The organism is Mycobacterium sp. ITM-2016-00317 (assembly GCF_002968295.1).
Taxonomy (GTDB): domain Bacteria; phylum Actinomycetota; class Actinomycetes; order Mycobacteriales; family Mycobacteriaceae; genus Mycobacterium.
In genome coordinates, this window is record NZ_CP134399.1 from 575,431 (window position 1) to 629,663 (window position 54,233).

Annotated in this window: 58 protein-coding genes and 5 pseudogenes (2 of these 63 only partly in view); 38 read left to right on the top strand and 25 right to left on the bottom strand. The window is 69.9% G+C overall.

From position 1 onward, the window contains the following. Positions 1–16: the 5' portion of a TIGR03085 family metal-binding protein gene (locus C6A87_RS02700; RefSeq protein ID WP_311115855.1), read on the bottom strand. Its footprint begins 608 nt before the window's first position; only the first 16 of its 624 coding nucleotides appear in the window; the start codon lies at positions 14–16; the stop codon falls past the left edge of the window. Positions 17–91: 75 nt separating this feature from the next. Beyond that, positions 92–649, bottom strand: coding sequence for a hypothetical protein (locus tag C6A87_RS02705; RefSeq protein ID WP_311115856.1), 558 nt, complete (start codon positions 647–649; stop codon positions 92–94). Between the two features lie 111 nt (positions 650–760). Here C6A87_RS02705 and C6A87_RS02710 point away from each other — a divergent pair, with 111 nt between their 5' ends. From C6A87_RS02710 to C6A87_RS02730, 6 genes and pseudogenes are all read left to right on the top strand, one after another. Then, positions 761–1,195: a pyridoxamine 5'-phosphate oxidase family protein gene (locus C6A87_RS02710; RefSeq protein ID WP_311115857.1), complete on the top strand. Its 435-nt coding sequence runs from the start codon at positions 761–763 to the stop codon at positions 1,193–1,195. A 182-nt stretch (positions 1,196–1,377) separates the two neighbouring features. Beyond that, positions 1,378–3,234, top strand: a complete 1,857-nt coding sequence (gene dnaK, locus C6A87_RS02715) for a molecular chaperone DnaK (RefSeq protein ID WP_311115858.1) — start codon at positions 1,378–1,380, stop codon at positions 3,232–3,234. Then, a complete protein-coding gene (locus C6A87_RS29145; protein WP_396836977.1) occupies positions 3,231–3,383 on the top strand; it encodes a hypothetical protein in 153 nt (50 codons plus the stop codon). The genes dnaK and C6A87_RS29145 overlap by 4 nt, the downstream gene beginning before the upstream one ends. A 31-nt stretch (positions 3,384–3,414) precedes the next feature. Next, positions 3,415–3,876: pseudogene (gene grpE, locus C6A87_RS02720) on the top strand (nucleotide exchange factor GrpE); the annotation flags it as partial. Positions 3,877–3,921: 45 nt separating this feature from the next. After that, on the top strand, positions 3,922–5,103 hold the full coding sequence (gene dnaJ, locus C6A87_RS02725; protein ID WP_311115859.1) for a molecular chaperone DnaJ: 1,182 nt from the start codon (positions 3,922–3,924) through the stop codon (positions 5,101–5,103). Beyond that, positions 5,085–5,474 carry a heat shock protein transcriptional repressor HspR gene (locus tag C6A87_RS02730; protein ID WP_311115860.1) on the top strand — a complete coding sequence of 130 codons (390 nt, stop codon included), beginning with the start codon at positions 5,085–5,087 and terminating at the stop codon, positions 5,472–5,474. Before dnaJ ends, C6A87_RS02730 begins: the two co-directional genes overlap by 19 nt. A 15-nt stretch (positions 5,475–5,489) precedes the next feature. Here the strand turns inward: C6A87_RS02730 and C6A87_RS02735 are convergent, their stop codons facing one another. The 3 genes from C6A87_RS02735 to C6A87_RS02745 are packed head-to-tail and all read right to left on the bottom strand — an operon-like array spanning position 5,490 to position 8,593. After that, complete coding sequence (locus tag C6A87_RS02735) at positions 5,490–6,392, bottom strand: aldose 1-epimerase (RefSeq protein WP_311115861.1); 903 nt, start codon at positions 6,390–6,392, stop codon at positions 5,490–5,492. 24 nt (positions 6,393–6,416) lie between these two features. Continuing rightward, on the bottom strand, positions 6,417–7,583 hold the full coding sequence (locus tag C6A87_RS02740; RefSeq protein ID WP_311115862.1) for an FAD-binding oxidoreductase: 1,167 nt from the start codon (positions 7,581–7,583) through the stop codon (positions 6,417–6,419). A gap of 11 nt (positions 7,584–7,594) precedes the next feature. Beyond that, positions 7,595–8,593, bottom strand: a complete 999-nt coding sequence (locus tag C6A87_RS02745) for an ABC transporter permease (protein WP_311115863.1) — start codon at positions 8,591–8,593, stop codon at positions 7,595–7,597. A 150-nt stretch (positions 8,594–8,743) separates the two neighbouring features. Between C6A87_RS02745 and C6A87_RS02750 the strand changes: the two genes are divergently transcribed. After that, complete coding sequence (locus C6A87_RS02750) at positions 8,744–9,325, top strand: TetR family transcriptional regulator (protein WP_396837149.1); 582 nt, start codon at positions 8,744–8,746, stop codon at positions 9,323–9,325. Here the strand turns inward: C6A87_RS02750 and C6A87_RS02755 are convergent. Further along, entirely contained in the window at positions 9,314–9,991 is a 678-nt protein-coding gene (locus tag C6A87_RS02755) for a GAP family protein (protein ID WP_311115865.1), read from the bottom strand. The two genes, C6A87_RS02750 and C6A87_RS02755, sit on opposite strands and share 12 nt — an antisense overlap. A gap of 92 nt (positions 9,992–10,083) precedes the next feature. Between C6A87_RS02755 and C6A87_RS02760 the strand changes: the two genes are divergently transcribed. Next, positions 10,084–10,437, top strand: a complete 354-nt coding sequence (locus tag C6A87_RS02760; RefSeq protein ID WP_311115866.1) for a VOC family protein — start codon at positions 10,084–10,086, stop codon at positions 10,435–10,437. A 7-nt stretch (positions 10,438–10,444) separates the two neighbouring features. On the opposite strand, the gene C6A87_RS02765 is transcribed toward C6A87_RS02760, so the two are convergent. The 3 genes from C6A87_RS02765 to C6A87_RS02775 are packed head-to-tail and all read right to left on the bottom strand — an operon-like array spanning position 10,445 to position 11,837. Then, positions 10,445–10,732: a hypothetical protein gene (locus C6A87_RS02765; protein ID WP_311115867.1), complete on the bottom strand. Its 288-nt coding sequence runs from the start codon at positions 10,730–10,732 to the stop codon at positions 10,445–10,447. Further along, on the bottom strand, positions 10,729–11,061 hold the full coding sequence (locus tag C6A87_RS02770) for a type VII secretion target (RefSeq protein WP_311115868.1): 333 nt from the start codon (positions 11,059–11,061) through the stop codon (positions 10,729–10,731). Before C6A87_RS02770 ends, C6A87_RS02765 begins: the two co-directional genes overlap by 4 nt. 8 nt (positions 11,062–11,069) lie before the next feature. Next, positions 11,070–11,837: an EspA/EspE family type VII secretion system effector gene (locus C6A87_RS02775; RefSeq protein WP_311115869.1), complete on the bottom strand. Its 768-nt coding sequence runs from the start codon at positions 11,835–11,837 to the stop codon at positions 11,070–11,072. Positions 11,838–11,951: 114 nt separating this feature from the next. Here C6A87_RS02775 and C6A87_RS29150 point away from each other — a divergent pair. Then, positions 11,952–12,035: pseudogene (locus C6A87_RS29150) on the top strand (hypothetical protein); the annotation flags it as partial. Between the two features lie 21 nt (positions 12,036–12,056). Next, positions 12,057–12,740: a DUF2510 domain-containing protein gene (locus C6A87_RS02780; protein ID WP_396837151.1), complete on the top strand. Its 684-nt coding sequence runs from the start codon at positions 12,057–12,059 to the stop codon at positions 12,738–12,740. 48 nt (positions 12,741–12,788) lie between these two features. Here the strand turns inward: C6A87_RS02780 and C6A87_RS02785 are convergent, their stop codons facing one another. Further along, complete coding sequence (locus C6A87_RS02785) at positions 12,789–13,406, bottom strand: hypothetical protein (protein WP_311115871.1); 618 nt, start codon at positions 13,404–13,406, stop codon at positions 12,789–12,791. Between the two features lie 180 nt (positions 13,407–13,586). On the opposite strand from C6A87_RS02785, the gene clpB reads away from it, so the two are divergent. The 5 genes from clpB to C6A87_RS02810 all read left to right on the top strand — a co-directional run bounded on the left by clpB (position 13,587) and on the right by C6A87_RS02810 (position 19,455). Then, the gene (gene clpB / locus C6A87_RS02790; protein WP_311115872.1) at positions 13,587–16,133 is read left to right on the top strand and encodes an ATP-dependent chaperone ClpB; all 2,547 of its coding nucleotides are present in this window, start codon (positions 13,587–13,589) and stop codon (positions 16,131–16,133) included. A 208-nt stretch (positions 16,134–16,341) separates the two neighbouring features. Further along, positions 16,342–17,127, top strand: coding sequence for a trehalose monomycolate transport factor TtfA (gene ttfA, locus C6A87_RS02795; RefSeq protein WP_311115873.1), 786 nt, complete (start codon positions 16,342–16,344; stop codon positions 17,125–17,127). Between the two features lie 14 nt (positions 17,128–17,141). Then, complete coding sequence (locus C6A87_RS02800; protein ID WP_311115874.1) at positions 17,142–17,918, top strand: SDR family oxidoreductase; 777 nt, start codon at positions 17,142–17,144, stop codon at positions 17,916–17,918. Between the two features lie 36 nt (positions 17,919–17,954). Beyond that, a complete protein-coding gene (locus C6A87_RS02805; protein WP_311115875.1) occupies positions 17,955–18,818 on the top strand; it encodes a hypothetical protein in 864 nt (287 codons plus the stop codon). Next, entirely contained in the window at positions 18,811–19,455 is a 645-nt protein-coding gene (locus tag C6A87_RS02810; protein WP_311115876.1) for an RNA methyltransferase, read from the top strand. Before C6A87_RS02805 ends, C6A87_RS02810 begins: the two co-directional genes overlap by 8 nt. On the opposite strand, the gene C6A87_RS02815 is transcribed toward C6A87_RS02810, so the two are convergent. Then, a complete protein-coding gene (locus C6A87_RS02815; RefSeq protein WP_311115877.1) occupies positions 19,348–20,955 on the bottom strand; it encodes an MFS transporter in 1,608 nt (535 codons plus the stop codon). The genes C6A87_RS02810 and C6A87_RS02815 overlap by 108 nt on opposite strands. Beyond that, the gene (locus C6A87_RS02820; protein ID WP_311115878.1) at positions 20,952–21,488 is read right to left on the bottom strand and encodes a TetR/AcrR family transcriptional regulator; all 537 of its coding nucleotides are present in this window, start codon (positions 21,486–21,488) and stop codon (positions 20,952–20,954) included. The genes C6A87_RS02815 and C6A87_RS02820 overlap by 4 nt, the downstream gene beginning before the upstream one ends. Before the next feature lie 73 nt (positions 21,489–21,561). On the opposite strand from C6A87_RS02820, the pseudogene C6A87_RS02825 reads away from it, so the two are divergent. Both C6A87_RS02825 and nhaA read left to right on the top strand, forming a co-directional pair. Continuing rightward, positions 21,562–22,694, top strand: a pseudogene (locus C6A87_RS02825) (glycoside hydrolase family 76 protein). Further along, entirely contained in the window at positions 22,687–24,543 is a 1,857-nt protein-coding gene (gene nhaA, locus C6A87_RS02830) for a Na+/H+ antiporter NhaA (protein ID WP_311115879.1), read from the top strand. Before C6A87_RS02825 ends, nhaA begins: the two are co-directional and overlap by 8 nt. Here the strand turns inward: nhaA and C6A87_RS02835 are convergent. Next, entirely contained in the window at positions 24,540–25,190 is a 651-nt protein-coding gene (locus C6A87_RS02835) for a VTT domain-containing protein (protein ID WP_311118164.1), read from the bottom strand. The two genes, nhaA and C6A87_RS02835, sit on opposite strands and share 4 nt — an antisense overlap. Positions 25,191–25,278: 88 nt before the next feature. Here C6A87_RS02835 and C6A87_RS02840 point away from each other — a divergent pair, with 88 nt between their 5' ends. Together C6A87_RS02840 and fbaA are read left to right on the top strand one after the other, a co-directional pair. After that, the gene (locus tag C6A87_RS02840; protein ID WP_311115880.1) at positions 25,279–26,292 is read left to right on the top strand and encodes an alcohol dehydrogenase catalytic domain-containing protein; all 1,014 of its coding nucleotides are present in this window, start codon (positions 25,279–25,281) and stop codon (positions 26,290–26,292) included. A 52-nt stretch (positions 26,293–26,344) separates the two neighbouring features. Next, entirely contained in the window at positions 26,345–27,382 is a 1,038-nt protein-coding gene (fbaA, locus tag C6A87_RS02845; protein WP_311115881.1) for a class II fructose-bisphosphate aldolase, read from the top strand. A gap of 31 nt (positions 27,383–27,413) precedes the next feature. Here the strand turns inward: fbaA and C6A87_RS02850 are convergent, their stop codons facing one another. Beyond that, on the bottom strand, positions 27,414–28,202 hold the full coding sequence (locus C6A87_RS02850) for a DUF4878 domain-containing protein (RefSeq protein ID WP_311115882.1): 789 nt from the start codon (positions 28,200–28,202) through the stop codon (positions 27,414–27,416). Positions 28,203–28,265: 63 nt separating this feature from the next. Between C6A87_RS02850 and C6A87_RS02855 the strand changes: the two genes are divergently transcribed. Next, positions 28,266–28,682, top strand: a complete 417-nt coding sequence (locus tag C6A87_RS02855; RefSeq protein ID WP_311115883.1) for a DUF3151 domain-containing protein — start codon at positions 28,266–28,268, stop codon at positions 28,680–28,682. Here C6A87_RS02855 and C6A87_RS02860 read toward each other — a convergent pair. From C6A87_RS02860 to C6A87_RS02870, 3 genes and pseudogenes are all read right to left on the bottom strand, one after another. Next, positions 28,679–29,578 carry a cation diffusion facilitator family transporter gene (locus tag C6A87_RS02860; protein WP_311115884.1) on the bottom strand — a complete coding sequence of 300 codons (900 nt, stop codon included), beginning with the start codon at positions 29,576–29,578 and terminating at the stop codon, positions 28,679–28,681. The two genes, C6A87_RS02855 and C6A87_RS02860, sit on opposite strands and share 4 nt — an antisense overlap. Before the next feature lie 40 nt (positions 29,579–29,618). Further along, positions 29,619–30,370: pseudogene (locus C6A87_RS02865) on the bottom strand (site-2 protease family protein). 27 nt (positions 30,371–30,397) lie between these two features. Continuing rightward, positions 30,398–31,012, bottom strand: a complete 615-nt coding sequence (locus tag C6A87_RS02870) for a peptidase M50 (RefSeq protein ID WP_311115885.1) — start codon at positions 31,010–31,012, stop codon at positions 30,398–30,400. A 92-nt stretch (positions 31,013–31,104) separates the two neighbouring features. Here C6A87_RS02870 and C6A87_RS02875 point away from each other — a divergent pair, with 92 nt between their 5' ends. Genes C6A87_RS02875 through C6A87_RS02890 form a run of 4 tightly spaced genes read left to right on the top strand, consistent with a single transcriptional unit; the run spans position 31,105 to position 34,842 of the window. Further along, complete coding sequence (locus C6A87_RS02875) at positions 31,105–32,400, top strand: adenylosuccinate synthase (RefSeq protein ID WP_311115886.1); 1,296 nt, start codon at positions 31,105–31,107, stop codon at positions 32,398–32,400. Further along, positions 32,397–33,041, top strand: coding sequence for a PaaI family thioesterase (locus C6A87_RS02880; protein WP_311115887.1), 645 nt, complete (start codon positions 32,397–32,399; stop codon positions 33,039–33,041). The genes C6A87_RS02875 and C6A87_RS02880 overlap by 4 nt, the downstream gene beginning before the upstream one ends. Positions 33,042–33,068: 27 nt before the next feature. Continuing rightward, the gene (locus C6A87_RS02885; protein WP_311115888.1) at positions 33,069–34,172 is read left to right on the top strand and encodes a GGDEF domain-containing protein; all 1,104 of its coding nucleotides are present in this window, start codon (positions 33,069–33,071) and stop codon (positions 34,170–34,172) included. Positions 34,173–34,197: 25 nt separating this feature from the next. Beyond that, a complete protein-coding gene (locus tag C6A87_RS02890; protein ID WP_311115889.1) occupies positions 34,198–34,842 on the top strand; it encodes a hypothetical protein in 645 nt (214 codons plus the stop codon). On the opposite strand, the gene C6A87_RS02895 is transcribed toward C6A87_RS02890, so the two are convergent. The 3 genes and pseudogenes from C6A87_RS02895 to C6A87_RS02905 form a co-directional block, all read right to left on the bottom strand. After that, positions 34,799–35,002, bottom strand: a complete 204-nt coding sequence (locus C6A87_RS02895; protein WP_311115890.1) for a ferredoxin — start codon at positions 35,000–35,002, stop codon at positions 34,799–34,801. The two genes, C6A87_RS02890 and C6A87_RS02895, sit on opposite strands and share 44 nt — an antisense overlap. Next, positions 34,993–36,206, bottom strand: a pseudogene (locus tag C6A87_RS02900) (cytochrome P450). The gene C6A87_RS02895 and the pseudogene C6A87_RS02900 overlap by 10 nt, the downstream one beginning before the upstream one ends. 9 nt (positions 36,207–36,215) lie before the next feature. After that, positions 36,216–38,258, bottom strand: a complete 2,043-nt coding sequence (locus tag C6A87_RS02905) for an MMPL family transporter (RefSeq protein WP_311115891.1) — start codon at positions 38,256–38,258, stop codon at positions 36,216–36,218. A 61-nt stretch (positions 38,259–38,319) separates the two neighbouring features. Here C6A87_RS02905 and C6A87_RS02910 point away from each other — a divergent pair, with 61 nt between their 5' ends. After that, the gene (locus C6A87_RS02910) at positions 38,320–38,802 is read left to right on the top strand and encodes a MarR family winged helix-turn-helix transcriptional regulator (RefSeq protein ID WP_311115892.1); all 483 of its coding nucleotides are present in this window, start codon (positions 38,320–38,322) and stop codon (positions 38,800–38,802) included. Here C6A87_RS02910 and C6A87_RS02915 read toward each other — a convergent pair. After that, entirely contained in the window at positions 38,789–40,375 is a 1,587-nt protein-coding gene (locus C6A87_RS02915; protein ID WP_311115893.1) for a Na+/H+ antiporter, read from the bottom strand. The two genes, C6A87_RS02910 and C6A87_RS02915, sit on opposite strands and share 14 nt — an antisense overlap. Positions 40,376–40,415: 40 nt before the next feature. On the opposite strand from C6A87_RS02915, the gene purT reads away from it, so the two are divergent. From purT to C6A87_RS02940, 5 genes are read left to right on the top strand one after another with little or no spacing between them, the layout of a single operon-like run. Then, positions 40,416–41,555 carry a formate-dependent phosphoribosylglycinamide formyltransferase gene (purT, locus tag C6A87_RS02920; protein WP_311115894.1) on the top strand — a complete coding sequence of 380 codons (1,140 nt, stop codon included), beginning with the start codon at positions 40,416–40,418 and terminating at the stop codon, positions 41,553–41,555. Next, the gene (locus C6A87_RS02925; protein WP_311115895.1) at positions 41,552–42,016 is read left to right on the top strand and encodes a lumazine-binding protein; all 465 of its coding nucleotides are present in this window, start codon (positions 41,552–41,554) and stop codon (positions 42,014–42,016) included. The genes purT and C6A87_RS02925 overlap by 4 nt, the downstream gene beginning before the upstream one ends. 19 nt (positions 42,017–42,035) lie before the next feature. Continuing rightward, a complete protein-coding gene (locus tag C6A87_RS02930; protein WP_311115896.1) occupies positions 42,036–42,458 on the top strand; it encodes a rhodanese-like domain-containing protein in 423 nt (140 codons plus the stop codon). Then, complete coding sequence (locus tag C6A87_RS02935; protein ID WP_311115897.1) at positions 42,455–43,702, top strand: O-succinylhomoserine sulfhydrylase; 1,248 nt, start codon at positions 42,455–42,457, stop codon at positions 43,700–43,702. The genes C6A87_RS02930 and C6A87_RS02935 overlap by 4 nt, the downstream gene beginning before the upstream one ends. Before the next feature lies 1 nt (position 43,703). Then, positions 43,704–44,108 carry a hypothetical protein gene (locus tag C6A87_RS02940; protein ID WP_311115898.1) on the top strand — a complete coding sequence of 135 codons (405 nt, stop codon included), beginning with the start codon at positions 43,704–43,706 and terminating at the stop codon, positions 44,106–44,108. On the opposite strand, the gene C6A87_RS02945 is transcribed toward C6A87_RS02940, so the two are convergent. The 3 genes from C6A87_RS02945 to C6A87_RS02955 all read right to left on the bottom strand — a co-directional run bounded on the left by C6A87_RS02945 (position 44,105) and on the right by C6A87_RS02955 (position 46,512). Then, on the bottom strand, positions 44,105–44,974 hold the full coding sequence (locus C6A87_RS02945; protein ID WP_311115899.1) for an SDR family oxidoreductase: 870 nt from the start codon (positions 44,972–44,974) through the stop codon (positions 44,105–44,107). The two genes, C6A87_RS02940 and C6A87_RS02945, sit on opposite strands and share 4 nt — an antisense overlap. Before the next feature lie 70 nt (positions 44,975–45,044). After that, positions 45,045–45,737, bottom strand: coding sequence for a maleylpyruvate isomerase family mycothiol-dependent enzyme (locus tag C6A87_RS02950; RefSeq protein WP_311115900.1), 693 nt, complete (start codon positions 45,735–45,737; stop codon positions 45,045–45,047). Next, positions 45,724–46,512 (bottom strand): DUF899 domain-containing protein, encoded by a 789-nt coding sequence (locus tag C6A87_RS02955; RefSeq protein WP_311115901.1) that lies wholly within the window; start codon positions 46,510–46,512, stop codon positions 45,724–45,726. The genes C6A87_RS02950 and C6A87_RS02955 overlap by 14 nt, the downstream gene beginning before the upstream one ends. 84 nt (positions 46,513–46,596) lie before the next feature. Here C6A87_RS02955 and C6A87_RS02960 point away from each other — a divergent pair, with 84 nt between their 5' ends. From C6A87_RS02960 to C6A87_RS02985, 6 genes are all read left to right on the top strand, one after another. Then, on the top strand, positions 46,597–46,926 hold the full coding sequence (locus tag C6A87_RS02960) for a metalloregulator ArsR/SmtB family transcription factor (RefSeq protein WP_311115902.1): 330 nt from the start codon (positions 46,597–46,599) through the stop codon (positions 46,924–46,926). Then, entirely contained in the window at positions 46,923–47,363 is a 441-nt protein-coding gene (locus C6A87_RS02965; protein WP_311115903.1) for an SRPBCC domain-containing protein, read from the top strand. The genes C6A87_RS02960 and C6A87_RS02965 overlap by 4 nt, the downstream gene beginning before the upstream one ends. An 81-nt stretch (positions 47,364–47,444) precedes the next feature. Continuing rightward, positions 47,445–47,939: a GNAT family N-acetyltransferase gene (locus C6A87_RS02970; RefSeq protein WP_311115904.1), complete on the top strand. Its 495-nt coding sequence runs from the start codon at positions 47,445–47,447 to the stop codon at positions 47,937–47,939. Next, positions 47,936–49,024, top strand: coding sequence for an LLM class flavin-dependent oxidoreductase (locus C6A87_RS02975; protein ID WP_311115905.1), 1,089 nt, complete (start codon positions 47,936–47,938; stop codon positions 49,022–49,024). Before C6A87_RS02970 ends, C6A87_RS02975 begins: the two co-directional genes overlap by 4 nt. After that, entirely contained in the window at positions 49,021–50,142 is a 1,122-nt protein-coding gene (locus C6A87_RS02980) for an LLM class flavin-dependent oxidoreductase (protein WP_311115906.1), read from the top strand. The genes C6A87_RS02975 and C6A87_RS02980 overlap by 4 nt, the downstream gene beginning before the upstream one ends. After that, entirely contained in the window at positions 50,139–51,467 is a 1,329-nt protein-coding gene (locus C6A87_RS02985; RefSeq protein WP_311115907.1) for an NtaA/DmoA family FMN-dependent monooxygenase, read from the top strand. Before C6A87_RS02980 ends, C6A87_RS02985 begins: the two co-directional genes overlap by 4 nt. A 10-nt stretch (positions 51,468–51,477) precedes the next feature. On the opposite strand, the gene C6A87_RS02990 is transcribed toward C6A87_RS02985, so the two are convergent. Then, positions 51,478–52,233 (bottom strand): MBL fold metallo-hydrolase, encoded by a 756-nt coding sequence (locus tag C6A87_RS02990; RefSeq protein WP_311115908.1) that lies wholly within the window; start codon positions 52,231–52,233, stop codon positions 51,478–51,480. Between the two features lie 34 nt (positions 52,234–52,267). Between C6A87_RS02990 and fgd the strand changes: the two genes are divergently transcribed. Both fgd and C6A87_RS03000 read left to right on the top strand, forming a co-directional pair. Beyond that, positions 52,268–53,278, top strand: a complete 1,011-nt coding sequence (gene fgd, locus C6A87_RS02995; RefSeq protein WP_311115909.1) for a glucose-6-phosphate dehydrogenase (coenzyme-F420) — start codon at positions 52,268–52,270, stop codon at positions 53,276–53,278. A 16-nt stretch (positions 53,279–53,294) separates the two neighbouring features. Continuing rightward, positions 53,295–54,233, top strand: the 5' portion of a protein-coding gene (locus tag C6A87_RS03000; RefSeq protein ID WP_311115910.1) for an endonuclease/exonuclease/phosphatase family protein. It continues 33 nt past the right edge of the window; 939 of the gene's 972 nt are visible here — the first part of the coding sequence; the start codon lies at positions 53,295–53,297; its stop codon lies off the right edge, out of view.

Genomic DNA, 54,233 nt, shown 5'->3' on the forward strand with positions numbered 1-54,233 from the left:
GTCGCGCGACGGTCATGACTGCTTCTTCTCGTGTGTCCGCACCCGCCTGATGTTCCCGCAACGCGTTCGACGTCAAACGTCGTCAAACGTCTCAGAAGCTCTCGACGCCCTCCACGCTGATCACCATGCCGTGGCCGGTGCCGTCGTTGGTGAAACGGGTGCCGTTCTGGTCGGCGTCGATGGTCCAGCCCACCGCCGAGTAGCTGCGGTAGTCGAGGGTGGTCGCTGGGATGTCCCCGAGATTGCCGACCACCCAGCTCAGGTCGCCGTCGGCGCTGAGGCGCACGCCGTTGGCGGGCAGCCCGTCGATCTCCGGCGCATTGGTGAACGCCGATTCGCAGCCCACCTCGCGGGTGTTGAGCTGGCAGCGCGTCTTGCCCGTCTTGGTCTGGATGAACACGTAGCCGTTCTGCGGCTGCAGCACCGCGCCGCCCGACGGCCCGGGTGTCCTCGATGGTGCCGGCGGGGTGGACGGGGGCGTCGACGGCGGCGCGGTCGGCCTGGTCTGCCGGGGCGTCGGGAAGTCCGGCTCGGTGTGGGAGTCGGAGTCGGGGCCGCGGGTGGCGGTGCCGTCGATCGAGGACTGGCAGCCCACCAGCGCGACGGCGCACATCAGCGCCGTGCCGGCCAGGGCCACCTGAAGTCTCATCGCGTCCAGCGTACGCAGGATGAGACCGGAGTGACGGAAGTGACTCGCGGTGTCGGGCGGGGATCCGCGGCGCTATGGAATCCCCGGTGCCGGCGGCCTAACATCACGCGCATGTCGCAAGCGAGCCAGCCGTTCTCGATCCTGTCCACGTCGGAATGCTGGGATCTGCTCGCCGGCGAGAAGATCGGGCGGTTGGTCACCACCGTCGACGACGAAGCGCACATCTTTCCGGTGAATTTCGTGGTCCACGAGCGCACCGTGCTGTTCCGCACCGCCGAGGGCACCAAGCTGTCCTCGGCGGTGACGAGCAAAGAGGTGCTCTTCGAGGCCGACGATTACAAGCAACCCGAGGGCTGGAGCGTGATCGTCAAGGGCACCGCACGCTCCCTGCGCGACGAGGACGAGATCGCCGAGGCCGAGGGTGCGGGCCTGGTGTCCTGGCCGACGCCCGAGCCGACCCGCTTCGTGCGGATCCGGCCCCTCAGCGTGACGGGCCGCAGGTTCGTCTTCGGGTCCGCGCCGGACGCGTCGCCGTCCGCGACCTGAGGCGAACACCCCACCCTTCGCTGTCTCGGAGAACCGCGGGAACATTTTTCCGCGCGACCCTGTTGACCCTTCTGACAGTTGAGTCGAGTACACTCAAGTTTCAGTTGACACAGCCGTGTCGACAGGAGCAGGCTTGAGCCGGATCGACTCAAAACAAGATCTCTAATCAGGAGGCAGTAACCATGGCTCGTGCGGTCGGTATCGACCTCGGGACCACCAACTCCGTGGTCGCAGTACTCGAAGGTGGCGACCCCGTGGTCGTCGCGAACTCAGAGGGTTCCCGGACCACCCCGTCGGTCGTCGCGTTCGCGCGCAACGGCGAGGTGCTGGTCGGCCAACCCGCCAAGAACCAGGCGGTCACCAACGTCGACCGGACCATCCGGTCGGTGAAGCGCCACATGGGTTCGGACTGGACCGTCGAGATCGACGGCAAGGACTACACCCCGCAGGAGATCAGCGCGCGTGTGCTGATGAAGCTCAAGCGCGACGCCGAGAGCTACCTGGGGGAGGACATCACCGACGCGGTCATCACCGTGCCGGCGTACTTCAACGACGCCCAGCGTCAGGCCACCAAGGAAGCCGGCCAGATCGCCGGCCTCAACGTGCTGCGCATCGTCAACGAGCCGACCGCGGCCGCGCTGGCCTACGGGCTCGACAAGGGCGAGAAAGAGCAGACCATCCTGGTCTTCGACCTCGGCGGCGGCACCTTCGACGTGTCCCTGCTGGAGATCGGCGAAGGCGTGGTCGAGGTGCGTGCCACCTCGGGTGACAACCACCTCGGTGGCGACGACTGGGACGACCGGATCGTCGAATGGCTCGTCGACAAGTTCAAGGGCACCAGCGGCATCGACCTGACCAAGGACAAGATGGCGATGCAGCGGCTGCGCGAGGCGGCCGAGAAGGCGAAGATCGAGCTGTCCAGCTCGCAGAGCACCTCGATCAACCTGCCCTACATCACGGTCGACGCGGACAAGAATCCGCTGTTCCTCGACGAGCAGCTCACCCGTGCGGAGTTCCAGCGCATCACCCAGGATCTGCTGGACCGCACCCGCAAGCCGTTCCAGCAGGTGATCAAGGACGCCGGCATCGCCGTCGGCGACATCGACCACGTCGTGCTGGTCGGCGGTTCCACCCGCATGCCCGCGGTCTCCGAGCTGGTCAAGGAGATGACCGGTGGCCAGGAGCCCAACAAGGGCGTCAACCCGGACGAGGTCGTCGCCGTCGGCGCCGCCCTGCAGGCCGGTGTGCTCAAGGGTGAGGTCAAAGACGTTCTGCTGCTTGACGTCACCCCGCTCTCGCTCGGTATCGAGACCAAGGGCGGCGTGATGACCAAGCTCATCGAACGCAACACCACGATCCCGACCAAGCGCTCGGAGACCTTCACCACGGCCGACGACAACCAGCCGTCCGTGCAGATCCAGGTGTTCCAGGGCGAACGCGAGATCGCCGCGCACAACAAGCTGCTCGGCTCCTTCGAGCTGACCGGCATCCCGCCGGCCCCGCGCGGTGTCCCGCAGATCGAGGTCACCTTCGACATCGACGCCAACGGCATCGTGCACGTCACCGCCAAGGACAAGGGCACCGGCAAGGAGAACACGATCAAGATCCAGGAGGGCTCCGGCCTCTCCAAGGAGGAGATCGACCGGATGATCAAGGACGCCGAGGCGCACGCCGACGAGGACCGCAAGCGTCGCGAAGAGGCCGACGTCCGCAACCAGGCCGAGTCGCTGGTCTACCAGACGGAGAAGTTCGTCAAGGAACAGCGCGAGGCCGAGGGTGGCTCCAAGGTTCCCGAGGAGACGCTGACCAAGGTCGACACCGCGATCGCCGACGCCAAGACCGCACTCGCCGGCACCGACATCGGCGCCATCAAGTCGGCGATGGAGAAGCTCGGCGAGGAGAGCCAGGCCCTGGGCCAGGCGATCTACGAGGCCACGCAGGCCGGCCAGGCCGCCGGCGGTGCCGACGCGCCGTCCGGTTCGTCCAACGACGACGTGGTCGACGCCGAGGTGGTTGAGGACGACCAGGAGCGCAAGTGAGCGAGCCAGTCGACCGAGACCGTGTGAAAGACGAGGAACCCATCACGGTCACCGACAAGCGGCGCATCGACCCGGAAACCGGGCAGGTGCGCGACGCCGCGGCAGCCGGGCCGGCCCCGGTGGGCCGCGCCGGCCGCCCCGGCCGGTGAACCCGTCGAGGAGTCGGACAAGGAGTCCGGCAAGGAAGCCGAGCTGCTCGCCGACCTGCAACGTGTGCAGGCCGAGTTCGCCAACTACCGCAAGCGGTCGCTGCGCGACCAGCAGCTGATCGCGGACCGGGCCAAGGCCACGGTGATCAGTCAGCTGCTGCCCGTCCTCGACGATCTCGACCGGGCGCGCAGCCACGGAGACCTGGAGTCCGGGCCACTGAAGGCCGTCGCGGACAAGATCGTCTCGACGCTTGAGGGGTTGGGGCTCACCGGTTTCGGCGAGGAGGGCGACGTGTTCGACCCCGAGCTGCACGAGGCCGTGCAGCACGAGGGCGACGGCACGCACCCGGTCGTCGGCATGGTGATGCGACGCGGCTACAAGGTCGGCGAACAGGTGGTCCGCCACGCGATGGTGGGCGTCGTCGACACCGATCCCGGCGCGTCCGATCCCGACAAATCCAACGCGGAGCCCGAACAGCCCGCAGAATCATGAGAATCGACAGACGACAGTGACAACAAGGTAAGGAGGTGACGCGAAATGGCCCAACGCGAGTGGGTTGAGAAGGACTTCTACAAAGTGCTCGGCGTCGCTTCCGATGCCGACGAGAAGGAGATCAAGCGGGCCGCCCGCAAGATCCTCGCGGAGAACCACCCCGACCGAAATCCGGGCAACGCCGAGGCCGAGGAGCGCTACAAAGCCGCCTCCGAAGCCAAGGAAGTGCTCACCGATCCCGCCAAGCGCAAGGAGTACGACGAGACCCGCCGGCTGTTCGCAGGCGGCGGGTTCGGTCGCGGCCGCTACAGCGGCGGCGGCGGGGGCTTCGGCGGCTTCGGCGGCGAAGGCCAGGAGTTCAACCTCAACGATTTGTTCGACGCCGCCGGCCAGGCTGGCGGCGCGAACATCGGTGACCTGTTCGGTGGCCTGTTCGGCCGAGGGGCCCAACAGCCCCGCCCGTCCCGGCCGCGCCGGGGCAACGACCTGGAAACCGAGACCGAGCTGAGCTTCCTGGAGGCCACCAAGGGCGTGGCGATGCCGTTGCGGCTGACCAGCCCGGCCCCGTGCACCAACTGCCACGGCAGTGGTGCCCGCCCTGGAACCAGCCCGAAGGTGTGCCCCAACTGCAACGGCGCCGGCGTCATCAGCCGGAACCAGGGCGCGTTCGGGTTCTCCGAACCGTGCACCGAATGCCGTGGCAGCGGCTCGATCATCGAGCACCCGTGCGAGGAGTGCCGGGGCACCGGGGTCACCACCCGCACGCGCACCATCAATGTGCAGATCCCTCCCGGGGTGGAGGACGGCCAGCGCATCAGGCTGGCCGGTCAGGGCGAGGCCGGACTGCGCGGGGCGCCCTCGGGTGACCTGTACGTGACCGTCCACGTCCGACCGGACAAGGTCTTCGGCCGCAACGGCGACGACCTGACGGTGACCGTGCCGGTCAGCTTCCACGAATTGGCATTGGGAACAACGCTTTCCGTGCCGACACTGGAGGGCAAGGTCGGCGTCCGGGTGCCCAAGGGTACCTCCGACGGCCGCATCCTGAGGGTGCGGGGTCGCGGCGTCCCGAAGCGCTCCGGCGGGCACGGCGACCTGCTCGTCACCGTGAAGGTGGCGGTGCCGCCCAACCTTGAGGGCGAAGCGGCAGAGGCATTGGAGGCGTACGCGAAAGCCGAACGCGCCGGCGGATTCGACCCGCGGGCGGGATGGGCCGGTGCGCTGTGAGCGCCAGCCGTTCGGGCCGCAACAATGAGGCCAGGACGTTCCTGATCTCGGTGGCCGCCGAGCTGGCCGGCATGCACGCGCAGACCCTGCGGACCTACGACCGGCTCGGCCTGGTCAGCCCGCAACGCAGTTCCGGTGGGGGAAGGCGCTATTCGCAACGTGACGTCGAACTGCTGCGCGAAGTGCAGCGGTTGTCACAGGACGAAGGCGTCAACCTCGCCGGGATCAAGCGCATCATCGAGCTGACCAATCAGGTCGAGGCGCTTCAGGCGAGGGTCAAAGAGCTCAGTCAGGAAGTGGAGCAACTGCGCGCCCAGCCACGCCCCAAGAGCACCGCGCTGGTGGTGTGGCAGCCGCGCAATCAGCGGTGACGCAGCGCGATTCGGTCAGGCGACCTTGATCCGGAACCGCGCCACCGCGGACTCGCCGGGGTGCACCTCGTGGTAGCCACCCCTGCGCAGTGCGTCGGTGGGTGCGGCCATCGGCTCGAAGCACACCACGTCGTCGTTGCCCGGCGCGAAAACCTGTGCCGCGGGGAAACCTTCGTCGAAGTACACCTCGATCCGGCGGTCGCCGCCGGACAGCGCGAACATCGAGCCGGGGGCGACCTCGTCGTAACCCTCGTCGATCACCTTGTCGCCCAGGACTTCTGAACTCGCCGCCCGCTGCTCTCCGATGCCGGTCGGGATTCCCCACGCATTGACCGGGCAGTAGCGCATGGCAGGCGTCTCGATGGTCCACTGCGCCCGCGGGACATCGGGCAGCTGCAGGTAGGGATGGAACCCGAAGCACATCGGCACCCGTGCTCCCGTGGTCGCGGTGACCGTGGTGGTGACCGTCAGGGTCCGGTCTTGCAGCGTGACGTCCAGGGTGAGCAGATGCGGGAACGGAAAGCTGGCCAGCAACCCCGGCCGGGCCGCGAAATCCAACTCGGCGGTCAGCTGCGACTCCAGCAGCGTCGTCACCGTCCAGTCCGGATAGGCGGCCAGGACGCCGTGAATCGGCACCCCGTGCTCGTCGGTGCGCACCCCGCCGGTGCCCGGGGTCAGCGTCACCACCGCTCCGTCGACGCCGTAACCGTTGCTGCTCAGCCGGTTGGCCCACGGGTAGAGGATGGGGATGCCCATGGTCTTGTGGTTGGACACATAGGCGTACAGCCCCCGGCGCTGACCGAGCAGTTCCACCCCGTAGTCGGACAGGGAGGTGGCCACCATTCCGGCCCCCGGAACATAGGTGGCGGTCAGCGGTGACGACGGATCACGCAGCGTGACGGTTTCGAACTCGTCCATGGCTGCGATCCTGCCACGGGCGCCTCAGCTGGCCAGCGGATCGTGCTGGATCCGGTCGGCCGGCGCGCCTTTGGCGATCAGCGCGGACTTCGTGGCCCGCACCATCTCCGGCCGCCCGCACAGCAGGATCTGGCGATCGCCCCAGCTGCCGTACCGGGTGACCACCTCGGGAAGCAGGCCGGTCTGGCGCACGTGCAGCCCGCGCGGCGGCGTCACGTCGGGATAGTCCGCCGCCCACGGCGGGTCGAAGTTCAACTCCGAGACCGGCGTCACCGACAGCCACGGATTGGTGGCCGCGATCTCCCACAGGGTGCGCAGGTCGTACAGCTCGCAGGGATACTTCGCGCCGAAGAACAGGTGCACCCGCGGATTCTCCCCGAACCGGGTCAGGTCCATGATCAGCGTCCGCAGCGGCGCCAGGCCGGTGCTGCCGGCCACCATCAGCACGTCGCCGCCGTCGCGGTCGATCTCCAGCGCGCCGTGTGGATTGGCGACCCGCCACCGGTCTCCCGGCCTGGTCTCGCCGACGACGGCGGTGCTGACCATGCCGCCGGGCACCGAGCGGACATGGAACTCGAGATAGCCGTGCGGATCGGCCGGGATCGCCGGACTCAGGTAGCGCCACCGGCGCGGCCACTGCGGCACCTGCACGGGCACGTACTGGCCGGCGTGATAGCCCAGCGCGTGGTCCATCTTCAACCGGATCACCGAGACGTCGCGGGTGGGCCGCAGGTGTTCGAGCACGGTGCCGTCGCAGAACGGCGGGCTGGTCTCGGCGTTCGCGGCACCGCTCATCACCCCGACGACGAGCTGGACGAAGTCGTCGGCGGCCTCGGCGAGCCGCCGGTCCCACTGGTCGGCCAGCGCCGTGCGCAGCGTGGAGAGCAGCGCCGGCTGCAGGGTCGCGTAATGCGACTCGGTGAGACCGTACTTGCGGTGGTCGCGGCCGAGCTGGGCCAGGAACGCGACCGGTTCCTCGGCGCGCTGGGCGATGAGCTGGTCGCACAGCCAGCACATGGCCTGGGAGAACGCCTCGCGCTGCTTGTGCATGTCGGGTGGGAAGAGGTCACGCGCGGACAGATCGGAGGCGAACCAGCGGGTGTAGAAGTCCGCGATCAGCTGATCGGACCCACGATCGACGTCGAGCGCGTCGCGGAGGATGCGCATCGATTCGCGATCTTCGAGTCCCACGCCGCACGATCCTAAGTGACGACGGCGTTGTTCCTGGTGTCGCGAACGGCGGCTACCACGACGAGCGCGGTGCCGACCAGTGCCCAGCAAGTCAGCACGACGACGGCGGTGGAGGCGCCGGCGCCCCCGAAGGCGGTCGTCGAGCGCAGCAGCGTGGCTGTGGCGCCCTGGGGAAGCAGCTGGCCGAACTGCCCCCAGCCGGCGGGCAGCATCTCCGGTGCCCCGGCCAGACCCGACAGCGGGTTGCCGACGAGTACGGCCAGCAGCGCGCCGATCACCAGACCGGGCCTGCCGAACAGTGAGCCCAGGCCCAGGATGGCGAGCAGTGCGGCCGCGACCCCGAGGGTGAGGCCGGCGGCGACGCCCCAGAAGTTCTCGTCGATGGACCCGAACACGAACCACAGCAGCGCGGCGATCGTCACCCCGGCCACCCCGGAGAAGACGACCGCGGCGGCGAGCCGTGTCCACGGCGCCCGGGGCAGCACCAGCAGCAGCGCGACCGCGGGCAGCAGTCCGGCCAGGGAGAGGGGTAACGCCGAGGCCGCGAGTCCGGCGCCGCGCGGGTCACGGTCCGGCAGCGGGGCGAGGTCCACGGTCTGCACCGGCAGGTTGGCGCGTGCGCCCAGCTGGCCGCCGAGCTGGGTGAGCAGTTGCGCGACGGCGGGGCTTCCGCCGGAGGCGATCAGCAGGGTGGCCGGCTCGGCCGGCCCGGACGGCAGCGCGAAGCCGCCGTAGACCTCGCGGTTTTCGATCGCGTGGGTGAGCGCGGCGCGGTCCGGGTAGGACGTCACCGCGAACGCCCCCGGCGCGTTCTGGTCCAGCATCCCGGTGAGTCGCCCGGCGGCATCGGCGTTGCCTGCGATGCCGATGGGCACGTCGCGGGGCCCGGAGTGGACGGCGGGTAGCGCGAACGCGAGCGTCAGGATCGCCAGGACCACGGTGACGGCCACGATGATGCCCGCAGCGCGGGCAGCTGCGGAGGGTCCGGAGTGCGAGTGTGTCGAGGTCATGGCGAACCTTTTTCATTCAGCGTTGAATTAATGCCTGCAGCGTAAGCCCCGCGCGGGAGTAATTCAATAGCTGTTGAAAAGTGGTACCGTCGGCGCGTGCCGCGATCTGCCGAACCCACCAAGCGCCGGGGACGTCGGCAGGGCGGACCGGTGTCGAAGGACACGGTGCTGGCGGTGGCGAAACTGCGCTTCGCGAAGGACGGCTACGAGAAGACGACGCTGCGCGCGATCGCCGACGAGGCCGACGTCGACCCGTCGATGGTGTTGTACCTGTTCGGCTCGAAGGAGCAGCTGTTCCGCGAATCGCTGCGACTGATCATCGATCCCGAGGTGCTGGTGGCGGCGCTGACCGGGGCCGACGGTGGCGACGCCGACATCGGGACCAGGGTGGTGCGCACCTATCTCGGGATCTGGGAGTCCCCGGAGAGCGCGGAGTCGATGCAGGTGATGCTCTCCTCGGCGACCTCGAATCCCGATGCCCACGAAGCGTTCCGGAGCTTCATGCAGCACTATGTGCTGACCGCGGTGTCCGGTGAGCTCGGCGGCGGCCCGCAGGCACGTCTGCGCGCCATGCTGGCGGCGAGCAGCCTGGTCGGCACCGCGCTGCTGCGCTACGTGCTGAAGGTGGCGCCGCTGTCGGAACTGTCGGCCGAGGAGGTGGTCCGGCTCGTCGCGCCGACCGTCACCCGGTATCTGACCGCCGACGCCGACGAACTCGGCCTACCCGAGTAGGGCGTGAATTCCCTTGTACAGCACCATCGCACCGATGACGACGAGGATCGCCGCGACCAGCGCGGCATGCCGGCGCTCCATCCAGTCGTTGAGCCGGGTGAGTGCCGGGTCCAGTCGCCGGCCGGAGATCGAGTAGCCGAGGATCGGCAGGGCGACCGTCACGCCCGCGACAGCGACGAACCAGACCACCGCGCCATACACCGAAGGGTATTCCAGGCCCGCCGATCCGATCGCCAAACCCGCTGCGACACAGATCAACAGCACCTTCGGGTTGAGCACGGTCAGCGCCGCGGCCATCCCGCCGGCCTTGGCCGGGGTCAGCGTGCTCATCCTGGTCATCCAACCCGGCATGTGTTCGGACTTCTCCCGCGTCAGCCAGCGGTAGCCGCCGAACACGATGAGCGCGCCGCCGACCACGATGCGCAGCCACGACGCCCAGCCCGGAGGGTGCCCACCGATTCCACCGATCAAGCTGGACAGCTGCAGGGCCAGGACGGTCAGCACGGTCAGGCCGATCAGCCAGCCGATCAGGAACGCCAGGCCCGTCGGACGCGGGCGGGCACTGCGCAACACCAGAACCGCGGGGATGATCGACAGCGGCGACAGCGCGATCACCAGCGCGAGTGGAATGAGCTCTGTCAGGATCGAGCTCCAGCTAGCCGACACCGGGAGAAGTTAGCATTCGCGGGGCACAGCGGGGCGTCGATGAGTCCGGCCGCCCGTCCGGGTCGATACCTGAGACGGGAGAGGAGGATCGCATGTCCATCGAGCACGCACTCGCGGTGGTGCACGTCAGCGACCTCGGCGCCAGTGGGCGGTGGTACACGTCGCTGTTCGGGCGCGCCGCGGACAACAACCCGATGTCCACGCTGGTCGAGTGGCAGGTGCTACCGGGTGCCTGGGTGCAGGTGTTTCACGACCCGGATCGCGCCGGCACCGACGAAATCAACTTCGCGGTCGACGATCTGGAGAGCCACATCGCCGAGTTGCGGGAGCGCGGCCTGGATCCCGGCGACATCGTCGAAGCGAGCAAGGGGGTGCGGCTGTCCCGGTTTCCGGATCCCGACGGCAACGTGATCAGCCTCATCGGTGGCTTCCGCGTCGAATACTGACTCGACGTCAGTGGGGGATGGGGAGCTTCAGCCGGAACTCGAGGACCTCGCGGATCGTCCCGGCGTCCTGGCCCCGCATCCGGAACAACGCGGACAGAAGCTCGTACTGCGCCGCGCGGGCCAACTCGGATGCGCGGGCGGCGACCGCGACGATCTCGTCGCCCAGTTCCGCCTCGGTCAGGTGGACGACGTTCGGGGACAGGTCGATCCGCTGTATCTGCCCGTTGAGATAGGCGGTGGCCGTGACGGTCAGGCTCGCGTTGCTCGCCGAGAACACCGGCTCGGGGAGTGTCACCGGTGACCCGGTCTCATCGTGCCGCCGATGTTGCCGCCCGAATCCTGGTCCGTCCATGCGTACTTCTCGGCCGCACTGTCGAGATTCTCAGCCAGGGCTTCGGACATCAACCGCACTGCGGTACCGGCTTTCGCTTTCGCCAGCGCTGCGTCCTGTGCGGCGAGGTAGGTGGACCTGCAAGCGATCCCGTGGCTCCTCAGCACCGAGCCTGCCTCGGTGGCCGTCAGCGGAGCGGCATCCGCGATGTCCGCGGCGGCATCACGCTGGCGGCTGGACAGATCTCGCAGATGCGAAGGAACAACGTGAAGTTCACCGCCAGGAGAAGTCATCGTCTGCCTTACATGCGGATCGGGTAGCCGTCTCGGGCCACCTGGTCATACAGCGCCACCGCATCCATGAGCGTCGCGGCGGCACGTGTGGAATGGGCAGTCAACTGCGTCATGTGCCAGATGCATATCGGCATGGCGGCAGCGACCGCGGCCGTCTCGATCGCGTGCGCGACTGCCTTGCCGTGCTTGCCGAGGGCACGCGCGGCCAACGCGGGAACGATCGCGTTGCCCATCACCGTCGCGGCCTCGTTGAACGCGCGGCGCGCAGCGCGGACCTCACCAGCTTCTGCCGACAGCGCCATACGGACTTTCAGGTCGGCATCCACGATCTTCCGGACCCGGGCAAGCTGCTGCTCGTTGGCCTCCTGGTAGGCCTGCGAAGCCTCACCGCGCCAGCGATGGTCGGGCATCGCCGAATCGAGCGTCTCGCCGACCTGATTGAACCGCTGGGCGCTTTCGCTGTACGTGTCGCCTTCAGTCGGGATGTTCGCGCCGCCACACTGGTCCTCCATCACGGTGACCATCTTCAAACCTCCTTCGATGATCAACGTCCGCGTAGCCAGGGGGAGGAGGCCCTGCGCCACACTCGCGACATCGCCGAAATCCCCCGCGAGGTTCCACACGGCATCGGGGCCGAGATCAGCGGCTATGTCGCCGACCGCGAAGAGGCTGGTGATCGCCTCGCCTGCCGTGCCGATGGGGCCGACAGGGTCGGCCCGTTGCATCGACTCACCGACTCGCTGCATCAGATCGCTGTAGAAGTCGAAGAGGCTCAAAGGCAATCCCCCAATCGTCCCTGTCGACCGTAACCCGATGACGAGGTATTCCGGTGCGCCAATCTGCCGCCGGGCGTGGGTACGATTCGGCGAGGGCTGAGGGGAGGTGCCGGCATGGAGGAATACGGAATCCGCACCGGCACCTCGGGCTGGTTCGCCGACCCGTGGAACCCGGCGTCGTTGAGGTACTTCGACGGTGACCGATGGACCGGCCACGTCATGGATTCTCCGGCCGCAGCGCTTCCGCAGATCGCCGGGTATCCGCTCGGCGAGACCATTCTCTATCTGAGGGCGATCGTCAGTAGGTTCGACCGCGACATCGCCTGCGCCATCGAGGGAGACGACGGGCGACACCTCGGCTGGATCGGACCTGCGGCCGATGTGCCGGCTCTACGACTGAGCGCCTCGGATCAGAAGTTCGCGATGCTCGACCCCGGTGGTGCATCGAAAGCGTTCATCGTGCGTGCCGGTGGCCGAAATGACCAGCGCCTCACCTTGATCGACAACGAGGGCCGGCTTCTGGGGCAGCTGCGACAAGTCAGTACGTACTGGCGTCAACTGTTGCGCACATCGCGGATCACGATGCAGATCGAGTCCAGGGAACATGAATTGGCGAAGGCGGATGTGTCCATCGATCCCCACAGACGTGATGCGCGCGTGGCCGAACCGATCCGCGACGGCACCGGGGGAGTATTGGCGACCGTGGAACGGCAATGGCGACCCACCTCGTCGATGACCGACCACTTCGACTACCGGCTGAACTGTCTGCGCAGAAGCTCCGATCCTTTGCCGACGCTGTTGCTGGTCACCGCCTTCGCGCACTATCTCTATGACCGGCTGGCGGTGGGCGGTGCCGTGGGAGCACTGGGGAAGGCGATCTCGCGTCCGACATGGGAGGTATGAAGCACCCGTCGGCGACACTGCAATTCGGCGCCGGCGTGCCGGGCCCGGTCAGGTGCCTTCGAACTCGTTCTGTCCCAGGCCGTCGAGGAACCGCGGCCCCAGCAGGCCGAGCTCGTCCAGATAGGCGGCACCCCAGGCGCCGAACGGGTGGTGCGCCAGGTACTCGTTGCGGAAGCGGTCGTCCTCGGACACCTCGGTGGTGCAGAACGACGGGATCACCAGGTCGACCACCGGACTGCCGCGCTCGACCTCCGAAAGCATCAGCGGCGCGTTGGCGCCCAGGAACCGGTCGATGACCCAACCGTCCTCGCCCAGCCAGACCGACGACCTGATCTTGAGGACGACGTGCTCGGCCCGCGAGACGATCTGGCCGGCCACCAACGGGTCGAGCTCGCGCTCGGCCTCGTAGCGGGTGCCGCCGGCCGCAGGTCCCTTGGCGGTCATGGTGCCGATCGCGTCGTCGCCCAGCGCCGCCACCAACTCGGCCGGGGAGGCGTCCAGATTCTCGGGTGCGGCGCCCTGAATCCGCACGCGCACCGCGTAGCCGTCCGCGGCAAACAGGTAGGCCTGCGCGATCAGCGCCGGAGTCGGGTCGGACGCAGCGACGGCAGGCATCTGGCGGACGAAGAACTTCCGTTCGAACTCGAAGTCGCCGGATTCGGCCATAGCGCGAGGCTAACCCGGGCAGCCCCGCCGGGGCGGGTAGGCCGTCCGCGACTCGCGGTGCCGATCTGGCAAAATAGTCAGAGTTGAGCGGAACACACTCAACCTTGACGGCGTTGCTTTAGGGGACAAGCATTTCATGGGCCGGTTGTGCGGCCCTTCGGACATGGAAAGGGAGACATCGTGGACTCCTTCAATCCGACCACCAAGACCCAGGCGGCCTTGACGTCGGCGCTACAGGCGGCAACCACTGCAGGCAACCCGCAGATCACGCCTGCCCACCTGCTGATGGCGTTGCTGACACAGAACGACGGTATCGCCGCACCACTGTTGGAGGCCGTCGGCGTCGACCCCGGCACCGTCCGGGCCGAGACCCAGCGTCTGCTCGACCGGCTGCCCACCGTGAGCGGCTCCACCACCCAGCCCCAGCTGGCCCCGCAGGCGATCGCAGCCATCACCGCGGCCACTCACCTGGCCACCGAGATGGCCGACGAATACGTCTCCACCGAGCATCTGCTCGTCGGGCTGGCCACCGGCGATGCCGACACCGCCAAACTGCTGACCGGCCACGGCGCGTCCCCGCAGGCGTTGCGGGAGGCGTTCGTCAAGGTCCGCGGCAGTGCGCGGGTCACCAGCCCCGACCCCGAGGGCACCTACCAGGCGCTGGAGAAGTACTCCACCGACCTGACCGCCCGCGCCCGGGAAGGCAAGCTCGACCCGGTCATCGGCCGTGACACCGAGATCCGCCGGGTGGTGCAGGTGCTGAGCCGCCGCACCAAGAACAACCCGGTGCTCATCGGCGAGCCCGGCGTCGGCAAGACCGCGATCGTGGAGGGTCTGGCCCAGCGCATCGTCGCCGGCGACGTGCCCGAGAGTCTGCGCGACAAGACCGTCGTGTCCCTGGACCTCGGCTCGATGGTGGCCGGCGCCAAGTACCGCGGTGAGTTCGAGGAGCGGCTCAAGGCCGTCCTCGACGACATCAAGAACTCGGCCGGCCAGATCATCACGTTCATCGACGAGCTGCACACCATCGTCGGCGCCGGTGCGACCGGTGAATCGGCGATGGACGCGGGCAACATGATCAAGCCGATGCTGGCCCGCGGCGAGCTGCGGCTCGTCGGCGCGACCACGCTCGACGAATACCGCAAGTACATCGAGAAGGACGCCGCGCTGGAGCGCCGGTTCCAGCAGGTGCTGGTCGGCGAACCGTCGGTGGAGGACACCGTCGGCATCCTGCGTGGCCTCAAGGAGCGCTACGAGGTGCACCACGGTGTCCGCATCACCGACTCGGCGCTGGTCTCGGCGGCCACGCTGAGCGACCGCTACATCACCGCGCGCTTCCTGCCGGACAAGGCCATCGACCTGGTCGACGAGGCCGCATCGCGGCTGCGCATGGAGATCGACTCCCGGCCCGTCGAGATCGACGAGGTCGAGCGGCTGGTCCGTCGCCTCGAGATCGAGGAGATGGCGCTGGAGAAGGAAGAGGACGCCGCCTCCAAGGAGCGGCTGGAGAAGCTGCGCTCCGAGCTGGCCGACCAGAAGGAGAAGCTCTCCGAGCTGACCACGCGGTGGCAGAACGAGAAGAACGCCATCGACATCGTCCGCGAGCTCAAGGAACAGCTGGAGGACCTGCGCGGAGCGGCCGACCGGGCCGAACGCGACGGCGATCTGGCCAAGGCTGCCGAGCTGCGCTACGGGCGGATCCCCGAGGTCGAGAAGAAGCTCGACGCGGCCATTCCGACCGCGCAGGCGCAGGAGAACGTGATGCTCAAGGAGGAGGTCGGGCCCGACGACATCGCCGACGTGGTGTCGGCCTGGACCGGCATCCCGGCCGGCCGGATGCTCGAAGGCGAGACGGCCAAGCTGCTGCGCATGGAGGACGAGCTGGGCAAGCGCGTCGTCGGTCAGAAGAGGGCCGTCCAGGCCGTCTCCGATGCGGTGCGCCGGAGCCGGGCCGGGGTCGCCGACCCGAACCGGCCGACGGGCTCGTTCATGTTCCTGGGCCCGACCGGTGTCGGTAAGACCGAGCTGGCCAAGGCGCTGGCGGAGTTCCTGTTCGACGACGAACGCGCGATGGTGCGCATCGACATGAGCGAGTACGGCGAGAAGCACTCGGTGGCCCGGCTGGTCGGTGCTCCTCCCGGCTACATCGGTTACGACCAGGGTGGTCAGCTGACCGAGGCGGTGCGCCGGCGTCCGTACACGGTGATCCTGTTCGACGAGATCGAGAAGGCCCACCCGGACGTGTTCGACGTGCTGCTGCAGGTGCTCGACGAGGGCCGGCTGACCGACGGTCAGGGCCGCACGGTCGACTTCCGCAACACCATCCTGATCCTGACGTCCAACCTGGGCGCAGGCGGCTCCGACGAGCAGGTGATGGCGGCGGTGCGCTCGGCGTTCAAGCCGGAGTTCATCAACCGCCTCGACGACGTGATCATCTTCGACGGCCTCAACCCGGAGGAACTGGTCTCGATCGTCGACATCCAGCTGGCTCAGCTGCAGAAGCGGCTGGCCCAGCGCAGGCTGCACCTGGAGGTCTCGCAGCCTGCGAAGAAGTGGCTGGCAGAGCGTGGTTTCGACCCGCTCTACGGCGCCCGTCCGCTGCGCCGGCTGGTGCAGCAGGCGATCGGCGACCAGCTGGCCAGGCTGCTGCTGGCCGGTGACGTGCACGACGGCGACGTGGTGCCGGTGAACGTGAGCCCGGACGGCGACAAGCTGGTTCTGGGCTGATCTGACCGCGAAGACCCCGTCACACCCTCGGGTGTGGCGGGGTTTTTCGTGCCGACCTCACCGAGAGGGCGTCCAGCGCGTCATCCGGGCCGGAATCGCGCTCCAGGCGCACTCTCGGCGCCGGTTCGCCCGGGCAGTCTGCCCCGAGACCGGGTTGTGACCCATTCGGATTCGGAGTGCACCGCATCGAGCGGATACTCTTGACCTAATGGTTCCGCTCTGGTTCACGCTGTCCGCACTCTGCTTCGTGGGTGCGGCGGTTCTGCTGTACGTCGATCAGGACCGACGCCGTGGACTCGGCCGTCGGCGCAAGTCGTGGGCGAAATCGCACGGCTTCGACTACGAGCAGGAATCCACCGACATCCTCAAGCGCTGGAAGCGCGGCGTGATGTCCACCGTGGGTGACGTGAGCGCCCGCAACGTGGTCCTCGGCCAGATCCGCGGCGAGGCGGTCTTCATCTTCGACCTCGACGACGTGGCGACGGTGATCGCGCTGCACCGCAAGGTCGGCACCAACGTCGTCGTCGACATGCGCCTCAAGGGCATCAAGGAACCCCGGGAGAGCGACATTTGGCTGCTCGGGGCGATCGGCCCGCGGATGGTGTACTCGACCAACCTCGACGCCGCCCGCCGTGCCTGCGACCGCCGCATGGTGACGTTCGCCCACACCGCGCCCGACTGCGCCGAGATCATGTGGAACGAGCAGAACTGGACGCTGATCAGCATGCCGATCACCAGCACCAGGGCTCAGTGGGACGAGGGGCTGCGCACCGTGCGCCAGTTCAACGACCTGCTGCGGGTGCTGCCGCCGGTGCCGTCCGCGGCGGCGGGCCAGCCTGTCGCGCGTCGCGCCGGCTCGCCGAGCCGTCCGCTCACCCCCGCACCCGCCGGGCCGCCCCGGCCCGACGCCGGCCGGCCGGATGCGCAGCGGCGCAACCCGCCGCCCCCGCCGCCGCCGCGTAACGGGCGGCAGTCGCCGAACTATCAGCGATAAGTATTCTCTGGGGCATGTCCCGCCCCGTCGCCCTGATCACCGGACCGACGTCCGGACTCGGTGAGGGTTTCGCGCGCCGGTACGCCGCCGACGGGTACGACCTGGTGCTGGTCGCCAGGGACGCCGCCCGGCTGGAACGCCTCGCCGCGGAACTGCGCGATGAGGCCGGGGCCCGCGTCGAGGAACTGCGCGCCGATCTCGCCGAGGCCGCCGACCGCGCCGTGGTCGCCGAGCGTCTGCGGGCCGGCGTCGACGTGCTGGTCAACAACGCAGGCTTCGGCACCTCCGGGGAGTTCTGGACCGCCGACTACGCGCTGCTGCAGTCCCAGCTCGATGTCAACGTCACCGCCGTCATGCAGCTCACCCACGCCGCACTGCCCTCGATGCTGGCCGCCGGGTCGGGCACCGTGCTCAACGTCGCGTCGGTGGCGGGCCTGCTGCCCGGCCGCGGATCGACCTATTCGGCGTCCAAGGCGTGGGTGGTGTCGTTCTCCGAGGGACTGGCCAACGGCCTCGGCGGCACCGGGGTCGGCGTGCACGCGCTGTGCCCCGGCTTCGTGCACACCGAGTTCCACGAACGCGCGGGCATCGACATGGCGGGCACGTCCTCGTTCCTGTGGCTCGAAGTCGACGATGTGGTCCGCGAGACGATGGCCGACATCGCCAAGGGGAAAGTGTTGATCGTCCCCGGGCTGCAGTACAAGGCGATCACCACCGGCAGCCGGGTGGTTCCGCGCAACCTGGTGCGCGCGTTGACGCGAGTGGTCGGCAAGGGCCGCGGGCGGACCTGAGAACCTGTGCGGATAATCGCGATACTGGCGGCGATCATGCTCGCCGTCACCTCATGCTCGGAGGCGCAGGGCCGCGCCGACGTCTTCTCCGCGGCCACCGCGACGATCGGCGAATCCCTTGCCGCCCTTGGCTGGAACATGTCGGTGGCCAACCTGCGGTTCGACGCCGAGAACGTCCTGGTCGACGTCGAGGCGTCGCCGGCGCGCGAGGGTGAACCGCACGCCGCGGCCGAGGACATCCGGTTCGGGCTGTACGGCGCGCTGGCCCACCCCATCGAGGCCACCGCGATCGGCAGCTGCGACGACGTCACCAGCCTCGACATCCGGCCGGCGACGGCGCCGACGCCGGACCGGCTGACCGGGACGGTCTGCCTGGGCCCGCTGCGCGACCGGTCCCAGGTGCGCGGGGTGTACGTGTACTCGCCGCGTGACCGCATGCCCGGGACCACCGTCGCCTATCCCGCTGCGTTCCCGGTCGGGTTGCCCGCCACCACCGGCACCGACACCGGGTTGACGCTGAAGACCACCAGCGTCGACGCGTTCCGCGCCGACGGCGCCATGCTCGATCCCACCGCACTGGGCGACCCGGCGGCGTTCAAGGGCGACGGCTACATGCTGCTGGGGCTCGAAATCACCGGCCTCGCAGCGCGTTACCGCGACGACTCAGCGCAGCGCGGCGGCCCGATGATGGTGCTCACCGCGCCCACATTGCCGGGCAAGGGGCTCAGTCACGCCTGCGGGGTTTACGGATCCTCGGTGCTCGTGCTGCCCGACGCGTCCCGGGACAGCGTGCAGGTCAATGTGTCGCTGTGCACCCAGGGCGAGATCAACGCGGCGCTGCTGTACGCCACGGTGTCGCTGATCGGCACACACGCGGCGCTGTGGACCACCGATGACTGATCGGCCCGGCCCGACCGAGTGGGGTGAGGGGCCAGGCGTCGGGCCGTGGCTGGGCCCGCTGCCCGACGACCCGCGCTACGACCCGGAACTGTTGCGCGACGGCGACTCCCGCAATGTCGTCGACGCCTACCGGTACTGGACACGCGAGGCGATCATCGCCGACATCGACGCCCGCAGGCACCCGCTGCACATCGCGATCGAGAACTTCGGCAACGACGCCAACATCGGATCGGTGGTGCGCACGGCCAACGCGTTCGCGGTGGACACCGTGCACATCGTCGGCCGGCGCCGGTGGAATCGGCGCGGCGCCATGGTGACCGACCGCTACCAGCGGTTGCGCCACCACGACACCACCGCCGAACTTCTCGAGTTCGCCGCCGAGGCCGGGTTGGCGGTCGTCGCCGTCGACAACGTCCCCGGTGCGGCGCGCATCGAGGAGGCCGAACTTCCTCGGAACTGCCTGCTGATCTTCGGACAGGAGGGCCCCGGCATCACCGATGACGCGAAAGCCGGTGCCCCGTTGACGGTCTCAATCGCCCAGTTCGGGTCCACGCGCAGCATCAACGCGGGCGTCGCGGCCGGTATCGCCATGCACGCCTGGATCCGCCGGCACGCCGACCTCGACCGCGCCTGGTGAGTCCTCCGGGGCCGGCCGCAGCAGCCACCACACCGCGAACGAGGCGGTGAGCAGCAGCACCGCTCCGACCGCCGACGCGGTGGCCAGCCCGTGGGTGAACGACGTCCTGGCCGCATCGAGCAGTGCGCCCTGCTGATCCGGCGGCAGTGCGTCCGCGGCGCGGAGCGCGCCGGGCAGCGAGTCCCTGGCCTGATCGGCCACCACTGCCGGCAGTTGCGGCGCCAGGATGAGCGTGCGGTACACGGCGGTGACGATCGAGCCGAGCATCGCGATGCCCAGCGCCATGCCCAGTTCGTAGGCCGTCTCCGAGACCGCGGCCGCCGCGCCGGCCCGCTCCCTGGGCACGCTGGCCAGGATCACGTCGCTGGCCACCGTGAACGCCAGGCCGAGACCGACGCCGACCACGAACAGCGTGATGCCCAGCGGCAGGTACGGCGTGATCGGGGTGAACACCAGCAGCGAGGTGGTCAGCGCGGCCATCGCCACGCCGACCAGGGCGAGGCCCGTGGTCAGCACGGAGCGGTGCGAGAAGTGGCGCACGGCCACCCCGGCCAGCACACCGAACACCGTGGCGGTCACCGCGGCGGGCAGTTCGGCCAGCCCCGCCTTCAGCGGGCCGTACCCGTGCACGAGCTGGAAGTACTGGGACAGGAAGAACACCAGCCCGGACAGGCCGAGCACCGAGAGCAGGTTCGCGCCCACCACACCGGAGAACCTCGGGTTGGCGAACAGCCGGACGTCGATCAGCGGTGCGGGCAGCCGCAATTGGCGGCGCACGAACAGCGTGAGCGCCGCGGCGCCGGCGAGTGCGGCGATCACGACATCGACGCCGATACCGTGCGCGATCCCGGCGAAGCCCTCCTTGAGGGCGTAGACCACGCCGAGCATGCCGGTCATCGACAGCGCCACGCTGGGCAGGTCCCACGGGCCGGGGTCGGGATTGCGGTGTTCGGGCAGCAGCAGCAACCCGGCGACGAGCAGCACGACCATGACGGGGACGTTGATCAGGAAGACCGAACCCCACCAGAAGTGTTCCAGCAGAACGCCGCCGACCACCGGGCCGAGCGCGGCGCCCGCGGAGAACGCCGAGGCCCAGATTCCCACGGCGATGCTGCGCTCGCGCTGGTCGGGGAACAGGCCGCGGATCAACGCCAGTGTCGCCGGGGCCAGTGTCGCGCCGGCCATCCCGAGCAGCGCCCGGGTGCCGATCAGCATCTCCGGCGACGTCGAATACGCGGTGAGGGCCGAGATGGCGGCGAAAGCCGTTGCGCCGCAGAGCAGCAACTTGCGGTGCCCGATGCGGTCGCCGAGGCTGCCCATGGTGACGAGGAGCGCGGCGAGCACGAACGAGTAGATGTCGCCGATCCACAGGATCTCGGTGGCGGTGGTGCCGAGGTCAACGCTGATGAACGGGGTCGCCAATGCGAGCACGGTGCCGTCGATGCCGATCAGCAGCACCGCGAGCGTCAGAACGCCCAGGGCCAACCAGCGGCGGGTCACGCGGTCACCCCGTTGAGCAGCAGGCCGATGATGAGCCGGTCGAAGTCACGGGCTGCGGCACGACCGGCCTGGATCGACCACGCGGTGCCGCCGATCAGGCTGTAGAACGCCTCGGTGAGCCACGCCGCGGTCAGTTCGGGGCGGAACTCCCCGGATCGCTGGCCGCGCTCGAACAGTGCGGTGATCTCCCCGTCGATCGTCTGCCACGCCTCGAGCGTGGTGTCCATGTCGATCTGCTGGCTCTGGTTGTAGAGCAGGGCCAGGTACGGCGACACCGGCTCGCACGCGGAGACCAGTCGGCGCAGCGCATCGGTGGCCGAACCCTCGTGCAACCGGACGGTGTCGAGCGCCCTGCCCATCTCGGCGATCGCGAGTTCCTCCAGCGCCGTCATCAGCGCGAGGCCGGCGAAGTGCCGGTGCAGGGTCGCGCGACTCACGCCGATGGCGGACGCGATCTCGTCCTGGGTGGCGTTCGGCCGGCGGCCGAGGAAATCCGCGGCAGCCCGCAGCAACTCTTCACGGGTGGCAGACATGCGACGATAATAGCTCATCTGAGACAAATTTGTCTCATGGTGTCCGGGTGGTCATTAGGGCAGGATCGAGCGCATGGATCAGTTGTGGGCCAACCGCGCGGCCAGCGCCGAAGCCGCGGTCTCCGCCCGGCACCTGCGGCGGCTCTGGGCTCTGCCGGGCACCCAGCTCGGCGTGGTCGCGTGGCCCGCAGACGCCCCGCACCGCAGATTCGGCACCTGGCACTACTGGTGGCAGGCGCACCTGCTGGACAACCTGGTCGACGCGCAGGTGCGCGATCCGAAGCCGGAACGGCTCACCGCCATCACCCGCCAGATCCGCGGCCAGCGGCTGCGCAACCTCGGCCGGTGGACCAATGACTACTACGACGACATGGCCTGGCTGGCGCTGGCACTGGAGCGCGCGGGCGGCTGACCGCGGTGCGCAGGCCCAAGGCGCTGGCGACGCTCGCCGACCAGTTCCTCACCTCGTGGGTGCCCGAGGACGGCGGCGGCATCCCGTGGCGCAAACAGGATCAATTCTTCAACGTGCCCGCCAACGGTCCGGCGGCGATCTTCCTGGCCCGCTACCTGTCGTCTCGGGGCGAACCTCTGCGTCGGGCCCAGCAGATGGCCGACTGGATCGACGAGACCCTCATCGACCCGGAGACCCACCTGGTCTTCGACGGCATCAAGGGTGGTTCGCTGGTGCGCGCGCAGTACACCTACTGCCAGGGCGTCGTGCTGGGCCTGGAAACCGAACTCGCGGCCCGCACCGCGGACGCCCGGCACCCCGAACGGGTGCACCGGCTCGTGGCCGCGGTGGCCGAGCACATGGCTCCCGACGGGGTGATCAAGGGTGCAGGCGGCGGTGACGGCGGGTTGTTCAACGGCATCCTGGCCCGGTACCTGGCGCTGGTGGCCACCACCCTCCCGGGGGAGTCCGAGGACGACGTCCGGGCCCGCGACACCGCCACCGGGCTGGTGCTCGCGTCGGCCCGGTCGGTGTGGGACAACCGGCAGACCGGCAAGGACACCGACGACCTGCCGTTGTTCCCCGCGTTCTGGGACCGGCCTGCCGAACTGCCGACCGCGGGCACCGCCGACGCGCAGTTCGTCGACGGAGCGGTCAACTCGTCGCAGATCCCCGAGCGCGACCTGTCGGTGCAGCTGGCCGGATGGATGGTTCTGGGGGCGGCACATGTTGTGACCGCAGGTGACAGTGACTGAATCGACCCAACAGCGAGGGTTCCCCCTGCTTCCCGCGCGGCTGGGCCGCGGCAGCCGGGCCACCAGGACCACGGACAACACCGCCGCAGCACTGTTGCTGACGTTCACCGTCATCGCCATCCTGTGGGCGAATTCGCCGTGGGCGCAGAGCTATTGGTCCCTGCTGGAGACTCCGATCGAGTTCGGTGTCGGCGGCCACCGCGCCGAGATGACGGTCAAGCACGTCGTCAACGACGCACTGATGACGTTCTTCTTCTTCATCGTCGGCCTCGAGGTCACCCGCGAGTTCACCATCGGGGAACTCACCGACCGGTCGCGGGCTGCGGTGCCCGTCATCGCCGCAGCGGCCGGGCTCATCATGCCCGCGGTGGTGTTCCTGGCCTTCAATCCGTCGGGGGAGAACGCGCACGCCTGGGGTGTGGTGATCTCGACCGACACCGCCTTCCTGGTCGGCGCGCTGGCGGTCATCAAACCGATGTTCCCGGCCCGGCTGCGCCTGTTCCTGCTCACGCTCGCGGTGGTCGACGACGTCGGCGCGCTGATCGTGATCGCGGTGTTCTACTCCGACAGCATCCAGCTCGGACCGCTGCTGACCGCGGGGGCGCTGCTGGTCGCGCTCGCCCTGGTGCGCTTCCTGCCCGCCGCGCGCGGACCGGCCTACGCGGTACTGGGTGTCGCGCTGTGGATCGCGTTGTACCTGGCCGGAATCCACCCCACCCTCGCCGGGGTGGCCGTCGCGGTGCTGATCCCGGTGTTCACCCCCGAACGCGCCCCGGTGGAACGGGCGGTCGAGCAGATCCGGGTGTTCCGGCAGTCGCCGAACTCCCAGTACGCGCGCGCGGCGAGCCGCTCCCTGCGGGAGTCCATCTCGATCAACGAGCGGATGCAGACCGCGGTCGGGCCTGCGGTGTCGTTCCTGATCCTTCCGCTGTTCGCACTGGTCAACGCCGGTGTGGTGCTCGACGCGCACAGCCTGTCGACGGCAATGCGGTCACCGCTGACCTGGGGCGTCATCGCCGGTCTGGTGGTGGGCAAGTTAGTCGGGATCACCGGCGCCACCTGGCTGGTCCGGCGCACCGGACTGGGCCAGCTGGCGCCCGGACTGACCCTGCGCAGAGTCGCCGGCGGCGCTGCGCTGTCGGGCATCGGGTTCACGATCTCGCTGTTCATCGTCGACATCGCGATCGACGATCCGGGCCGGCAGGACCAGGCGCGGATCGGCGTGCTGTCGGCCTCGGTGATCGCGTTCACCCTCGGCTGGGCCATCTTCCGGATCACCGACTGGCTCAGCCCGCCCGAGCCCGTCGGGCTCAAGCTGCTGCGACCGGTCGACCCGGCCCGCGACCACATGCGCGGCCGGCTCGATGCGCCACTGACCCTGGTCGAGTACGGCGACTTCGAGTGCCCGTTCTGCAGCCGGGCCACCGGCATGATCGACGAGGTGCGCGCCCATTTCGGCGACGATCTGCTGTACGTGTGGCGGCACTTCCCGCTCGAGCGCGCCCACCCGCGCGCGTTCGACGCGGCCCGCGCCAGCGAGGCCGCCGCGCTGCAGGGACGGTTCTGGGAGATGGCGCACGAACTGTTCGACCACCAGGACGACCTGGAGTGGACCGACATGTACCGCTACGCCGTGGCGGCGGGCTGCGACATCGAGCAGTTCGACCATGACGTGCGGGTGCACTCGTCGAAGGTGCTGCACCGGGTCGAGGACGACGCCGAGGACGCCGAGGCGATGGACCTCAACGCCACCCCGACGCTGTTCGTCAACGGCATCCGCCACCGGGGCCCGTGGGACGCGGCGAGCCTGATCCGGTCGCTGGAGTCCTCGCGGGTGAGCCGCTCCTAAGCAGTCGGCTCGGAGGTCGGGTCGCTGTTCTTGCCGCGGGACCGCCGGCGCGTCAGCTCAAGCACGATCGGGACGACCGACACCACGACGATGATGATGAAGATGATGTCGACGTTCTCGCGGATGAACGTGATCTGGCCGAGCAGGTAGCCCAACAGGGTCAGGCCCGCGCCCCAGACGATGCCGCCGGTGACGTTCCACATCAGGAACGTCCGGTACCGCATGTCCGCGGCGCCGGCCACCAGCGGCGCGTAGGTGCGCACGATCGGCACGAACCGCGCCAGGAAGATCGTGATCGGCCCGTACTTCTCGAAGAACTCGTGGGCCTCGTCGAGGTAGCGCTGCTTGAACAGCCGCGCGTCCTCCTTGAACAGCCGGGTACCGCCGTGCTTGCCGATGTTGTAGCCGACCTGGTCGCCGAGGACGGCGGCGATCGGGATGGTCAGCATCAGCACCCACAGCGGCGCGAACGGCGGGACCTCCTCGGACCCGCCCGCGGCCACCAGACCCGCGGTGAACAGCAGCGAGTCGCCGGGCAGCAGCGGGAACAGCAGACCTGATTCGATGAAGACGACGAGCAGCAGCCCGGCGAGTGTCCAGGTTCCGAACGAGTTGAGCAGGTTGACCGGCTCGAGGAAACCCGGCATCAGGGCGAGAGTGTCGACGACCACGGCTCCCTAGGGTACCGGCGCGCGATCATCCCCCCGAATCATCGTGATCGGCTTACTGTCGGTTATGCCCACCCACACGGCGGTACAGATCGCGTCGGTCAACGAAGAACTCACCGTCGTCGAGGTCGACACGCAGCCTCCGGCGCCCGGACACGTCCGCATCGACGTGGCAGCCTGCGGCGTCTGCGGAACCGATCGGGAGTTCCGTGCGGGCCACTTCCCCGGTCTGCAGTGGCCGCTGACCCTCGGACACGAGATCGCCGGAACGGTGGCCGAGCTCGGCGACGGCGTCGAGGACTTCGCCGTGGGTGACCGGGTGGCCGTCGGCTGGTTCGGCGGCAACTGCAACCGCTGCGTGCCGTGCCGCAGGGGGCTGTTCATGCAGTGCGAGCGGATGCAGGTGCCGAGCTGGCAGTACCCGGGCGGCTACGCGGAGTCGGTGACGGCCCCGGCCACGGCGCTGGCGCGGATCCCCGACGGGCTGTCGTTCGTCGAGGCCGCGCCGATGGGCTGCGCGGGTGTGACGACGTTCAACGGGCTGCGGCAGACGCGGGCCAAGGCCGGCGACCTGGTCGCGATCCTCGGTGTCGGCGGGCTGGGCCATCTCGGCGTTCAGTGGTCGCGGGCGATGGGCTTCGAAACCGTCGCGATCGCCCGCGGGCAGGGTAAGGCCGAGGAGGCCACCGCACTCGGCGCCCACCACTACATCGACTCGACCGCGCAGGACGTCGCCGCGGAACTGACCAGGCTCGGCGGCGCGGCCGTCGTGCTGGCCACCGCGAACAACGCCGACGCGATGGCCGCCACCGTCGGCGGCCTCGGCCCAGCCGGGGAACTCGTCGTCGTCGGTGTGACCGGCGACAACCTGCCGATCAGCCCCATCGATCTGATCAACGCCGGGCGCTCGGTGACCGGGCACCCGTCGGGCACGTCGCGCGACGTCGAGGAGACGTTGCACTTCGCGCTGCTGTCCGGGGTGCGCGCGAAGGTCGAGGAAGTGCCGCTGGCCAAGGCGGCGCAGGCCTACGAGGCGATGGACTCCGGCCGCGCCCGCTACCGGATGGTTCTGACCGTGTGAGCCGCCCCCGTTCTTGACATAATTTCCGCAACGCCCGCCGAGAGGAAACGCCATGCCCATCGCCACGCCTGAGGTCTATGCCGAGATGCTGGCCAGAGCCAAGGAGCATTCGTTCGCGTTCCCGGCGATCAACTGCGTCGGCTCCGAGAGTGTCAACGCCGCGATCAAGGGATTCGCCGACGCCGGATCCGACGGCATCATCCAATTCTCCACCGGCGGTGCGGAGTTCGCGTCCGGCCTGGGCGTCAAGGACATGGTCACCGGCGCGGTGGCGCTGGCCGAGTTCGCGCACGTGATCGCCGCCCGGTACCCGATCACCGTCGCGCTGCACACCGACCACTGCCCGAAGGACAAGCTGGACACCTACGTGCGCCCGCTGCTGGAGATCTCCTCGGAGCGCGTGCGCGCGGGCGGCAACCCGCTGTTCCAGTCGCACATGTGGGACGGCTCCGCGGTGCCCATCGACGAGAACCTCGCGATCGCGCAGGAACTGCTCAAGCAGGCCGCGGCCGCCAAGATCGTCCTGGAGATCGAGATCGGCGTGGTCGGCGGCGAGGAGGACGGGGTGGAGGCCGAGATCAACGAGAAGCTTTACACCACCCCGGAGGATTTCGAGAAGACCGTCGAGGCCCTCGGCGTCGGCGAGCACGGCAAGTACCTGCTGGCCGCGACGTTCGGCAACGTGCACGGCGTCTACAAGCCCGGCAACGTCAAACTCAAGCCCGAGGTGCTGGCCGAGGGCCAGCGCGTCGCGTCGGCCAAGCTGGGTCTGCCCGAGGGCTCCAAGCCGTTCGACTTCGTGTTCCACGGCGGTTCGGGCTCGTTGAAGTCCGAGATCGAGGACGCACTGCGCTACGGCGTGGTCAAGATGAACGTCGACACCGACACCCAGTACGCGTTCACCCGCCCGATCGTCGGGCACATGTTCACGAACTACGACGGCGTGCTGAAGGTGGACGGGGAGGTCGGCAACAAGAAGGTCTACGACCCGCGCAGCTACTTCAAGAAGGCCGAGGCCGGCATGAGCGAGCGGGTCGTGGAGGCGTGCAACGACCTGCACAGCGCGGGCCGCAGCGTGTCGGCGAGCTGACCGCCGGCCGAGCGGGGACTGCTGGGGCCGGTCAGGTGGGGGCCTGGCAGATCTTCCACTCGTCGTCGCGGAACTGCAGGTCGAAGCTGCGCGTCGAGCGGGTCTGCGGCGCGTAGGCCATGAACGTGGTGACGTTGGCCTCGGCGTGGTCGCCGTTGACGACGATCTGGTCGATGCTCGCGACGACGGGGTAGCGGCCGGCCTCCGCGACGCGCCGGTGCGTCTCGGCCCACCGCTTGTCGTCCAGGTTGTTGTACGCCTCGGCGGTGGTGCCGCACGTGATGGTGCGCAGCGTCGCGAGGTCACCCTTCTCGATCGCGGCGTCGTAGTTCTGGATCGTGGCCCGGACCATGTCCTCCTGCGACGCGCCGGGTTCGGACCCGCGCGTCAGCAGCACCGTGCCCAGGATCGCCACGGCGACGAGCGCGCCGATCACCAGCACGATGGCGATCACCCAGCCCCAGTTGCGCTTGGCCGTCGGCGGCTTCGGAGCCTCGCCGCGGGGTGGGATGACCTGTGGCGCAACAGGTTTCTGCACCGCGAATTGCTCGGTCGGGGCGCCTGCGTCGCCGACCGGGAACTGCTCGGTCACCGGGTCGGTCGGCCGGTCGATGATCGTCGTGGAGCCCGCATCGAAACCGGACGGCGCGGTGAACCGTCGCTCACCGGACTGCTCGGGGTCCTCGGCGGGCTGCTCGGACGGCGCGAACACCTCGGTCGCCGGTTCGTGCTCGGGGTCGGATCCCCGCAACGCCTCGGTCTCGGCTTCGGCGGAGGCTGGTTCCCGGTCCGAATCGTCCGGCCCTGTGGGGTTCGACATACCGCGGAAGCTTAGCCATCCGCGGTGACGGCTGCGCGCGCCCGGCACGGCACAATGGTGCCCATGACTCGGATGGGTGACCTTCTCGGACCGGACCCTGTGCTGCTGCCCGGCGACCCCGCCGCGGAAGCCGAACTCGACGCGGCGGAGAACCCGTCACTGGTCGCCGCGGCCCACCCCGCGGCGTCGATCGCCTGGGCGGTGCTCGCCGAGCGGGCGCTCGACGACGACCAGGCCGTCACCGCGTACGCCTACGCGCGCACCGGCTACCACCGCGGTCTGGATTCGTTGCGCCGCAACGGCTGGAAGGGCTTCGGCCCGGTGCCCTTCGCCCACGAGCCCAACCAGGGGTTCCTGCGCTGCGTCGCGGCGCTGGCCCGCGCGGCCGAGGCGATCGGCGAGCAGCCCGAGTACCAGCGCTGCCTGGACCTGCTCGACGACTGCGATCCGTCCGCGCGCGCCCAGCTCGGGCTCGGCTAGCGCTTCTGACTCTCGCAGTCGCAGCCTGCGGCGGTGTCGGGCGGCTCGATCTGCACCGTGGAGTGGTCCAGCCCGCGCGCGGTCAGCACCGCACGCGCTTCGTCGAGGACCTGTGCGGAGTGCCGATCGCTGGTCAGATGAGCGGTGACCATGTCCTTGCCCGGTACCAGCGTCCACACGTGCAGATCGTGGACCTCGGTGACGCCGTCCACCGCGCCCAGCGCGGCGCGCAGCTCTTCGACGTCGATGTGGCTCGGTGAGGACTCCGACAGGATCCGCAGCGCCGACCGGGCCAGCGAGATGGCCCGGGGCAGCACCCACAGGGCGACCAGCACCGCGACGACGACGTCGGCGTACGGCCAGCCCGTGGTGACGGTGACGATGCCTGCGATCAGCACCCCGATGCTGCCCAGGGTGTCGGCGACGACCTCCATGTAGGCGCCCTTGACCGCCAGGCTCTCCTTGGAGTGCGAGCGCAGCAGCAGCACCACCGCGGCGTTGGCCAGCAGGCCGGCCAGCGCGACGACGATCAGCGGCACCCCGGGGACCTCCGGGGCGTGACCGATCCGTTCGACGGCCTCGTAGAGGATGAACGCGGCCACGCCGAGCAGCAGTGCGGCGTTGGCGACGGCGGTGAACACCTCGGCGCGGTGCCAGCCGTAGGTCCGCGACGGCGAGCTGCTGCCCCGTCGGGCCAGCAGCACGGCGGTCAGGCCCATGAACATCGCGACCAGGTCGGTCAGCATGTGGCCGGCGTCGGCCAGCAGCGCGATGGAGTTGATCGCGAGCGCGGTGGTCAGCTCGACGACGAAGAAGATCGTGAGGATGGCCGCCCCGAGCACCATCCGGGAGACCTTCGTGTCACCGCCGTGGCTGTGATCGTGTCCGGCGCCCATGCGGTGAAATATATGCGCACTATCGCATATGTGACAAGGCTCAGCCCCAGGCCGACCAGAACCGGGTGAGCTGGCCGCCGATCGCCGAGAGCGTCGGCGGGACCCCGGACAGGTCGAACAGCCAGTACACCGCGCCGAAGAACCACTGGTTCAGCGGCGGCGCGATCAGCAGGATCAGCAGCAGGAAGAACCCCCACTGCTTGGCCGGGAGCAGCGCCCGCCGGGTGTCCGCGCTCAGATGCGGCTCCAGCGCGCCGTAGCCGTCCAGGCCGGGGATCGGCAGCATGTTCAGCAGCAGCGCGGTGACCTGCAGGAAGCCCAGGAACGCGACACCGGACCAGAACACCGAGTGTGCGCTGTCGAACAGCGCCCGGGTCAGCCCGAGCAGCAGCACCGCGAACACCAGGTTGACCGCGGGCCCGGCGAGGTTGACCAGCGTCTTCTCCGGCCGGTCAGCCCCGCGGTCTGCAGGTAGACCGCGCCGCCGGGCAGCCCGATGCCGCCGAGCGCGATGAACAGCACCGGCAGGCCCAGCGACAGCAGCGGGTGCGAGTACTTCAGCGGGTTGAGCGTCAGATAGCCGCGCGCGGCGACGTCGCGGTCGCCGAACCGGTACGCCGTGTACGCGTGGCCGAATTCGTGCAGGCACAGCGACACCAGCCAGCCGGCGATGACGAACACGAACACCCCGAGGTAGGCCAGCGGCCGGATCTGCCCGGCTGCCGCCCAGGCCAGCGCGCCGCCGCCCGCGGTGGCCGCCACCACGGCGAGGAAGATCGGGCTGGGCCGCACCCGGTCCAGCCTATTTGTCTCCGACGCCTATTTGCCTCCGACGCGCAGCCAGCCCTCGGTGTGCCGGTAGAACGTGGACCGCCGGGCCGGCCGGGCGGTGGCCGTCCCGTCGCGGACCACGATCGCACCGGTGGTGCCGAGCTGCACGGCCCGCCCGCTGACCCAGCGGGTGCGGCGCAGCCGGCCCGACTGCACCCGGGCCCGCAGCCCGGGCATCACGGCGATCGGCTCGATGCGCACACCGGGCACGTCGCCGTCGAAGAGCTGCACGTCGTCGACGACGGCCTCTCCGTGGAGGGTGCGCTGCCCGTCCGGCGGCGCCCAGTGCGCGGCGCCGGCGATGACGGTGCCGGTCTCGTCACGGATCAGCGGAACCCGGACCGCGGCGGCCGTGCGGGCGCGTCTGGCCTGCCACGGCCGGCGCACGTGCGCGACCTCGACGTCGAGTCGGTCGGCGCGCAACAACCGGGTCAGCAGTTGTGCCAGATCCCGGTCCGTGCCGACCACGATCAGGCGCCGGTAGTCGGTCGGGCCGGTGCCGCCGGCTACTTCGGTGGTGGGGTCGAGGACGGGCAGATCGCGCAGTGATCGGGGTACGCGGTGGGTGCCCGCACGCACGACTGCGACTGCTGACGGGTCCAACGTGTTCCTTGAGATATGGTGGGTCACCGGCTGCACACTGTATCGAGCGCAGCTCGAGCGTGAAAAACTAGCGGAAGACGCGAAGGACTGCGATGCCGGCAATCGTCCTCATCGGCGCCCAATGGGGCGACGAGGGCAAAGGTAAAGCCACCGACCTCCTGGGTGGGCGGGTCCAATGGGTGGTGCGCTACCAGGGCGGCAACAACGCCGGGCACACCGTGGTGCTGCCGACGGGCGAGAATTTCGCGCTGCACCTGATCCCGTCGGGCATCCTCACCCCTGGCGTGACGAACGTGATCGGCAACGGCGTCGTCGTCGACCCGGGGGTGCTGCTCACCGAGCTCAAGGGGCTGGAGGATCGCGGCGTCGACACCGAGCGGCTGCTGATCTCGGCCGACGCGAACCTGCTGATGCCCTACCACGTCGCGATCGACAAGGTCGTGGAGCGCTACGCGGGCAGCAAGAAGATCGGCACCACCGGCCGCGGGATCGGCCCCTGCTACCAGGACAAGATCGCGCGCATCGGCATCCGCGTGGCCGACGTGCTGGATCCGGCGCTGTTGGCCGAAAAGATCGAGGCCGCACTGGATTTCAAGAATCAGGTGCTGGTGAAGATCTACAACCGCAAGGCGCTGGAGCCCGCCGAGGTGGTCGAGAGCCTGCTGGAGCAGGCCGAGGGCTTCAAGCACCGCATCGCCGATGCCCGGCTGCTGCTCAACGTCGCGCTCGAGCGTGGCGAGACGGTGCTGCTCGAGGGCTCCCAGGGCACCCTGCTCGACGTCGACCACGGCACGTATCCGTTCGTGACGTCGTCGAACCCGACCGCGGGCGGGGCGTGCGTCGGCTCCGGCATCGGGCCGACCCGGATCACCACGGTCCTGGGCATCCTGAAGGCCTACACGACCCGCGTCGGCTCCGGCCCGTTCCCCACCGAGCTGTTCGACGAGTACGGCGCCTACCTGGCCAAGACAGGTGGCGAGGTCGGCGTCACGACCGGCCGGGCACGGCGCTGCGGCTGGTTCGACGCCGTGATCGCCCGGTACGCGACCAGGGTCAACGGCATCACCGACTACTTCCTGACCAAGCTCGACGTGTTGTCCAGCCTGGAGACCGTGCCGATCTGCGTCGGCTACACCGTGGACGGCAAGCGCACCGACGAGATGCCGATGACCCAGAGTGAGATCGCGCGCGCGGAGCCGATCTACGAGGAGCTGCCCGGCTGGTGGGAGGACATCTCCGGGGCCAGGGAGTTCGACGACCTGCCGGCCAAGGCCCGGGACTACGTGCTGCGGCTGGAGGAGCTCTCCGGGGCGCCGGTCTCGTGCATCGGGGTGGGACCGGGCCGCGACCAGACCATCGTGCGTCGCGACGTGCTGGCCCAGCGGTGACCGACTACGGACTGGATCCGCGCCGCGTCGATCCCGAGTACGACCGGCACGGCGGATTCCCGGTGTTCGAACCCGCCACGCCGGGCCCCGGGTTCGAGCGCTTCCTCACCGCGATGCGCCAGGCCCAGGATCTGGCCGTCTCGGCGAACCCGGACCCCGACACCTGGACCGAGGCCGCCGACCGCGTCGAGGAACTGGTCAACCTGTTGGAGCCGTTCCGCGCCGGTGAGGGAGTGGGCCCGGCCAACCGGGTGCCGTCGCTGCCGGGCGCGGGCAGCCTGCTGATGCCGCCGTGGACGGTGACGAAGTTCGAGGCCGACGGCATCGAACTGGAGGTCACCTTCAGCCGCTACCACGTCGGCGGCAACCACGCCGTGCACGGCGGGGTGCTGCCGTTGTTGTTCGACTCGATGTTCGGCATGGTGATCCACGCGACCGGCCGTCCGATCAGCCGCACCGCATTCCTGCACGTGGACTACCGCAGGGTGACGCCCGTGGACACCGTGCTGACCGCGCGCGGCTGGTTGCGGGAAGCCGAGGGGCGCAAGGCTTTCGTCAACGCCGAGCTCCTCGACGCCGAGGGCAACGTGCTGGCCGAGTCCCACGGATTGATGATCAGGCTGCTGCCCGGGCAGCCGTAGACCGGACGCCTCTGGGGGGAGGACGGAATGGGGGTAGGGGAGTTCTTCCGTACCTGGTGGCGTCAGCCACATGAATTCGACTGGATAGCAAGGCATTTCCGTGCCCGCGGGTTGCTGCGGGTACATCAGGTGTTCATCGGCTGCTTCTCGCTGCTCTACGGGCTGACCGCGCTGCTGTCGGTGGTGTGGGCCTACTACGACGGGGGATCGGTCGGCGGCCGGGTGCTGGTGCTGTCCATCGCGGCCAGTTCGGCTGTGCTGGGCGTGGTCTGGATCTTCGGGTCCTGGCCCACCGAGCGCCAGTCGATCGCGTTCGCGGTGTACGCCGACGTCGCGGTGGTGGTGGTGATGGGCTGCTACCAGGACGCGTTCACCGCGATGCCCGGGCTGGCGCTGCTGGCGGCCAACGGCATCTACATCGTGATCGTCCACGGTCCGCGCGCGCTGGTGCTGCACCTGGGGTTCACCGCGGCGGTGTTCGCGGTGACCTACGGAATCGCGATCGCGCAGGGTGCCGCGCCGGTCTCGGTGATCACGGTGCGTCTGCTCGTGCTGATGCCGACGGTGATCGCGCTGCCGGTCATCGTGCAGTCCTATCTGCTGGCGCTGCGGATGGACGCGGTGGACTCGCTGCACGACCCGCTGACCCGGCTGTACAACCGGCGCGGTCTGGACACCCACCTCGCCGATCTGGTCGCACCGGGCGGCACCCAGGTCGGCGTGCTGGCGGTGGACATCGACAAGTTCAAGGCCATCAACGACCGGTACGGCCACGACACAGGGGACCGGGTGCTGGTCGCGGTCGCCGACGCGGCCCGGGCGGCCGTCTCGGCCCGCGGTGTGCGGTCGGCGACCGCCCGCACCGGCGGCGAGGAGTTCGTGATCGTCGTCGACGGCGGACCCGAGCTCGTCGTGGAGATCGCCGCGACGCTGCACGATCTGGTCACGCGCTGCGACACGCCGCAGGCGCCGACGGTCAGCATCGGGGCGGCCACCTCCCGCATCGACGACGACCTCGACGTCGTGGTCCGCGCGCTGATCGAGCGCGCCGACGCGGCGATGTACCGGGCCAAGCAGGCCGGCGGCAACCGGACCGTGACGGTCGACGACGCGGTTCCGGCGCAGGACTGAGCCGTCGCCGTGTCAGCATGTGCCGGTGACCCATCCCGTCGACCGCCACGTCCGCCGACTGACCACACCGCGCGCCGCGGCGTTCGCCGGTGTGCTGTTCGCGCTGCTGTTCGGCGCGGTGCTGGTGCTGATCCGCACGGCCCACCCCGACACGGAACACCGGCTGCGCATCGCCGTCGTGCTGATGCCGTTCGCCGGGATCGCGTTCCTGTGGTTCCTGGGAGTGGTCCGCGACGGCCTCGGCGTGCTGGAGGACAGGTTCTTCGCGACGGTGTTCCTGGGCAGCGGGCTGATGTTCCTGGCGATGATCTTCGCGTCCACCGCGGTCGGCGCCGGGGTCATCGCGGTCAGGGCGTCCGCCGGGCTGCACTCCGAGGTGGTGACCTTCGGTCAGGCGCTGCTGGTCTCGCTGTCGAACACGTACGCGCTGCGGATGGCCGCGGTGTTCATGATCTCGCTGGCCACGATCTGGCTGCGGACCCGGCTGATGCCGGGCTGGCTGGTGGCGGTGACCTACGTCGTCGCGCTGTGCGTCCTCGTCGGTAGCGACCTGTCGCCGTGGACGACGGTGAGCTTCCCGATCTGGGTCCTGGTCGTCAGCGTGTTGCTGCTCATGCGTGCGGGCGTCATCGATCTTCCAGAGCCAGAGCACTCGCCGGGCACAGCTTGACCGCCTCGCGGGCGCGGTCGGCGGCATCGCCGGTCACCTCGTCGTCGAGGACCACCACCATGCCCTCGTCGTCCTGGTCGAAGATGTCGCCGGCCACCATCACGCAGTTGCCCGCCTGGATGCACAGCTCACGGTCTGCGACCACCTTGCTCACCAGCACACCTCCAACGACTTCACACCGTAGATGAAGTGGAAGGACCGGAACCGCACATCGGCGAAGTCCTCGGCCGACGCCAGCGTCGGGAAGCGGCGCAGCAGCGCCGGGAACGCGATCTGCATCTCCATCCGCGCCAGCGGAGCCCCCAGACAGTGGTGCACGCCGTGTCCGAACGCCAGGTGCCCGGGCGCGCCGCGGCCGATGTCGAGGCGGTCCGGTTCGTCGACGAAGCCGCTGTCCCGGTTGCCCGACGGCAGTGACGCGAACACCAGCCGCCCGGCGGGGATCTCGACGCCGGCGACGACCACGTCGGTGGTGGTGATGCGCGGGATCGCGGTGTGCACGATCGACAGCCAGCGCAGCATCTCCTCGACCGCCGGGGCGACCGCGGCCGGGTCGTCGCGCACCGCGGCGAGCTGCGCGGGGTGACGCAACAGCGCAAGAGTGCCCAGCGCCAACATGTTCGACGTCGTCTCGTGGCCGGCCAGCAGCAGCAGGCCGGCGATGCCGATCAGCTCGTCGTCGGTGAGCTCGTCGCCGTGCTCGCGCACCAGCATGCCGAGGATGTCGTCACCGGGACGCGCCCGCGCGCCTGCGACCAGGCTGCCCATGTAGTCGCGGCCCTGGCGCACCAGCTCCAGCCGGTCCGGTATCGGGATCGACAGGTCGAGCTGGCGGGCGCTGCGGCGCTGGAAGTCGTCGCGGTCGGCGTAGGGCACCCCGAGCAGCTCGCAGATCACCAGCGACGGGATCGGCAGCGCGAAGTGCTCGACCAGGTCCGCGGGTGAGCCCGCCGCGGCGAGCGCATCCAGTTGGGCGTCGACGATCTCGGCGATACGCGGCCGCAGCCGGGTCATCCGCCGGTGGGTGAACTCGCCGGTGAGCATGCGGCGCAGCCGCTGATGCTCGGGCGGGTCCAGGGCAAGCAGGTTGCCGGCCCGGCCGCGGGCCTGCTCGTCCTCGTCGACCGGCGGCGCGCCGGGCACCACGAAGCCGGGCGGCCCAGGCCGTTGGAGAACCGCGCGTGGTCCGACAGCACGGCCTTGACGTCGTCGTGACGGGTGACCAGGTACACCGGCATCCCGAACGCGTTGGTCACCGTCCGCACGCCGTCGGCCTCGCGAATCTCGTGCAGCTCGGGCACCGGGTCGAAGCCGTCGCGGCGCATGTGCACCGGTGGTAGCGCGGGTTCGGTGACCTGACTCATCTGTCGACGCTACCCGCCGGTTCTGTCGGCCTTCTCGCGCAGCGCGGGCCACCAGATCTTCGGTCCGATCAACGTGAACAACGCAGGGATGACGACGGTGCGCACCACGAAGGTGTCGAGCAGGATGCCGAGGCCGACGATGATGCCGATCTGGGTGAGCACGATCAGCGGGAGCACCCCGAGCACGCAGAACACCGACGCCAGCACGATGCCCGCGCTGGTGATCACCGCGCCCGTCGCCGACACCGCGCGCACGATGCCGTCCCGGGTGCCGTGCTCGGGTGTCTCCTCCTTGGCCCTGGTCACAAGGAAGATCGTGTAGTCCACGCCGAGCGCCACCAGGAACAGGAACGCGAACAGCGGCGCGGTGTTGTCCAGGCCGGGGAAGCCGAACACGTGCACACTGGCCCAGCCGCCCAGCCCGAGCGCGGCCACCGAGCTGAGCACGGTGGCCGCGACCAGCACCAGCGGGGCCACCAGCGCCCGCAGCAGTACGTACAGCACCACCAGCACCACGAGCAGGATCGCGGGGATGACCACGGTGCGGTCGTGCGCCGCCGCGCCGGCGGCATCGCGTGCGGTGGCGTCGGAACCGCCGACCAGGCCGTCCGGATCGGCCGCGTGCACCGAATCGCGCAGTGCGTCCACGGTGTCGAAGGCCTCGTCGGTGGCCGGGTCGGCAACCAGGATCACCGACCACTGGGTCAGTCCGTCGGGCGACTCGCCTGCCGGTATGGCCGACACCACGCCCGGGGTGTCGGTGATCGCCTGCTGCACCTCGGCGGCGCGGTCGGTCGACGCGATCACTCTGGCGGGGTCGGTCAGGCCGCTGGGGAAGTGGTCGGCGAGTGTCTCGAAGCCGCTGACCGACTCGGCCTGCACGCGGAACTGTTCGGTCTGCGACAGTCCGACCGGGGTGCCGAGCAGCCCGGTGCACAGCAGGGCCAGCACGCCGATCGACACGACCGCCACGCGTGCGGGCCTGCGCGCGACCGCCGCGGCGACGCGGTGCCAGATGCCGCTGTCGGTCAGCGGTTTGGCCCCGACCTCGGGGATGAACGGCCAGAACAGTTTCCGGCCGAACAGCCCGAGTGCCGGGGGCAGCACCAGGAGCACGAAGACCGCCGCGATCACCAGTCCCGACGCGGCCTGCACGCCGAGGCTGCGGGTGCTGGGCGCGGACGCGAGCAGCAGTGTCAACAGCGCCAGCACCACGGTGGCGTTGCTCGCGACGATCGCCGGACCCGCGCGCCGCACCGCGGTGTTCAGTGCGGCCTGGTGGGACTCGGTGCGGCCGAGTTCCTCGCGATAGCGCGAGATCAGCAGCAGCGCATAGTTGGTGCCCGCGCCGAAGACCAGCACGCTGGTGATGCCCGAGGTGGAGCCGTCCGGGGTCATGCCGAGTGCGTCGGCGACCGACGCGCCGACGACGGCGGCGACCCGGTCGGCGAAGCCGATCACCAGCAGTGGCACCAGCCACAGCACGGGGGAGCGGTAGGTGATGATCAGCAGCAGGGCCACCACGGCCGCGGTGACGGCGAGCAGCGTGAAGTTGGCCCCGGAGAACGAGTCCGCGATGTCGGCGCCGAACGCGGGCCCGCCGGTCAGCTCCGCCTGCAGATCACCCGGCAGTCCGTCGCCGGCCGCCGCGCGCAACTCCTCGACCTTGTCGGTCAGCGCGAACCCGGACAGCTCGCCCTGCAGCGGCACCGTCGCCACGGCCGCCTCGCCGTCCTCGGCGACCTGGGTCGGCGGCCCGCCGGGGCCGGTGCCTGCGGCGGCGAGCATGCGGTCCCTGGCCGCGTCCACGGCCGCGATGTCGGCCGGAGCCAGCGGCGCGGAATCCGCGCGTGTGACCACCAGGATCGCGGGTACCTGATCTCCGCCCGGGAACGCGGCTCTGGCCGCATCCGCGCGGGCGGACTCGGAGTCGGCGGGTACGGCGACCGGCGATTGCGAGCTGGCGTCTCCGCCGCCGCCGAGCACCCCCATCAGGGCGCCGGAGGCGAGCACGACGAGCAGCGCGACCAGCCAGGACAAACGACGGCTCATGGAACCAACATTTCAGATAGTTAACAATTAATCAACTGAAGATTCTCGGTATGGTGGGCGGGTGCAGGATGTCGAGCGGGCGGCGCTGGAGGCCGCGATCGGCGCGGACGTGCGGGCGCTGACGGCCGAGTCCGACCAGATCGGGTACCAGTTTTCCGCCTTACATACGTTGAGCCCCAACGACTTCCGCGCTCTGCTCTATGTCAGTGTGGCCGAGGGCGCGGGCACCCCGCTGACCGCCGGTGAGCTCAGGGAGCGGATGGGCACCTCCGGCGCGGCCATCACCTACCTGGTCGAGCGGATGATCGCGTCCGGCCACCTGCTGCGCGATTCCGACCCCGCCGACCGGCGCAAGGTGATGCTGCGGATGTCCCCGCGGGGCAGGGCCGTGGCGCGCGCGTTCTTCACCCCGCTGGCCGGCCACACCCACGATGCGCTGGCCGCACTGCCCGACAGCGACCTGGTGGCCGCCCACCGGGTCTTCGTCGCGCTGATCGACGCGATGGGTGCGTTCCGGGCCTCGCTCGCCGTCACCCCCGAGTGAGCATCGCCTCCTCCAGGTCGATGCCGTGCAGCAGCTTGCTCAGCACCTCGTCATCGATGTTCCCGACGTCGCGCTCGGTCAGGAACGCGCTGCGCTCGACCGCCAGCATCTGCAGTCGCAGCTCCCGGAACGCGGCGATCGGCGATTCGGCGGTGCGGTCGGCGACCCGTTCCCATGCCGACCACTGCCGCCGGTTGTTCCAGGACCGGAGCACCTCCGCGGTCTGCTCGTCGAGCTCGGCGGAATGGTCGGCCAGCAGCTGATCGAGCAGTTGGCCGGCGGCACGGGCGGCCTTCTCCTGCGCCGCGGCGGCCGCCATGGCGTCGAGGCGCTCCTGGTCACCCTGGACGTCCAGCCGGCGGATCAACCACGGCAGCGTCAGTCCGTGCAGCAGCAGGGTGCCCACCACCACGATGAACGTGAGGAAGATGATTTGCGGCCGGCCTGGGAAACCATCACCGGACAGCGTGGTCAGCGGCACGGCGAACGCCGCGGCCAGGGACACCACCCCGCGCATGCCCGCCCACGCGATGATCAGCAGCTGCCGCGGGTCCGGTGGTGGTTCGGAAGCGCGGATCTTGGCCGACAGCAGCCTGGGCACATAGGCGAACGGGAACACCCAGACGAGGCGCACCAGGATGACGCTCCCGAGCACCGACACCGACGCGACGACGATCTCTGCGGCGGAGAGGCCGCTCAGTTCGTCGACCGCGGTCGGCAACTGCAGTCCGATCAACAGGAAGGCGAAGGACTCGAGCACCAGCTGGACGGCCCGCCACACCGCGTCGTCCTGCAGGCGGACCGCGTAGCCGGCCCGGGAGAACCGCTGGGCGGCGATCAGCGCCGCGATGACGACCGCGAGCACACCGGACCCGCCGATCTGCTCGGCGACCAGGTAGACCAGGAACGGCGCGACCAGCCCGATCGCGCTCTCGGCGGTCGGGTCGTCGAGGTGGGAGCGGATGTACACCAGGGTCTTGCCGAGCACGAACCCGACGACCACGCCGCCGACCACCGCCATCACGAACGTCACCAAACCCTTGGACACCCCGGTCGACGCGCCGATCGCGGCGGCCAGCGCGACCTTGTAGGCGGTCAGCGCCGTCGCGTCGTTCAGCAGGCTCTCGCCGCTGATCAGCGTCATGGTCCGGCGGGGCAGCCCGAGCCTGCGGCCGATCGCGCCCGCGGACACGGCGTCCGGCGGCGCGACGATCGCGCCGAGCACGAACGCGGCGGCCAGCGTCATCTCGGGCACCGTGCGGTACGCGACGTACCCGACGACGGCCGTGGTCAGCAGCGGCAACGCGACGGCCAGCAGCGCGATCGGGCGTTTGTTGGCGCGCATGCTCACCGAGCTGCTCGTCAGTCCGGCCGTCCACAGCAGAGGCGGCAGCACGACGTAGAGCACCACCTCGGGGTCGAGGGCGACGTCGACGACGTACTCGATGTCCGGCAGCATTCCGATCGTCAGGCCCACCACGACTAGGACGAGCGGAGCGGAGAGGTCGTGCCTGCGGGTGACCGCGGCCACCAGAACGGAGACGACGAGGATCGCCAGCAGCGAGGCACTCATGTTCCGATTCTGGCGGTGAGTCTGGCAGGCTGGAAGCCCGATGACTGAGACGACATATGGCGAGACGGTGATGCTGCTCGGCGCGGGCGCGCGCAGCGGCGAGCTTGCCTCGGCGTTCGAGCGCCTCGGCGCCGGGGTGGTCACCGTGCCCGATCACGACGACGCGGCGGCGCTGACCGCGCGGATCGACGAGCACCGGCCCCGCTACGTGGTCGTCGACACCGACGCCGTCCCCGCCGACGCGCTGCTGACCGTCGCCGACCGCGAGGGTGTGGAGGTGTACCCGACCCCGCGCGCGTCGCGGCTGTCCCTGGACAGGGAGGGCCTGCGCAAGCTCGCCGCCGACGAACTGGGGCTGCCGACCGCGCCGTTCTGGTTCGCGGGTTCGGTGGACGAGCTGACCGCGATCGCGACGCACGCCGGATTCCCGATGGTCGTCAAACCCGTGGCTGCCGCCCCCGGCGAGGGCGAGTCGGTGCTGCTGCGGCAGGAGGACGTGGAGCCGGCATGGCAGCTCGCGGTGTCCGGCGGCTTGCAGCGCGTCATCGCCGAGACGGTCGTCGAGGTCGACTTCGAGGTGACGCTGCTGACCGTGCGCACGAGCGGTCCCGCAGGCCCGGCGGTGCACTTCTGCGAGCCGATCGGCCACCATCAGAACGACGCCGAGGCACTGGAGTCCTGGCAGCCGCAGCGGCTTTCGCCGATCGCGCTGGATTCGGCGAAGTCGATCGCGGCGCGCATCGTCAACTCGCTCGGTGGCCGGGGGGTGTTCGCGGTGGAGCTGCTGGTGCGCGGCGACGAGGTGTACTTCTCCGACGTCCGGCCACGGCTGCAGGACAGCGGCCTGGTGACGCTGCGCTCCCAACGGCTCTCGCAGTTCGAGTTGCACGCGCGGGCCGTCCTCGGCCTGCCGGTCGACACCATCATGATCTCGCCCGGTGCGGTCGAGGTGAGTTACTCCGACGGAGAGGACAGGGACGTGTCCGGCGGTGAGATGCACGCCGTGCTGGCCGATGCGCTCGCGGTCGCCGAGAGCGACGTGCGGGTGTTCCGGGCGACCGAGGTGGCCGGGACCGGCGAGGCGTCCTGGCTCAGTTGGTCCACGGCGACGGCGCAGGACCCGATCGTGGCGCGTGACCGCGCCCGCCGGGTCGCGTCGGCTGTGCGCAGGCTCCGGTGACCGCGCCCGGCGGGGCGGACGGGACCGACGGGGCGGAGTCGACCGGATCTGCCGTGATCCCGTTCCTCGGGGCGCTGGCGATCATTGTGGCCGTCGTGATCGGAATCTTTTTGATCAACCTGTTCTCCGGCGACGGACTGACCGAAGAGCAGCAGATCGCGCGTGCCGCGTCGGGCCAGAACGACGCGCTGCAGCGCGCGGACTACGGCGCGTTCATCTCCTACACCTGCGCCGAACAGGTTGCCGACGAGGCGAAAATTCTTGACGCCCAACGTCAATCGGTGGAAAACCGGGGCGAGCGGTATGTCGACCGGGTGGCCGGGGTGGCGGTGGACGGCGACCGCGCCACCGCCGACATCACCTATTACTTCGAGTCGGACAAGGACGCCAAGGAGACCGTGCCGATGACCTTCGTCCGCGAGGGCGGAAGCTGGAAGGTCTGTTCGCCCGGCCCCAGCTAGCTGTGGGACACTCTCGACCGTGAGCTACGCCGGAGACATCACGCCTGAGCAGGCATGGACGCTGCTGAGCGAGAACCCCGACGCGGTGCTCGTCGACTGTCGCACCGAGGCGGAGTGGCGCTTCGTCGGAGTGCCCGACCTGTCCGAGCTGCGCCGCGACGTCGTCTACATCGAGTGGAACCGCACCGACGGCAGCCGCAACGACCACTTCGTCGACGACCTGGTCGACAAGCTCGGCGCGGCGGCTTCGGGGGAGCAGCGCCCGGTGGCGTTCCTGTGTCGTTCGGGCAACCGGTCCATCGGCGCCGCCGAGGCGGCCACCGAGGCGGGCCTCGGCCCGGCCTACAACATCCTGGACGGCTTCGAGGGCAACCTCGACGAGAGCGGGCACCGCGGCGCCACCGGCTGGAAGGCCGTCGGGCTGCCCTGGACGCAGTCATGAGCGAGACACCCGGCTCGGTCCCGTCGGTCCGGATCCCGGCCGCCCTGCCCGACGGGGTCGGTCAGGCCACCATCGGGGTCCGCGGCGGGCTGCTGCGCTCGGAGTTCGAAGAGACCGCCGAGGCGATGTACCTGACCTCGGGATACGTATACGACTCGGCCGCCGACGCGGAGAAGGCGTTCACCGGCGAGATCGACCGCTTCGTGTACTCGCGCTACGGCAACCCGACGGTCGCGATGTTCGAGGAGCGGCTGCGCCTGCTGGAGGGCGCCCCCGCCTGCTTCGCGACGTCGACCGGCATGTCGGCGGTGTTCACCGCGCTCGGTGCGCTGCTCGGCGCCGGTGACCGGCTGGTCGCCGCCCGCAGCCTGTTCGGGTCGTGCTTCGTGGTGTGCAACGAGATCCTGCCGCGCTGGGGGGTCGAGACCGTCTTCGTCGACGGCGACGACCTGGCCCAGTGGGAGCAGGCACTGTCGGTCCCCACCCAGGCGGTGTTCTTCGAGACGCCGTCCAACCCGATGCAGTCGCTGGTCGACATCGCCGCGGTGTGCGAGCTCGCGCATGCCGCGGGCGCGAAGGTGGTGCTCGACAACGTCTTCGCCACCCCGATCCTGCAGCAGGGCATGCCGTTGGGGGCCGACGTGGTGGTGTATTCGGGCACCAAGCACATCGACGGTCAGGGCCGGGTGCTCGGCGGGGCGATCCTCGGCGACACCGAGTACATCGACGGGCCGGTGCAGAAGCTGATGCGCCACACCGGCCCGGCACTGAGCCCGTTCAACGCGTGGACGCTGCTCAAGGGTCTGGAGACGCTGGCGCTGCGGGTCCAGCACCAGACCGCCTCGGCCCACCGCATCGCCGAGTTCCTGCAGGAGCACCCGTCGGTGAGCTGGGTGAAGTACCCGTTCCTGGAATCGCACCCGCAGTACGACCTGGCCAAGCGCCAGATGACCGGCGGCGGCACGGTGGTCACCTTCGAGCTCGCGGGCGCCGGCGGAGCCGGCAATCCCGATGCGGCGAAGCAGCGCGCCTTCGAGGTGCTCGACAAGCTGCAGATCGTGGACATCTCCAACAACCTCGGCGACGCCAAGTCGCTGATCACCCACCCGGCCACCACCACCCACCGCGCGATGGGACCGGAGGGTCGCGCCGCGATCGGCCTGGGCGACGGCGTGGTGCGGATCTCGATCGGGCTGGAAGGCACCGACGACCTGATCGCCGACCTGGACCGGGCGCTGTCCTGAGGTGTCCCGCCGGACGGACGCGAAGAAGGCCCGCCGCAGGAAGCGGCAGTCGGCCCGGGACCAGACCTGGCTGCCCGCCGGGGTCGCCGACGAGCTCCAGATCGCTTCCGAGCTGGAGGACTTCGACGGCCGGCTGACCGGACGCGGCTGGGAGTTCTCGCTTGAGGTGGACGACGAGACCGGCGTGGCGTGGTACTGGCCGGCCTCCGAAGCCGACGTCGCCGACGAGGACGAGACCGTCAACGTGACGGTGATCCTGCTGACCCCCGAGGACGGCGGGGAGATCGCGCACGTCGTCTTCGTCGGGACCGACGTGGACTACCAGTTCAACCTCGACGAACTGTTCGACCACCTCGACGCGATCGAGGCGTACCGCATCGGCGACCCGCCACCGGTTTTCGGTTAGCCGGGGTTCTTCTCGGAGCCCTCGACCACGCCGAGCGCGGACTGTGCGCGCTGCTCATAGCCTTGGCGCTTCGCGGTGTCGAACTCGAGGAACACGTTGTCGAGCCCGAGCTTGCCGTTGAGCCAGCGCCGGCCCCGCGGCCCGAGCATCTGCGCGGCCTGCGCGGTGAAGCGCAGCGCCGTCGGCACCGAGACGTGGGTCTTGGGCTTGTCCAGCGTCTTCGCGACCGCGGCGGCGATGTCGGCCGGTTCCACCGGCTTGATCGCAGCGGTCTCCCGGGTGCCCGAGATCAGCTCGGTCCTGGTGAACGGCGGCATCACCACGGACACGTGCACGCCGTGCGGCGCCACCTCGTCGGCCAGCGCCGCGGACAGCCCGACCACGCCGAACTTCGCGCCGACGTAGACGACCTGGCCCGGGACCGGGATCAGCCCGGACAGCGACGCGATGTTGATGATGTGGCCGCGTCTGCGCGCGATCATGTCGGGCAGCGCGAGCTGGCATCCGGTGATCACGCCGTACAGGTTGACCTCGATCGACGAGCGGATCGACTGCTCGGACTGGTCGAGGAAGGGGCCGATCGGCATCACGCCGGCGTTGTTGATGAGCACGTCGATGTGGCCGCCCCCGTCGGTGCGGGCCTTGTCGAGGAACGTCGCGAACGACTCCCGGTCGGTGACGTCGAGCGGATAGCCCGATGCCGGGCCGAGATTTCCCAGCTTGGCCACCGACGACTCCTGCAGCGCCACGTCGCGGTCACCGATGACGACGCGCGCTCCGCGCTTGAGCAGTGCCTCCGCGGTCGCATACCCGATGCCGCGGGCGGCGCCGGTGATGGCGATGGTCTTGCCCCGGATGTTGTCCATGCGGCCGAACTTTACACGTGTCAAGTTTTTCTGTGAAGTGCCCCCGGGAAGTCGCCTGCGGTGGCGGCGCTCACTCGACGACGTCGGAGGTCGCGGGCCCGAACAGGCACAGATGGCCGAGCACGGGCGTCGGGTCGGCGGACCAGTCCATCGCGGCCAGCTGCGCGGGACTGCGCCGACCCGTCCGCCACCGCAGTGCCTCGAACCGGGTGGTGCGCAGGACCAGACCGTCCCCGCCCCCGGTGCGGTCTCCGGCGAGGTAGCGGCCGTCCTCCACCTGGACCTGCAGCGGCACCGGCGTGCGCAGCATCGACAGCAGAAGGTCGCTGGTCCAGTGCACCGACGCGGAGTCGCGTGCGCCCGGCCTCCCGAGCGCGGCGCGGATGTCGTGTTCGTGGCTCACGATGTCGCCCAGCGGAGCCTCGAGTCCGTCGCGGTGCGCCCGCCCGCCGAGCAGGTCCGCCGCGTCCGCCCAGGCTGCTATCAGTGCGGGCGCCGAACTGCCGGCGAACCGCCGGACATGTTCGGCGGTCTGGGCGTCGGTGGGAGCGCCCGTCAGCGAGCCGGCGGCCCAATCCTGCGCGACGGCGCTCAGGTGCGAGACGACGTCGCGCACCGACCAGCCGGGGCAGGCGGGCACCGGGGTGCCCCACGCCGCGGAGCCGGCCGCTTCGAGCAGGTCGGCGATCCGCCGCCGGGTCTCCTCGTACAGCCGCGCGATCCGCACCGCGTCACTACTGGCGGGGGCGTCACTGGCGGGCACAGTGATCACCCTGCTCGGCCGCCCGCGACGGCCGCGGATCGTGCGGATCGTCGGGATCGGGGTCACCGAACCAGCGCCCCGGTTCCGTGCGGCCGTAGGCGTCGTGCCAACACCACCATTCGTACGGCGCGGACTGGGGGTAGCCCGGCGGCGACTCCTCCCAGGTCTCCTGGCGCCCGAGAGCCGTCATGTCGAGGAAGTTCCAGGTGTTCACGAACGCCTCGTCGCCGCGGCTGTCGATGAAGTAGGTGCGGTACACGCGGTCGCCGTCCTCGCCCGGCAGGCGGATGAACGCGTTGGTGCCGTGCCACTGGTCCACGCCGAAATCGGTGTCGAACGCCCGGTCGCCGTCGGGAATCATGGTGTACCACGGGATGTCCCAGCCCATCCGGTCCTTGATCCGGGCGATGTCGGGCTGCGCGCCGCGCGAGGCGTAGACCAGCGTGGTGTCGCGGGCGTTGAGGTGCGCCAGGTTGCCGATGTGGTCGGCCATCAGGGAGCAGCCGACGCAGCCGTGATCGGGCCAGCCGGCCACCCCGGGATCCATGAACGCCCGGTAGACGATCAACTGGCGGCGGCCGTCGAACAGATCGAGCAGGGACGCGGGGCCGTCGGGTCCTTCGAAGCGGTAGTCCCTGTCGACGGGTGTCCACGGCATCCGGCGGCGCATCGCCGCCAGCGCGTCCCGGGCGCGCGTGAACTCTTTCTCCTTGGCCAGCATGTCCGCGAGTGCCGATGCCCACTCCGGCGCCGACACGATCGGTGGGGTCTGCATACGTGTCCCTCCTCAGAACATTCAACAATTCAGTTGAACAACGATGTCCTCAGCAGACCACGCATGGCCGCTATAGTCAACAGAATGGTTGAAGATCCGGTGCTGGACCGGGTGTACGCCGCGCTCGCCGATCCCACCCGCAGGCAGCTGCTGGAGGCCCTCCGCGGCGGCGACGCCCGCATCACCGACCTGGCGGCCCCGCTGCCGATGACCTTCGCCGGGGTGTCGCGCCACGTCGGGGTCCTGGAGGCCGCCGGTCTGGTACGCCGCGAGGTGCGGGGCCGTGAGCACTGGCTGTCGCTGCAGTCCGACGGCCTGTCACCCGCCCGGAAGTGGATGGACGAGCAGACTGAGTTCTGGTCGTCACGGGCTGACGCGCTCTCGGATCGGCTGCGCGCCAAGGGACGTCGATGACCGCGGCGCCGGTGGTCCGCGTGCGCCGCGTCATGCCGGCCGCGCCCGAGGTGGTGTTCGACGAGTGGCTGGACCCGGAAGCCCTGATGGACTGGATGTGCCCCCGCCCGGCCCGGTGCGTGGCGGTGGTCGTCGAACCGCACGTCGGCGGCCGGGTCCGGTTCGACGTCGACGACGAGGACGGCCGTCTGGTGCTGATCACCGGACAGTTCCTCGACATCGACCGACCCCGCCGGTTGCGCTTCACCTGGTCGCACTCCGGGTGGTCCGACCCCACAGCCACGAGCATCGTCGACGTCGCGTTCGAGCCGCACGGCGACGGCGCGACGCTGATGTCCATCGAGCACTCGCTGCTGCCGCCGGAGGCGTTCGACGACCACGACCACGGTTGGGCGCTGACCGCCGACCAACTCGTCGCGCTGCTGCCACGGGCCTGACCCGGCCGGATTTCGGTTCACGGTGAGCAAATGGCTCGTCGCGGAAATGCCGGGGCCCGTGCTGCGTTAGACATGGAGGTGATGTCCGTTCCGGCGGTGGATGAGTTGCGTTTCGTGGCAGTGGGTCAGGACGACCCGCTGGCCGCGCCGTTGATCGACGAACTCGCCGACGAATACGCACGCCGTTACGGCGGCGACCGCGCCCGGGTGCACGCCTGGCTGCGCGGCTACCCGGCCGACGAGTTCGATGCCCCCGACGGCGGCCTGGTGATCGGCGTGCTCGCCGGCCGCCCGGTGACCGGCGGTGCGTTCCGGCGCTTCGACCACGACACGGCCGAACTCAAACGCATCTGGACCGACAGTGCCCACCGGCGCAAGGGTTACGGCCGCGCGCTGGTCTCGCGACTGGAGGCCGACATCGCGGCCCGTGGCTATTCGCGGGTCTACCTGACCACCGGCGACCGCCAACCCGAGGCCGAGGCGCTCTACACCTCGATGGACTACCGGCGGCTGACCGCGCCGCTGCCCGCCGAGGGCGAGGTCTACCCGATCGCGTTCCTGAAGGTGCTGCGATGACCGGAACCGTGCACCTGGGCGTCGCGCTGGAGGGCCACGGCTGGCACCCGGAAGCCTGGCGGCACACCACCGCCACGGCGCCGGTCACCAGCGGACGGCACTGGACCGAACTGGCCACCACCGCCGAACGCGGCCTGCTGGACTTCGCCACGTTCGACGACTCGCTGACCGCGCAGCGCCGGCGCCGCCCCGAGATCGACGCCCGCTGGCTTGCCGGCCGACCGGACGCCGTGCTGGTCGCGGCGCGGGTGGCGCCCGCGACCCGGCACATCGGGCTCATCCCGGTCGCGAACACCACGCACACCGAACCGTTCCATGTGTCCAAAGCCATTGCCACCCTTGACTTCATCTCCCGCGGCCGGGCCGGCTGGCAGGTCAGGGTCAGCGCGTCGCGGCACGAGGCCGAACTGTTCGGCAGCCGCGACCCCGACGCGCTCGGCGACCTGTTCGCCGAGGCCGCCGACGCGGTGGAGGTGGTGCGCCGGCTCTGGGACAGCTGGGAGGACGACGCCGTGATCCGCGACACCGCCACCGGCCGCTTCGTCGACCGGGACAAGCTGCATTACATCGACTTCTCCGGGCCGTTCTTCTCGGTGAAGGGACCGTCGATCACCCCACGCCCACCCCAGGGCCAACCGGTGGTGGCGGCGCTGGCCCACAACCGGCGGGTCTACGAATTCGCCGCGGGCAGCGCCGATCTCGTCTTCATCACCCCGGGCGCCGACGACGCGGTGACGGCCATGCTGGACGAGGTGCGCCGGGCCGGCGGCGCGCTGCTGGTGTACGCCGACCTGTACGTGACGTTCGCCGGCCTGGTCGACGAACGCTCCGACGCCGAGGTGTTCGCCGGCACGCCCGAGCAACTCGCCGACAAGATCGAGCGCTGGCACCGATACGGCGTGCAGGGGGTCAGGCTGCGGCCCGCGGTCAACTCCACCGATCTGCCTGTGATCGTCGACGAAGTGGTGCCGATCCTGCAGCGGCGCGGGGTGTTCCGCACCGCCTACCCCGACGGCGAGTCCCTGCGTCACCGCCTCGGACTGCCGACCGCCGGTAATCGCTATGCGGCGAAAGGGAACCCATGACCGTCCCGCTGTCGATCGTCGACCTGTCGCCGATACCGGAGGGCGCCGATGCGGCCACCGCGCTGCGCAACACCGTCGACCTCGCACAGCATGCCGAGCAGTGGGGGTACAAGCGGTTCTGGGTGGCCGAACACCATTTCGTCGCCGTCGCGAGCTCCGCGCCCGCGGTGCTCATCGGCCAGATCGCCGCGGCGACCAGCCGCATCAGGGTGGGCGCGGCCGCCGTGCAGCTCGGGCAGACGACTGCCGTCGCGGTGGTGGAGAGCTTCGGCACGCTCGCCGCGTTCCATCCGGGCCGCATCGACCTCGGCGTCGGCCGCTCCGGACTGCGCCGCCGGGAAGCCACCAGGGACGGCGCCACCCGACGCAGCCAGAAACCCGTTCCGCCGTGGCGCGAGATCGACGGCGTGGTCATCCCGTCGCCGTTCGACGTGACGGCCCTGATGCGCAACCCGCGGTTGCGGGCCCGGATGTCGGTGCTGACGCAACCCGAGGCTGTCACACCGGATTTCGCCGACCAGGTCGACGACATCCTCGCGATGCTGGCCGGCCGCTACACGATCGGCGACGTCGACGCGCACGCGGTGCCCGGCGAGGGCGCGGACCTGGTCCCGTGGATCTTCGGCAGCAGCAAGGGGCAGAGCGCCCGGGTGGCCGGCGCCCACGGACTGCCGTTCGTCGCGAGCTACCACATCACCCCGGCCACCGCGCTCGATGCCGTCGAGGTCTACCGTGCCGAATTCCGGCCGTCGGCAACACTTTCGCAGCCCTACGTGGTGGTCTCGGCCGACGTGGTGGTCGCAGCCGACACCGCCACCGCCCGACACCTGGCCTCCAGCTACGGGCACTGGGTGCACTCGGTGCGCGGCGGCGACGGCGCGGTGCCCTACCCGGACCCCGGCCGCGTGTCACCGCTGTCCGACGAGGAGGCCGAGCTGGTCAGGGACCGCATCGCGACCCAGTTCGTCGGCGACCCCGACGAGGTGGCCGACCGGCTCTGCGCTCTGCAGCGCGCGACCGGCGCCGACGAACTCGTGGTCACCTCGGTGACCCACGGCCACGCCGACCGGCTGCGCTCCCACGAGTTGCTGGCCCGGCAGTGGGGGCTGACGGCATGACGGTCGACAAGCCGCGCAAGCAGATTCACCTCGGCGCGCATTTCCCCGGCGTCAACAGCACCACGGTGTGGTCGGATCCCGACTCGGGCAGCCAGATCGAGTTCGAGTCCTTCGTGCACCTGGCCCGCACCGCGGAGCGCGGCATGTTCGACTTCTTCTTCCTGGCCGAGGGGCTGCGGCTGCGGGAACACCGCGGCCGCATCCACGATCTGGACGTGGTCGGCAGGCCCGACACCTTCACGGTGCTGGCCGCACTGGCCGCCGTCACCGAGCACCTCGGGCTGGCCGGGACCGTCAACACCACCTTCAACGAGCCGTTCGAGGTGGCGCGCCAGTTCGCCACCCTCGACCATCTGTCCGACGGCCGGTCGGCATGGAACATGGTCACCTCCTCGGATGCGTTCACCGGGGCCAACTTCCGGCGCGGCGGCTACCTCGACCACGCCGACCGCTACCGGCGTGCCGAGGAGTTCCTGACCGTGGCGCGGCTGTTCTGGAACAGCTGGGACGACGACGCCGTCATCGCCGACCGCGACACCGGCCGCTACGTCGAGCCCGACCGCATCCGCGTCGTGGAACACCACGGACCGCAGTTCGACGTGCGCGGTGTCGCCACGCTGCCGCCGCTGCCGCAGCGCGAGCCGGTGCTGTTCCAGGCCGGGGATTCCGACGAGGGTAGAGCTTTCGGGGCCCGGCATGCCGACGCGCTGTTCACGCTGCATTCCGAGCTGGAGGCCGGCCGGACCTACTACGCCGACGTCAAGGCCAGGGCCGCCGGCTACGGCCGGAATCCCGACCATCTCAAGGTTTTTCCGGCCGCCACCTTTGTGCTCGGCGACACCGCGGCCGAGGCCGCGGACAAGGCCCGCCATGTGCGCCTGCAGCAGGTCAGCGGTCCGACCGCGATCGCGATGCTGGAACAGGTGTGGCAGCGTGACCTGTCCGAGCTGGACCCCGACGGCCCGCTGCCGGAGGTGGAACCCGCCGACGACCCGACGGTGACGCAGGGCCGGGTGCGCCACGGCGACCCCAGGGCCGTCGCGGCGGCGTGGCGTGCGCGGGCCGCCGCCGAGAACCTCAGCATCCGCGAACTCGTCATCGCGGTCACCAGCAGGCAGCAGTTCGTCGGCACCCCCGCGCAGGTCGCCGACGAGATCGACCTGCACGTGCAGAGCGACGCGTGCGACGGGTTCATCCTGGTGCCGCACCTGACCCCGCGCGGCCTCGACGACTTCGTCGACCGGGTGGTGCCGCTGCTGCAGGAGCGCGGCAGCTTCCGCACCGGCTACACCGGCGACACCCTGCGCGACCACCTCGGGCTGTAGGCGTGCCGGCTCACGGCAGCCGCGCCTGATTCACCGCCTCGCGCACCGGGCCCCGCCACACCGGCCCGTGGCCGGGCAGCATCACCTCGGCGTCCAGCACGCCCAGCGCATCCAGGCTGCGCCGGCATGCGTCCTCGTCGTGGTTGAACACCGACGGCAGCAACTGCGGGCCCCGCCTCGTCGACACCGGGTGCCCGGTCACCAGCGCGTCGCCGCTGACCAGCACCCCGTCCACCAGATACGAGCAGTGCCCGCCGGTGTGGCCCGGCGTCGGGACGCAGCGCGGCGTGCCGGGCAGGCCCGCGGCGACCTCGTCGGTCAGCGCCGCCGTGGTGGGGATCCCGGTGTGGCCGAGCCCGCCCTTGCCGATGAGCGCCACCGTCCACTTCAGCCACCGGGGCCGCCAGGCCTGCGCGGCGACGGCCAGCGGCGAGGCCTGCTCCAGGTACTCGCGCTTGGCGTGGCCGACCTCGTCGCGGTGACAGTAGACTGGGGTGCCGTGTTCCCGGGCGAACCAGATCGCCGAACCGAAGTGGTCGACGTGGGCGTGGGTCAACAGGATCGCGCGGACGTCCTCGGGCCGGAAGCCGAGTTCACGCACCGACCCGATCACGTCGTCGCGGTGGCCCGGATACCCGGCGTCGATCAGCACGACCCCGCCGCCGTTGTCCGGACCGCCCGTCACGAGCGTCCAGTTCACCAGGTCGGTCTGGGCGAAGTGGACGGTCTCGGTGATCCGGACCAGCCGCGCTGAGCCTGCTGCCATCTCGTGAGCGTAACGAGTGGAGTAGAACAGAAGCGTGGCTGAACTCAGACTGGGATACAAGGCGTCGGCGGAGCAGTTCGCGCCCCGCGAGCTCGTGGAACTGGCGGTCGCCGCCGAAGAGCACGGGATGGACAGTGCGACCGTCAGCGACCACTTCCAGCCGTGGCGCCACGAAGGCGGCCACGCGCCGTTCTCGCTGGCCTGGATGACCGCGGTGGGGGAGCGCACCAAGCGCCTCAAACTGGGCACCTCCGTGCTCACCCCGACGTTCCGGTACAACCCCGCCGTGATCGCCCAGGCGTTCGCGACCATGGGATGCCTGTACCCGGACCGCATCTTCCTCGGTGTGGGCACCGGTGAGGCGCTCAACGAGATCGCCACCGGCTACGAGGGCGAGTGGCCCGAGTTCAAGGAGCGTTACGCGCGGTTGCGCGAATCGGTCCGGCTGATGCGCGAGCTGTGGCTCGGTGACCGGGTCGACTTCGACGGCGAGTACTACAAGACCAAGGGCGCCTCGATCTACGACGTGCCCGAGGGCGGCATCCCGATCTACATCGCCGCGGGCGGGCCCCAGGTCGCCAAGTACGCGGGCCGGGCCGGCGACGGCTTCATCTGCACCTCGGGCAAGGGTGCGGAGCTCTACAAGGACAAGCTGATCCCGGCCATGCGCGAGGGGGCCGAGGCGGCGGGCAAGAACCCCGACGACGTCGACCGGATGATCGAGATCAAGATCTCCTACGACACCGACCCGGAACTGGCACTGGAGAACACCCGGTTCTGGGCGCCGCTGTCGCTGACCGCCGAGCAGAAGCACTCCATCGACGACCCGATCGAGATGGAGAAGGCCGCCGACGCGCTGCCCATCGAGCAGGTCGCCAAGCGCTGGATCGTCGCGTCCGACCCCGACGAGGCGGTGGCCAAGGTCAAGGATTACCTCGACTGGGGACTGAACCACCTGGTGTTCCACGCCCCCGGTCACGACCAGCGCCGCTTCCTGGAACTGTTCCAGCGCGACCTGGAACCGAGGCTGCGCAAGCTCGGCTGAGCACCGGCGCAGCCAGATGATCCGGATTCCCGCGACGGTACTCGGCCTGTGTGCCCTGGCCGTCGCGGTGGTGGGCCTCGGCGCCCGCTACGTGCCCATCTCCGGGCACCCCACGCTCCTCGTCGCCGCCGCGGCGCCCTACCTGGCGCTCGCGGCGCCGGTGGCGATGCTGTTGCTGGCGGTGGGCAGACGCTGGCTGCTGACCCTGGTGGCGGTCACGGTGACGGTCGCGCTGATGTGGATGTACGTGCCGCGGTACCTGAGCTCGGCCGCGGCCGACGTGCCAGCCGTCTACGTGCGGGTGTTGAGCGCGAATCTGTTTCTGGGACAGGCGAACCCGGAAGCCTTCGTCGCACTGGCCGATGACGTCGCCGACGTCGTCGCCGTCCAGGAGATGACGCAGGCCTCGGCCGACGGGTTGTCGGCGGCGGGGATGGACGGCGTCTTCCCGTACCGGGTGATCGTGCCGGCGCGCAACGCGTCCGGGATCGGCATCTGGAGCAGGCATCCGATCGTGCACTCCGGGCGCATCGACGGTTACACGATGCCGATGGTGGGCGCGCGGATCCGCATTCCCGGTGTGCGGGTGGACACCACGGTGCTGTCGGTTCACCTGCCCGGGCCCTGGCCCACCCCGATCGACGGCTGGCGCTCCGACATCGCGCGGCTGCCCGAGACGCTGCGCGAGGTCGGCGAGACCGCGGGAGCGGGTGCGGTGATCGTGGCCGGTGACTTCAACGCCACCGTCGACATGGCGCCGTTCCGGCGGCTGCTGGCCGAGGGCTACGGCGACGCAGGCACCGAGGCCGGGGCCGGGCTGGTGCGCACCTACCCGGGTCGCGAGATGCGCCCTCCGCTGATCGGCATCGACCACATCCTGACGAAGAACTGTTCGGCCGCCAGCGTCTCCACGGTCACCGTGCCCGGCGCCGATCACCGCGGGCTGGTGGCCACC

What these genes read in the sequence shown, in the direction of transcription:
- C6A87_RS02705 (WP_311115856.1), bottom strand. Translation starts at nt 649, where the DNA reads ATGAGACTTCAGGTGGCCCTGGCCGGCACGGCGCTGATGTGCGCCGTC.
- C6A87_RS02710 (WP_311115857.1), top strand. Translation starts at nt 761, where the DNA reads ATGTCGCAAGCGAGCCAGCCGTTCTCGATCCTGTCCACGTCGGAATGC.
- dnaK (WP_311115858.1), top strand. Translation starts at nt 1,378, where the DNA reads ATGGCTCGTGCGGTCGGTATCGACCTCGGGACCACCAACTCCGTGGTC.
- dnaJ (WP_311115859.1), top strand. Translation starts at nt 3,922, where the DNA reads ATGGCCCAACGCGAGTGGGTTGAGAAGGACTTCTACAAAGTGCTCGGC.
- C6A87_RS02730 (WP_311115860.1), top strand. Translation starts at nt 5,085, where the DNA reads ATGGGCCGGTGCGCTGTGAGCGCCAGCCGTTCGGGCCGCAACAATGAG.
- C6A87_RS02735 (WP_311115861.1), bottom strand. Translation starts at nt 6,392, where the DNA reads ATGGACGAGTTCGAAACCGTCACGCTGCGTGATCCGTCGTCACCGCTG.
- C6A87_RS02745 (WP_311115863.1), bottom strand. Translation starts at nt 8,593, where the DNA reads ATGACCTCGACACACTCGCACTCCGGACCCTCCGCAGCTGCCCGCGCT.
- C6A87_RS02760 (WP_311115866.1), top strand. Translation starts at nt 10,084, where the DNA reads ATGTCCATCGAGCACGCACTCGCGGTGGTGCACGTCAGCGACCTCGGC.
- C6A87_RS02770 (WP_311115868.1), bottom strand. Translation starts at nt 11,061, where the DNA reads ATGACTTCTCCTGGCGGTGAACTTCACGTTGTTCCTTCGCATCTGCGA.
- C6A87_RS02780 (WP_396837151.1), top strand. Translation starts at nt 12,057, where the DNA reads ATGGATTCTCCGGCCGCAGCGCTTCCGCAGATCGCCGGGTATCCGCTC.
- C6A87_RS02785 (WP_311115871.1), bottom strand. Translation starts at nt 13,406, where the DNA reads ATGGCCGAATCCGGCGACTTCGAGTTCGAACGGAAGTTCTTCGTCCGC.
- ttfA (WP_311115873.1), top strand. Translation starts at nt 16,342, where the DNA reads ATGGTTCCGCTCTGGTTCACGCTGTCCGCACTCTGCTTCGTGGGTGCG.
- C6A87_RS02800 (WP_311115874.1), top strand. Translation starts at nt 17,142, where the DNA reads ATGTCCCGCCCCGTCGCCCTGATCACCGGACCGACGTCCGGACTCGGT.
- C6A87_RS02805 (WP_311115875.1), top strand. Translation starts at nt 17,955, where the DNA reads ATGCTCGCCGTCACCTCATGCTCGGAGGCGCAGGGCCGCGCCGACGTC.
- C6A87_RS02810 (WP_311115876.1), top strand. Translation starts at nt 18,811, where the DNA reads ATGACTGATCGGCCCGGCCCGACCGAGTGGGGTGAGGGGCCAGGCGTC.
- C6A87_RS02820 (WP_311115878.1), bottom strand. Translation starts at nt 21,488, where the DNA reads ATGTCTGCCACCCGTGAAGAGTTGCTGCGGGCTGCCGCGGATTTCCTC.
- C6A87_RS02835 (WP_311118164.1), bottom strand. Translation starts at nt 25,190, where the DNA reads ATGCCGGGTTTCCTCGAGCCGGTCAACCTGCTCAACTCGTTCGGAACC.
- C6A87_RS02840 (WP_311115880.1), top strand. Translation starts at nt 25,279, where the DNA reads ATGCCCACCCACACGGCGGTACAGATCGCGTCGGTCAACGAAGAACTC.
- fbaA (WP_311115881.1), top strand. Translation starts at nt 26,345, where the DNA reads ATGCCCATCGCCACGCCTGAGGTCTATGCCGAGATGCTGGCCAGAGCC.
- C6A87_RS02850 (WP_311115882.1), bottom strand. Translation starts at nt 28,202, where the DNA reads ATGTCGAACCCCACAGGGCCGGACGATTCGGACCGGGAACCAGCCTCC.
- C6A87_RS02855 (WP_311115883.1), top strand. Translation starts at nt 28,266, where the DNA reads ATGACTCGGATGGGTGACCTTCTCGGACCGGACCCTGTGCTGCTGCCC.
- C6A87_RS02860 (WP_311115884.1), bottom strand. Translation starts at nt 29,578, where the DNA reads ATGGGCGCCGGACACGATCACAGCCACGGCGGTGACACGAAGGTCTCC.
- C6A87_RS02875 (WP_311115886.1), top strand. Translation starts at nt 31,105, where the DNA reads ATGCCGGCAATCGTCCTCATCGGCGCCCAATGGGGCGACGAGGGCAAA.
- C6A87_RS02885 (WP_311115888.1), top strand. Translation starts at nt 33,069, where the DNA reads ATGGGGGTAGGGGAGTTCTTCCGTACCTGGTGGCGTCAGCCACATGAA.
- C6A87_RS02905 (WP_311115891.1), bottom strand. Translation starts at nt 38,258, where the DNA reads ATGAGCCGTCGTTTGTCCTGGCTGGTCGCGCTGCTCGTCGTGCTCGCC.
- C6A87_RS02915 (WP_311115893.1), bottom strand. Translation starts at nt 40,375, where the DNA reads ATGAGTGCCTCGCTGCTGGCGATCCTCGTCGTCTCCGTTCTGGTGGCC.
- purT (WP_311115894.1), top strand. Translation starts at nt 40,416, where the DNA reads ATGACTGAGACGACATATGGCGAGACGGTGATGCTGCTCGGCGCGGGC.
- C6A87_RS02935 (WP_311115897.1), top strand. Translation starts at nt 42,455, where the DNA reads ATGAGCGAGACACCCGGCTCGGTCCCGTCGGTCCGGATCCCGGCCGCC.
- C6A87_RS02945 (WP_311115899.1), bottom strand. Translation starts at nt 44,974, where the DNA reads ATGGACAACATCCGGGGCAAGACCATCGCCATCACCGGCGCCGCCCGC.
- C6A87_RS02955 (WP_311115901.1), bottom strand. Translation starts at nt 46,512, where the DNA reads ATGCAGACCCCACCGATCGTGTCGGCGCCGGAGTGGGCATCGGCACTC.
- C6A87_RS02960 (WP_311115902.1), top strand. Translation starts at nt 46,597, where the DNA reads ATGGTTGAAGATCCGGTGCTGGACCGGGTGTACGCCGCGCTCGCCGAT.
- C6A87_RS02965 (WP_311115903.1), top strand. Translation starts at nt 46,923, where the DNA reads ATGACCGCGGCGCCGGTGGTCCGCGTGCGCCGCGTCATGCCGGCCGCG.
- C6A87_RS02970 (WP_311115904.1), top strand. Translation starts at nt 47,445, where the DNA reads ATGTCCGTTCCGGCGGTGGATGAGTTGCGTTTCGTGGCAGTGGGTCAG.
- C6A87_RS02975 (WP_311115905.1), top strand. Translation starts at nt 47,936, where the DNA reads ATGACCGGAACCGTGCACCTGGGCGTCGCGCTGGAGGGCCACGGCTGG.
- C6A87_RS02980 (WP_311115906.1), top strand. Translation starts at nt 49,021, where the DNA reads ATGACCGTCCCGCTGTCGATCGTCGACCTGTCGCCGATACCGGAGGGC.
- C6A87_RS02985 (WP_311115907.1), top strand. Translation starts at nt 50,139, where the DNA reads ATGACGGTCGACAAGCCGCGCAAGCAGATTCACCTCGGCGCGCATTTC.
- C6A87_RS02990 (WP_311115908.1), bottom strand. Translation starts at nt 52,233, where the DNA reads ATGGCAGCAGGCTCAGCGCGGCTGGTCCGGATCACCGAGACCGTCCAC.